This window comes from uncultured Hymenobacter sp. (genome assembly GCF_964242765.1).
In the GTDB taxonomy this organism is placed as follows: domain Bacteria; phylum Bacteroidota; class Bacteroidia; order Cytophagales; family Hymenobacteraceae; genus Hymenobacter.
On sequence record NZ_CAXTBM010000003.1, the window covers coordinates 61,990 to 118,885 of the forward strand.

Annotated in this window: 49 protein-coding genes, 1 tRNA gene and 1 pseudogene (2 of these 51 running past the window's edge); 24 read left to right on the forward strand and 27 right to left on the reverse strand. The window is 56.3% G+C overall.

Going from position 1 to position 56,896, the window contains the following annotated elements:
- Positions 1–266, forward strand: a pseudogene (gene msrB / locus ACFE7X_RS02000) (peptide-methionine (R)-S-oxide reductase MsrB) (it extends 160 nt beyond the left edge of the window).
- A gap of 101 nt (positions 267–367) precedes the next feature.
- Here msrB and ACFE7X_RS02005 read toward each other — a convergent pair.
- Positions 368–1,387: an N-acetylmuramoyl-L-alanine amidase gene (locus ACFE7X_RS02005; protein WP_375433984.1), complete on the reverse strand. Its 1,020-nt coding sequence runs from the start codon at positions 1,385–1,387 to the stop codon at positions 368–370.
- A 517-nt stretch (positions 1,388–1,904) separates the two neighbouring features.
- Between ACFE7X_RS02005 and ACFE7X_RS02010 the strand changes: the two genes are divergently transcribed.
- Together ACFE7X_RS02010 and ACFE7X_RS02015 are read left to right on the forward strand one after the other, a co-directional pair.
- Positions 1,905–2,495 (forward strand): TetR/AcrR family transcriptional regulator, encoded by a 591-nt coding sequence (locus ACFE7X_RS02010; protein WP_375433985.1) that lies wholly within the window; start codon positions 1,905–1,907, stop codon positions 2,493–2,495.
- Positions 2,496–2,526: 31 nt separating this feature from the next.
- Complete coding sequence (locus ACFE7X_RS02015) at positions 2,527–3,468, forward strand: alpha/beta hydrolase (protein ID WP_375433986.1); 942 nt, start codon at positions 2,527–2,529, stop codon at positions 3,466–3,468.
- Between the two features lie 27 nt (positions 3,469–3,495).
- Here ACFE7X_RS02015 and ACFE7X_RS02020 read toward each other — a convergent pair whose 3' ends face one another.
- A complete protein-coding gene (locus ACFE7X_RS02020) occupies positions 3,496–4,518 on the reverse strand; it encodes a hypothetical protein (RefSeq protein ID WP_375433987.1) in 1,023 nt (340 codons plus the stop codon).
- Positions 4,519–4,569: 51 nt separating this feature from the next.
- The gene (locus tag ACFE7X_RS02025) at positions 4,570–5,472 is read right to left on the reverse strand and encodes a histone deacetylase (RefSeq protein ID WP_375433988.1); all 903 of its coding nucleotides are present in this window, start codon (positions 5,470–5,472) and stop codon (positions 4,570–4,572) included.
- Positions 5,473–6,670: 1,198 nt separating this feature from the next.
- Here ACFE7X_RS02025 and ACFE7X_RS02030 point away from each other — a divergent pair.
- The 3 genes from ACFE7X_RS02030 (at position 6,671) to ACFE7X_RS02040 (ending at position 12,368) form a co-directional block, all read left to right on the forward strand.
- Positions 6,671–8,197: a TROVE domain-containing protein gene (locus tag ACFE7X_RS02030; protein WP_375433989.1), complete on the forward strand. Its 1,527-nt coding sequence runs from the start codon at positions 6,671–6,673 to the stop codon at positions 8,195–8,197.
- A 1,717-nt stretch (positions 8,198–9,914) separates the two neighbouring features.
- The gene (locus ACFE7X_RS02035) at positions 9,915–11,318 is read left to right on the forward strand and encodes an RtcB family protein (protein ID WP_375433990.1); all 1,404 of its coding nucleotides are present in this window, start codon (positions 9,915–9,917) and stop codon (positions 11,316–11,318) included.
- A gap of 252 nt (positions 11,319–11,570) precedes the next feature.
- Positions 11,571–12,368: a DUF2490 domain-containing protein gene (locus tag ACFE7X_RS02040; protein WP_375433991.1), complete on the forward strand. Its 798-nt coding sequence runs from the start codon at positions 11,571–11,573 to the stop codon at positions 12,366–12,368.
- A gap of 120 nt (positions 12,369–12,488) precedes the next feature.
- Here ACFE7X_RS02040 and ACFE7X_RS02045 read toward each other — a convergent pair whose 3' ends face one another.
- Positions 12,489–13,022, reverse strand: a complete 534-nt coding sequence (locus ACFE7X_RS02045; RefSeq protein WP_375433992.1) for an MOSC domain-containing protein — start codon at positions 13,020–13,022, stop codon at positions 12,489–12,491.
- Positions 13,023–13,202: 180 nt separating this feature from the next.
- Positions 13,203–13,910, reverse strand: a complete 708-nt coding sequence (locus ACFE7X_RS02050) for a VIT1/CCC1 transporter family protein (protein ID WP_375433993.1) — start codon at positions 13,908–13,910, stop codon at positions 13,203–13,205.
- 128 nt (positions 13,911–14,038) lie between these two features.
- Here ACFE7X_RS02050 and ACFE7X_RS02055 point away from each other — a divergent pair, with 128 nt between their 5' ends.
- The 3 genes from ACFE7X_RS02055 (at position 14,039) to ACFE7X_RS02065 (ending at position 15,144) form a co-directional block, all read left to right on the forward strand.
- Positions 14,039–14,698 carry a Dps family protein gene (locus ACFE7X_RS02055; RefSeq protein ID WP_375433994.1) on the forward strand — a complete coding sequence of 220 codons (660 nt, stop codon included), beginning with the start codon at positions 14,039–14,041 and terminating at the stop codon, positions 14,696–14,698.
- A 121-nt stretch (positions 14,699–14,819) separates the two neighbouring features.
- Positions 14,820–14,981, forward strand: coding sequence for a hypothetical protein (locus ACFE7X_RS02060; protein WP_375433995.1), 162 nt, complete (start codon positions 14,820–14,822; stop codon positions 14,979–14,981).
- An 81-nt stretch (positions 14,982–15,062) separates the two neighbouring features.
- Positions 15,063–15,144: transfer RNA gene (locus ACFE7X_RS02065), tRNA-Leu, on the forward strand.
- A 72-nt stretch (positions 15,145–15,216) separates the two neighbouring features.
- On the opposite strand, the gene ACFE7X_RS02070 is transcribed toward ACFE7X_RS02065, so the two are convergent.
- Positions 15,217–16,899: an NFACT RNA binding domain-containing protein gene (locus tag ACFE7X_RS02070; protein ID WP_375433996.1), complete on the reverse strand. Its 1,683-nt coding sequence runs from the start codon at positions 16,897–16,899 to the stop codon at positions 15,217–15,219.
- Between the two features lie 135 nt (positions 16,900–17,034).
- Between ACFE7X_RS02070 and ACFE7X_RS02075 the strand changes: the two genes are divergently transcribed.
- On the forward strand, positions 17,035–17,553 hold the full coding sequence (locus ACFE7X_RS02075) for a hypothetical protein (protein ID WP_375433997.1): 519 nt from the start codon (positions 17,035–17,037) through the stop codon (positions 17,551–17,553).
- Positions 17,554–17,675: 122 nt separating this feature from the next.
- On the opposite strand, the gene ACFE7X_RS02080 is transcribed toward ACFE7X_RS02075, so the two are convergent.
- From ACFE7X_RS02080 to ACFE7X_RS02090, 3 genes are all read right to left on the reverse strand, one after another.
- On the reverse strand, positions 17,676–18,443 hold the full coding sequence (locus ACFE7X_RS02080; protein WP_375433998.1) for an MBL fold metallo-hydrolase: 768 nt from the start codon (positions 18,441–18,443) through the stop codon (positions 17,676–17,678).
- A 110-nt stretch (positions 18,444–18,553) separates the two neighbouring features.
- A complete protein-coding gene (locus ACFE7X_RS02085; RefSeq protein WP_375433999.1) occupies positions 18,554–18,931 on the reverse strand; it encodes a response regulator in 378 nt (125 codons plus the stop codon).
- A gap of 71 nt (positions 18,932–19,002) precedes the next feature.
- Positions 19,003–23,055 carry a PAS domain S-box protein gene (locus ACFE7X_RS02090; protein ID WP_375434000.1) on the reverse strand — a complete coding sequence of 1,351 codons (4,053 nt, stop codon included), beginning with the start codon at positions 23,053–23,055 and terminating at the stop codon, positions 19,003–19,005.
- Positions 23,056–23,203: 148 nt separating this feature from the next.
- On the opposite strand from ACFE7X_RS02090, the gene ACFE7X_RS02095 reads away from it, so the two are divergent.
- Both ACFE7X_RS02095 and miaA read left to right on the forward strand, forming a co-directional pair.
- Complete coding sequence (locus ACFE7X_RS02095; protein WP_375434001.1) at positions 23,204–24,316, forward strand: glycosyltransferase; 1,113 nt, start codon at positions 23,204–23,206, stop codon at positions 24,314–24,316.
- Positions 24,317–24,364: 48 nt separating this feature from the next.
- Positions 24,365–25,288 carry a tRNA (adenosine(37)-N6)-dimethylallyltransferase MiaA gene (gene miaA, locus ACFE7X_RS02100; RefSeq protein WP_375434002.1) on the forward strand — a complete coding sequence of 308 codons (924 nt, stop codon included), beginning with the start codon at positions 24,365–24,367 and terminating at the stop codon, positions 25,286–25,288.
- Positions 25,289–25,370: 82 nt separating this feature from the next.
- On the opposite strand, the gene ACFE7X_RS02105 is transcribed toward miaA, so the two are convergent.
- Entirely contained in the window at positions 25,371–25,997 is a 627-nt protein-coding gene (locus ACFE7X_RS02105) for a hypothetical protein (RefSeq protein ID WP_375434003.1), read from the reverse strand.
- 107 nt (positions 25,998–26,104) lie between these two features.
- Complete coding sequence (gene pfkA, locus ACFE7X_RS02110) at positions 26,105–27,076, reverse strand: 6-phosphofructokinase (protein WP_375434057.1); 972 nt, start codon at positions 27,074–27,076, stop codon at positions 26,105–26,107.
- A 267-nt stretch (positions 27,077–27,343) separates the two neighbouring features.
- Here pfkA and ACFE7X_RS02115 point away from each other — a divergent pair, with 267 nt between their 5' ends.
- Positions 27,344–27,781, forward strand: coding sequence for a TerB family tellurite resistance protein (locus ACFE7X_RS02115; protein WP_375434004.1), 438 nt, complete (start codon positions 27,344–27,346; stop codon positions 27,779–27,781).
- A 100-nt stretch (positions 27,782–27,881) separates the two neighbouring features.
- Here the strand turns inward: ACFE7X_RS02115 and ACFE7X_RS02120 are convergent, their stop codons facing one another.
- The 5 genes from ACFE7X_RS02120 to ACFE7X_RS02140 form a co-directional block, all read right to left on the reverse strand.
- Positions 27,882–29,075 (reverse strand): aspartate aminotransferase family protein, encoded by a 1,194-nt coding sequence (locus ACFE7X_RS02120; RefSeq protein WP_375434005.1) that lies wholly within the window; start codon positions 29,073–29,075, stop codon positions 27,882–27,884.
- 97 nt (positions 29,076–29,172) lie between these two features.
- Positions 29,173–29,655, reverse strand: coding sequence for a hypothetical protein (locus ACFE7X_RS02125; RefSeq protein ID WP_375434006.1), 483 nt, complete (start codon positions 29,653–29,655; stop codon positions 29,173–29,175).
- Between the two features lie 35 nt (positions 29,656–29,690).
- Positions 29,691–30,149, reverse strand: coding sequence for a hypothetical protein (locus ACFE7X_RS02130; protein WP_375434007.1), 459 nt, complete (start codon positions 30,147–30,149; stop codon positions 29,691–29,693).
- Between the two features lie 134 nt (positions 30,150–30,283).
- Entirely contained in the window at positions 30,284–30,823 is a 540-nt protein-coding gene (locus ACFE7X_RS02135; protein ID WP_375434008.1) for an RNA polymerase sigma factor, read from the reverse strand.
- Positions 30,824–31,041: 218 nt separating this feature from the next.
- The gene (locus tag ACFE7X_RS02140; protein ID WP_375434009.1) at positions 31,042–31,776 is read right to left on the reverse strand and encodes a DUF481 domain-containing protein; all 735 of its coding nucleotides are present in this window, start codon (positions 31,774–31,776) and stop codon (positions 31,042–31,044) included.
- Between the two features lie 165 nt (positions 31,777–31,941).
- Between ACFE7X_RS02140 and ACFE7X_RS02145 the strand changes: the two genes are divergently transcribed.
- From ACFE7X_RS02145 to ACFE7X_RS02155, 3 genes are all read left to right on the forward strand, one after another.
- The gene (locus tag ACFE7X_RS02145; protein WP_375434010.1) at positions 31,942–34,299 is read left to right on the forward strand and encodes a DUF5060 domain-containing protein; all 2,358 of its coding nucleotides are present in this window, start codon (positions 31,942–31,944) and stop codon (positions 34,297–34,299) included.
- 45 nt (positions 34,300–34,344) lie between these two features.
- The gene (locus ACFE7X_RS02150) at positions 34,345–34,998 is read left to right on the forward strand and encodes a zinc ribbon domain-containing protein (RefSeq protein ID WP_375434011.1); all 654 of its coding nucleotides are present in this window, start codon (positions 34,345–34,347) and stop codon (positions 34,996–34,998) included.
- Positions 34,999–35,206: 208 nt separating this feature from the next.
- Complete coding sequence (locus ACFE7X_RS02155; RefSeq protein WP_375434012.1) at positions 35,207–35,752, forward strand: hypothetical protein; 546 nt, start codon at positions 35,207–35,209, stop codon at positions 35,750–35,752.
- A 155-nt stretch (positions 35,753–35,907) separates the two neighbouring features.
- On the opposite strand, the gene ACFE7X_RS02160 is transcribed toward ACFE7X_RS02155, so the two are convergent.
- The 6 genes from ACFE7X_RS02160 to ACFE7X_RS02185 all read right to left on the reverse strand — a co-directional run bounded on the left by ACFE7X_RS02160 (position 35,908) and on the right by ACFE7X_RS02185 (position 41,538).
- Positions 35,908–36,864, reverse strand: a complete 957-nt coding sequence (locus tag ACFE7X_RS02160; RefSeq protein WP_375434013.1) for a transketolase family protein — start codon at positions 36,862–36,864, stop codon at positions 35,908–35,910.
- 47 nt (positions 36,865–36,911) lie between these two features.
- Positions 36,912–37,739 carry a phytanoyl-CoA dioxygenase family protein gene (locus ACFE7X_RS02165; RefSeq protein ID WP_375434014.1) on the reverse strand — a complete coding sequence of 276 codons (828 nt, stop codon included), beginning with the start codon at positions 37,737–37,739 and terminating at the stop codon, positions 36,912–36,914.
- Positions 37,740–37,750: 11 nt separating this feature from the next.
- Positions 37,751–39,154 (reverse strand): VWA domain-containing protein, encoded by a 1,404-nt coding sequence (locus ACFE7X_RS02170; RefSeq protein WP_375434015.1) that lies wholly within the window; start codon positions 39,152–39,154, stop codon positions 37,751–37,753.
- 164 nt (positions 39,155–39,318) lie between these two features.
- Positions 39,319–40,221 carry a transketolase gene (locus ACFE7X_RS02175; protein WP_375434016.1) on the reverse strand — a complete coding sequence of 301 codons (903 nt, stop codon included), beginning with the start codon at positions 40,219–40,221 and terminating at the stop codon, positions 39,319–39,321.
- Positions 40,222–40,323: 102 nt separating this feature from the next.
- On the reverse strand, positions 40,324–40,773 hold the full coding sequence (gene bcp / locus ACFE7X_RS02180) for a thioredoxin-dependent thiol peroxidase (protein ID WP_375434017.1): 450 nt from the start codon (positions 40,771–40,773) through the stop codon (positions 40,324–40,326).
- Positions 40,774–40,962: 189 nt separating this feature from the next.
- A complete protein-coding gene (locus tag ACFE7X_RS02185) occupies positions 40,963–41,538 on the reverse strand; it encodes a lipocalin family protein (RefSeq protein ID WP_375434018.1) in 576 nt (191 codons plus the stop codon).
- Between the two features lie 424 nt (positions 41,539–41,962).
- Between ACFE7X_RS02185 and ACFE7X_RS02190 the strand changes: the two genes are divergently transcribed.
- The 3 genes from ACFE7X_RS02190 to ACFE7X_RS02200 all read left to right on the forward strand — a co-directional run bounded on the left by ACFE7X_RS02190 (position 41,963) and on the right by ACFE7X_RS02200 (position 43,655).
- A complete protein-coding gene (locus ACFE7X_RS02190; protein WP_375434019.1) occupies positions 41,963–42,559 on the forward strand; it encodes an RNA polymerase sigma factor in 597 nt (198 codons plus the stop codon).
- A 4-nt stretch (positions 42,560–42,563) separates the two neighbouring features.
- Complete coding sequence (locus tag ACFE7X_RS02195) at positions 42,564–42,866, forward strand: hypothetical protein (RefSeq protein ID WP_375434020.1); 303 nt, start codon at positions 42,564–42,566, stop codon at positions 42,864–42,866.
- A gap of 90 nt (positions 42,867–42,956) precedes the next feature.
- On the forward strand, positions 42,957–43,655 hold the full coding sequence (locus ACFE7X_RS02200; protein WP_375434021.1) for a ClpP family protease: 699 nt from the start codon (positions 42,957–42,959) through the stop codon (positions 43,653–43,655).
- 85 nt (positions 43,656–43,740) lie between these two features.
- Here ACFE7X_RS02200 and ACFE7X_RS02205 read toward each other — a convergent pair whose 3' ends face one another.
- Both ACFE7X_RS02205 and ACFE7X_RS02210 read right to left on the reverse strand, forming a co-directional pair.
- Positions 43,741–45,750: a M23 family metallopeptidase gene (locus ACFE7X_RS02205; RefSeq protein ID WP_375434022.1), complete on the reverse strand. Its 2,010-nt coding sequence runs from the start codon at positions 45,748–45,750 to the stop codon at positions 43,741–43,743.
- Positions 45,751–46,023: 273 nt separating this feature from the next.
- Positions 46,024–46,638: a fumarylacetoacetate hydrolase family protein gene (locus ACFE7X_RS02210; RefSeq protein WP_375434023.1), complete on the reverse strand. Its 615-nt coding sequence runs from the start codon at positions 46,636–46,638 to the stop codon at positions 46,024–46,026.
- A gap of 351 nt (positions 46,639–46,989) precedes the next feature.
- On the opposite strand from ACFE7X_RS02210, the gene ACFE7X_RS02215 reads away from it, so the two are divergent.
- Together ACFE7X_RS02215 and ACFE7X_RS02220 are read left to right on the forward strand one after the other, a co-directional pair.
- Entirely contained in the window at positions 46,990–47,781 is a 792-nt protein-coding gene (locus ACFE7X_RS02215; RefSeq protein ID WP_375434024.1) for a M48 family metallopeptidase, read from the forward strand.
- A gap of 36 nt (positions 47,782–47,817) precedes the next feature.
- On the forward strand, positions 47,818–48,369 hold the full coding sequence (locus ACFE7X_RS02220) for a hypothetical protein (protein ID WP_375434025.1): 552 nt from the start codon (positions 47,818–47,820) through the stop codon (positions 48,367–48,369).
- Between the two features lie 223 nt (positions 48,370–48,592).
- Here the strand turns inward: ACFE7X_RS02220 and ACFE7X_RS02225 are convergent, their stop codons facing one another.
- Together ACFE7X_RS02225 and murC are read right to left on the reverse strand one after the other, a co-directional pair.
- Positions 48,593–49,291, reverse strand: a complete 699-nt coding sequence (locus tag ACFE7X_RS02225; RefSeq protein WP_375434026.1) for an alpha/beta fold hydrolase — start codon at positions 49,289–49,291, stop codon at positions 48,593–48,595.
- 79 nt (positions 49,292–49,370) lie between these two features.
- Positions 49,371–50,762 (reverse strand): UDP-N-acetylmuramate--L-alanine ligase, encoded by a 1,392-nt coding sequence (gene murC, locus ACFE7X_RS02230; RefSeq protein ID WP_375434027.1) that lies wholly within the window; start codon positions 50,760–50,762, stop codon positions 49,371–49,373.
- Between the two features lie 309 nt (positions 50,763–51,071).
- On the opposite strand from murC, the gene dnaB reads away from it, so the two are divergent.
- On the forward strand, positions 51,072–52,691 hold the full coding sequence (gene dnaB, locus ACFE7X_RS02235; protein ID WP_375434028.1) for a replicative DNA helicase: 1,620 nt from the start codon (positions 51,072–51,074) through the stop codon (positions 52,689–52,691).
- A 208-nt stretch (positions 52,692–52,899) separates the two neighbouring features.
- Here the strand turns inward: dnaB and ACFE7X_RS02240 are convergent, their stop codons facing one another.
- Positions 52,900–53,598, reverse strand: a complete 699-nt coding sequence (locus ACFE7X_RS02240) for a hypothetical protein (RefSeq protein WP_375434029.1) — start codon at positions 53,596–53,598, stop codon at positions 52,900–52,902.
- 189 nt (positions 53,599–53,787) lie between these two features.
- Between ACFE7X_RS02240 and ACFE7X_RS02245 the strand changes: the two genes are divergently transcribed.
- Entirely contained in the window at positions 53,788–54,144 is a 357-nt protein-coding gene (locus tag ACFE7X_RS02245) for a winged helix-turn-helix domain-containing protein (RefSeq protein ID WP_375434030.1), read from the forward strand.
- Between the two features lie 313 nt (positions 54,145–54,457).
- Positions 54,458–56,896, forward strand: partial view of a TonB-dependent receptor gene (locus ACFE7X_RS02250; RefSeq protein ID WP_375434031.1) — the 5' portion only. It continues 186 nt past the right edge of the window; only the first 2,439 of its 2,625 coding nucleotides appear in the window; it begins with the start codon at positions 54,458–54,460; the stop codon falls past the right edge of the window.

Consider the following 56,896-nt stretch of genomic DNA (forward strand, 5'->3'; position numbering starts at 1 on the left):
AGCCCGGCGTGTATGTTTGCCGTGGCTGTAGTAGCCTGTTATTCAACTCCGAAGAGAAGTACCATGCCATATCGGGCTGGCCCAGTTTCACGCAGCCGATAACTAAGAATGCCATCAAGTACGCCTTCGATGAGAGCTTCAATATGCAGCGCGTAGAAGCTCTTTGCAACGTCTGCGACGGTCACCTCGGCCACGTATTCCCGGACGGACCGGAGCCGAGCGGCCTGCGCTACTGCATGAACTCAGAAAGCTTGGTTAAGCTGTAGCGCGAAGCCTGCGCTTCGCGTGTCGAGGAACGATGGGCGCTGTTGCAACGGCCGGCATCATACAACGATACGCGAAGCGCAGGCTTCGCGCTACACCAAGCTTAGCGGCTCCGGTAGTCGGCCAGAATGCCTTCGTACATCCAGTTGGCCAAGGCCTGGCGATTGTCGGGGATGAGGAAGCGGCGCTGGTCTTTGTTGTTGCGGATGTTGCCGAGCTCCATGAACACGGCCGGGGCGTGGCTGTTGCGCACCACGTACAAAGAGTTACGGGCCGATACCGTGCCGGAATAAGGACGATTGGGTTGGGCGCGCTTATAACGCGAGGTGAAGGTGCGGTGAATGTTTTGCGCCAGCCGTTTGCCTACCGCGCTGTTGGAGTTGTGGTAGAAGAACACGTCAATGTTCTTGCCTTCGCTGCGGCTGTCCACGTGCAAACCAAGGAAGCGCTGATAGGCCCCTTTGTGTCGGGGGTAGATGGCATTCACCGCATTGATGCGTTGGCGCAAACGGGCCAGTTGGCTGCGCGGGATGGTCAGGCTCGGATACGTAATTTCATCGTAGTCGGGGAGCAACACCGGCTGGTCGCGGATACCGTCGTTGGGGTCGCGGATGATAAGGTAGACCAGCGCGCCGTGCATGTAAAGCACCCGCGCCAGCCGTAGCGTCACATCATAGGCATACTCATCTTCGGCTAGCGAGTAGCTGCCATACTTGCCGATAGCACCCGGGTCGGGGCCGCCGTGGCCGGATGAAAGGTAGAACACCGCGCCGCGCAAAAGTCCGTCGGAGGGTCTGGTTTGGTCGTAGGCTTTGCCGAAAAAGCTGGTCAGTGGCAACACCACCGTTTTCGGTACTACCGTGGCAGCACGGGCAGCAGTCCGCGGCTGAAGGGGGCGCGTGTTGCTTGCCGTGCGGCGCACGACAGGAGGGAGGCGGTACTTGCGGCCCGCAACCAGGCTTTGGTTTTTGCCGAGCGCACCTCGGTTCAGCGCTAGAAACGAGCGTAGATAAGTGGCCGGAGCCAGGCCATAACGGCGTAACAAAGTTTGGGTGCCGTCGCCGCGGCGGGCTACTACTTGCCGGTATTTGGTTTGGCTAAAGGCTAGGGCAGAAGCCAGCAAAAGCAGGAGAAAGAGAAAGGCCGTTCGCAAAGCAGCTAGGTAGCGGTAATAAGGCAAGGGGCGTTCTAAACAACAAGAGTACTAAAAAACGAGCGAGAGTGCATTCAAGTGACATCATTACTCGAATAAAGCTCCAAGGTTCAGAAGCAAGCCTTGCCAGGCAGAGCTGTCCTCGCAGAAGGCAAGCAGATAGGACACACCGCAACTGTGCTACTTCTAGTAGATTGTACTTTGTAGATGATGCCCTCTGTCCTCCTAAATTATAGCTTCAGATAAGAATGCTACACTTATTTTCAGCGGAACTTTCAAACCGCCAGCCAGCACCAACGTGCTAACTGGCGGTTTTTTCGTGCTTGAGTTCAAGCAACTTCCTGCTGTAGTAAGCCACAAAGTATGTTCTTCGGTAGCCCCAAACCGGGGCAGTAGGTAAGAACGAGCAGGCTTTCAAGTAGTTAACGAAGTATAAAATTCTGATACTATTTGCTTACTTACTACTAAGTAAGTACGTTTGAGCGTTATGTCGAATCAGCCGGAAGTACTCGCACCCGATACCCGAACCCGCATCCTCAATCTGGCATTAGAGCTGCTGCTTGGCCGCGGATTCAATGCGTTTAGTTACCAGCACATTGCCAAGGAACTGGGGGTGAAGCCTGCCGCTATTCATTATCATTTCCCATCCAAGGAAGACTTGGGAACGGCCATTATCCAGCGGCAGCGCAGACGGCTAAACAAGTGGCGCGGCTTGCCCCGGCTCACTGAACTACCGGCCCATGAGCAGTTAGAGGCTCTTTTTGAAGTGTATCTCGGACATTTGCAAAGTGAGCAGCGAGTATGTCTGTTCGGCTCATTGGCCGCCGAGTTTCGGACCCTCCCGGAAGCTATGCAGCAGGAACTACGCCTCTTAACCCGGGAGCTAACCGAGTTTCTGGCCGGGGTGCTAGAAGCAGGGCGCGCTGCCGGCACCATAGTGTTCAAAGGTCCGCCAGCAGCTAAAGCCGCCCAGGTACTGACCACGCTAGCTGGTGCGCTTCAAATGGCCCGCGTCCATGATGAGCGTCAATTCTACTTGGTTTTCGAGCAGTTGCGCCTAGAACTGCTGCCGGAGTAAATCATTTCTCAACCCGCTAGCTGTGTTCGTTATGGTTAACGTCTTTTCGCCCGCCTCCGACCTCTATCCATTGGAAACTTTGTTGGAGCCCGCTCCAGTCCGCCCCGCGAAAGTACAATATCCATCGGTGCCGCCCGGCCTGAAATTCTTACGCCTAAAGTTGCGGCTGCAAGCGGCCGTGTCGGGGGAATGGGCGTTTCGCTCGGTGTGGCGCTTGTTTACCACGCCGCGTCGGCTACCCGTGAAGGCGTGGGAAGCGGCGGCACTGGCCGGGGCGCAGCCGCATTCAGTGCAAGCCAGTAGTGGGCGCGTGGTTTACTACGAGTGGAACCCCACCGGGGCGCGTACGGTGCTGCTGGTGCACGGTTGGGAGCATCGAGCCAGCTTTTGGGGCCATATGGCGACGGGCCTTGTGGCGGCGGGCTACCGGGTAGTGGCTCTTGATGCCCCCGCCCACGGTGCCTCCGATGGGCGGCAAGCTACACTAGTGAGCTTTGCTGGGGCGGTGCAGGTGGTAGCCGATGCTATTGGGCCAGTGTATGGCGTGGTGGCGCATTCTTTCGGCGCGGCTTGTACGGTTGGGGTGCCGGTGCACTTCAAGCAGCTTGATGGGAGCAAGCTGCCGCGTCTGGTGCTGATGAGCGCCCCAAGCAGCACCCGCAACGTAGCCGAGCGGTTTGCCGACTTGCTTTGCCTTCCCCACAGCGTGGTAGATCGTATGGGCAGCTTCATTCAGCAGCGATTCAACCGCAACGCCGAAAGCTTCAGCTTAATTGAAGCCGGCCGCCACCTGCCCGTGCAGCAAGCCATGCTTCTCCACGACCGCCACGACCTGAACGTGCCCTTTTCCGACGGCGAAGCCATTGCCGCCAACTGGCCGGCGCTGGATTTTCGGCCCACTACCGGCTTGGGCCACAACCGTATCATGCGCGACCCGGCCGTGCTAGAGCAAGTAGTGGAGTTTCTAACTTGAAGCTTTACTGGCTGGAGTAAAAGTGCTTTATACCGTTTCGTGGCCGCTAGCGGATAGTTCGCGCAGTACCTCTCGCAAGCCTTCGGGCTCCTGAATTAGCCGGAAGATATGCGCCAGGTAGTCCGCTTCGGCGCGTAGGTGGCGCTTGAGTTGGCGTAGTTCCATTTCGCGCTTTTTGCCGCTGCTGCCACTAAAGCCGTTGTCGCCGTATTTCAACTCGTTGAGTTGTTGCTTGAGTTCTAATTGCTGCTGGTGCAGCGCCTGCGTGTAGCGGGCAAGCACGTCGTCGTCGGCGCTGGCGGCTGGCCCCGATTCCGACAGGAGTTGGAGCAGCGTGTAGAGGTCGTTCACTTCGTAGGCCTCGGTGATGCGCTGCATCAGGACCGTCTTGTGGGCTTGAGTGGCTGGGTCGCGCTCCAAGTCGGGGTGATGCGTGCGGGCCAGTTGCCGATACAGGGTTTTGGTGTTGGAAAGCAGGCGCTGCTGCTCTTCACGCGCAGTTTTTTCGGCAGCCTCTTGAGCTTTCTGCGCTTTCGTTTTGCGCTGGGCGCGGGCATGCGCAGCGGCCTGCTCGTGTGGCGGCAGGTCGGAATCTGGATTGGGAGAGAAGTCGGGGGCCTTTTCCTCGGCAAGCGCTGCCTCCGCTTCGGCCGCGGCGCGGCGGTTGGGAGCATACTTCAGTACGATATCGGCGGTTTCTTCTCCGAACCGATTGTGCAAGGAGCGCGCGTTGCCAAGAATAAATTCTGTGATTTGGCGCTCCTCGACGCGGCTGAAGTAGGGCAGAAGCAAAGCTTCTTCGAACGGAGCAAACAAGGCGCGCCGTGCTTCCACTACCGCCCGGGCGCCGGGCCCTACTTGCTGCCAATAGCGCCGCCGGGCTTCGGCCTGCTCCACCTCTAAGTCGCGCAATCGCTGGCGCAAGCCTTCCACCTGCTGTACCGCCTCCCGAAAGGCCTGCTGTGCCGGCGTGCCCACTGCTTCGCCCGAAGTCAGCGTTGGTAAGGAGTTAGCAGCGGGTAAATCAGTGGCGGGGTTGTGCAGATTCATGAGGCAAAGGTAGGGTGCGCGTCATCGAACAGGAGGGAAGCCCCGCTAGGTTCACCCAAATACCTCATACGCCACCCGAAACGTGTTGCAGTGCGCGTCTACAATATCAGAGAGTCGCTCGGAGTAGCCGCCGCCCATGCTGACTGCTACCGGTAATTGGTGTTCCTGGCACAGCCGCAGCACGTATTCATCACGCTGGCGGCAGCCTTCGGGCGTGAGAGCCAGTTTACCGAGCTTGTCGGTAGCCAGCACATCAACGCCCGCCTGAAAGAAGATGAAATCGGGCTGCACCTGGTCGAGCAAGGCTGGCAGATTCGCGCGCAGAATTTCCAGATACGTGGCATCCTCGGTGCCCAAGTCCAACGCCACATCCCGGTCGGATTGTTCTTTGCGCAATGGATAGTTGGCGCCGGCGTGCATCGAGAAAGTAAACACGCGCGGCTCCTCCCGAAAAATACTGGCCGTGCCGTCGCCTTGGTGCACATCGAGGTCCACCACCAAAATTTGCTTAGCCAACTCATGGTGTAGCAAATGCATCGCGGCCACGGCAATATCATTAAGCACGCAAAAACCTTCGCCCCGGTCCCGAAATGCGTGGTGCGTGCCACCCGCCAAACTCATCCCAATTCCGTCGCGCAGTGCCCACCGCGCCGATTGTACCGTGCCGGCCACGCTGCTCAAGGAACGGCGCACCAATTCCGGGCTTTGCGGCAAGCCAAGCCGGCGCACTTCGGTAGGGGAGAGGCGCAGGTCGCGCACCCGATGCCAATACTCCACCGAGTGCACGCGCAAAATGTCTTCCTCCGGGCACAAGCCCGGGTCATAGAAGTCCTCCGCTGGCGCAATGCCCTGCCACAACAGTTGTTCCCGAATCAGTTCGTACTTGGCAATGGGAAAACGGTGGCCGTTCGGCAAACTGATGCTATAACGTTCGGAAGTGGCAAGGCGGGGCATGCAAGCAGCTAGGAGGAATACACAACAGAGTACGCAAAACAAGCAACGTCGAGCGGAAGCAGAACCAAAGCACCGCATGTACCAACGCAGCCTATTTGTTCTTTCTATAGCTAAGCTCGAAGAGTTGGGAAACTAATTTTCCTCAGGTGAGGACTTGGAGTAGTTGCGCCCCTTTGGAATGACCTATAAGCCCGTCCTACTATGCTTGTCGAAGCATCGCGCGCGCTGCCATTGCCAAACTACTCCTTGACCCTCAACTGAGATAAGAAAACTATAGCGGTTTCATGGCTGGTCTACGCGGGCTGTAGAGACGCAACACTTCGCGTTTCCGCGTCCGGGCCATCTGCCGAACTCGTTCAACGCCAAGACGCGAAGTGTCGCGTCTCTACACCGTTCTCGAAACGGCTATAATTGTTTAGTTCGCTAACCTTAACTCAAGTACTCAAGTACAGCAAATTCAGTACGCGAATTTTCAAATGATGCGTACTAGTTGATTCCAAGAAATCAAGAAATGGATAACTTGATTATACAAGGTGTTTTTACTTCCTACTATTCAAAGCTCTGCTTGGGAAATAGTGTATGTCATTGTTAGTATTTATTGCTTTCAAATCATTCTAAATAAAAAATAAATTAAAATATTTTGAAATGTATTTTGGTGAATACAAAAACTCCTCCCATATTTGTCACACTAAACACAACAACCCATGCTACGCCACTTTAATTATATCAGTAAGCAAGACGACAGGAAGCCAATGGTTTCATGTGCGGTTCGGTATAGCTAAGTAGTAGCAGATTTATTCTGATACTTCCGCCACCCGAACCCATAAGGTTCGGGTGGTTTGTTTTCAGCCCTTTACATTCCTTCAGCCATGCATCTGCCATCAGATAGCTTCCTATATCAACCACTTAGCAAACGGCATAGTAGCCGCGCGTGGAACTGGTATGGCCGGGATTTTTCGTTGAACGATTCGCGTAGGTAAATTCCTCGTAACGTATCCGTGAAAAAGCCCGGCTTCTCCTAGAAGTCGGGCTTTTTTCATGCTATTTATTCAGATGAAATTAATTTATCTGTCACGGGAGAAGTATGCTCAATTAATATTGATAGAATATTTAATAAATAGATCCAATGCGAATTCGGGTGGGATATATAAAAGAAAAGCCGGTTACTACTTAATCACCACTATTAAATAAAAGCACCATGCGTTTCAATTTTACTTTTCGCAAAGCACAACCTAACGCTGTAAACCACGAAGGTGCCGCCGCTTTCACGCTCACGCCACAATTGGAGCTGTACGCCGCCGTTGCCACAGCTGCTCTCAGCGACCAGTTCTATGAGAAAGTCGACACGCGGCTAACCCGCTTGCGCGAGTTAGTGGCCCGTAACGACCCCACGTTTGTGGCGCAGCTGGCGGTGTACGCCCGCGAGCAGATGTACTTGCGCTCGGTGCCCTTGGTACTGGCCGTGGAGCTGGCTCGCCTGCACCGCGGCGACAACCTCGTGAGTTGCTTGGTGGCCCGCATCGTGCAGCGCCCCGACGAAATCACGGAGTTGCTGGCGTACTATGCCCGGGCCAACCAACGGACAGGGGTGAAAACCCTCAACCGCCTCTCCAAGCAAGTACAAAAAGGCTTGGCCACCAGCTTCAACCGTTTCGACGGCTACCAGTTGGCCAAGTACGACCGGGCCGGGGCCGTACGGCTGCGCGACGCCTTGTTCTTGGTGCACCCCACGCCCCGCAACGAGGCGCAGCAAGTGCTCTTCAACCAGTTAGTAGCGGGTACCTTGCCCACGCCCTTCACTTGGGAAACCGAATTGTCGGCACTCGGGCAGGGCACCTACGCTACACCTGCGGAGCGTACGGCGGCTTTTCGCCAGAAGTGGGAAGCCCTGATTGCCAGCGGCAAACTTGGCTACATGGCCTTGCTGCGCAACCTGCGCAACATCCTCGAAGCCGACGTGTCGGCGGAGGCCGTGGTGGAAGTGTGCGCCACGCTCTCCGACCGGGCAGCGGTAGCGCGTAGCAAGCAGATGCCTTTCCGCTACTTGGCTGCGTACCGCGAGGTGAAAACCTTGCAAAACGGCCACGTATCGGCGGTGCTTACGGCGCTGGAAGATGCTATTACGCACAGCGCCGCCAACCTGCGCGGTTTCGGCCCCGCAACCCGCGTGGTAGTCGCCTGCGACGTGTCTAGCTCGATGCAAACGCCTATCTCGCCGCGCAGCAAAGTATTGCTCTACGATGTAAGCTTGGTGCTGGGCATGTTGCTGCAAAGCCGCTGCCAGCACGTCACGGCCGGTATGTTCGGCGACAAGTGGAAGCGCATTAGCCTGCCTCGCGGGTCGGTGCTTCGCAACGTCGACGAGTTCTACCGCCGCGAAGGCGAGGTTGGCTACAGTACCAACGGCTACCTGGTGGTGCGCGACTTGCGCCAGCGCCAGGAAGTGGTGGATAAGGTGATGCTGTTCACCGACGTGCAGCTCTGGAACAGCAACGGCGACGGCTCTTCTTTAGCGCAGGAATGGGCGGAATACCGTCGCGCCGTCGCGCCCCAGGCCCGGCTGTACCTCTTCGACCTCGCCGGCCACGGCACCGCTCCCCTCGGCGTTCGCGCCGAAAACGGAGTGGTCCTGATAGCCGGCTGGTCCGACAAAGTATTCAGTGTGTTGGAAGCCCTCGAAAACGGTGGCTCCGCCCTCACTGAAATCCAGTCGATTGATTTCTAACAATATGCGGCCCCGGGAGTGGCATTCGAACTAGTGAAAGCTGCCGCCACTCCCGGGTTACTGCCCGTACCACCTTGTTACAGCTACGCCATGAACCATTGCCCAAAACGCAGCACGAAATGTTCTGACTTTGGAAAACAACCTAACTAAGTGCAGGTATAGAGGGCTACTCCATTGAGAAGCAAGAGTATAGCGGAGTGTAAATCAAACCCCTAAAAACAGCCAATAAATGACCTCCACAGTTGCTGATTGAAAAATTTTCTTCACGAAACATGTAATAGTCATGATAATTCTTGCGTTATTATAATTGGGAAGGCGGCTGACCACATCGCGGCAGCCGCCAGCCGGAACGGTAGGTAGCCGGAGTAGTTTAGCTTCGGCTCGCCGTTCCAAACCAGCTGAGCCACCACTTCAGGTGCCGTAGGCGGGCGTTACTTCGCTGGTGAAGCAGATTCTCTTCGGGCAGTCTGCCGGGTTCGAGTCCCACTCCACAATTTCGGTTGTGGACATTACGCCGGTCGCCTGTTGCCCTGAAGTTGGTGGGTTCAGCTGAGAAATCACCCTGCTGGGTGTCGTAGAAAAGCATTACTTCGGGTCGTACGTTCGAATCGTATCAGCCCGACATTGGTTTAAGACCGGGCTGTAGCTCAGGCAGGTAGAGCAGAATGGCTTAGGGCCAACGCTTTTCACCTTTTACCCCAGCAGACCTTTCTTGTTGGTTTCCTCTGGTTTCCTGCTGGGTGCCGTAAGCTAGCCTTACTTCGCCACCAAATAGGTCTTGTCGCGGGTTCGACTCCCGAAGTGATACTGCAAAGTATTGCGCCGGGAATTGGTAGGGCAAGACCAGTTGGCTAGCGCCTGTTGCCCATCTAGAAATCATCGGGAAGCCACAGGAAATCAGTAACGGTATTGGGTGTCGTAGGTAGCCGATACTTCGGTGTAGTTTCGTATGGATGTGCAGGTTCGAGTCCTGCCTCATGGCCGGCAAAGCTGTGAGTGGCGAAATTGGTAGACGCGCTATAAAAACGGCTGCCACATTTTACCCCAATACTTATTGCCCTTGTACGGGTGCCGTAACTGGGCCATACTTCGCGCTTTTAACGCCCAGGTTGCAGGTTCGAGTCCTGCTGGTGCCGCCGCCTGGTGGCGCTGTAGCTCAAGTGGCAGAGCAGGTTTTGGAGGCTTGGCGCTGGTTGCCCCGTGCATCGTTTTACCTGGCAGGTGTCGTAGCGAAGCCGTACTTCGTTCAGAATTATGAGGTCGTGGGTTCGAGCCCCACCTGCCGCAAGTGCAGTAGCTCAGTTGGTTAGAGCACATAGATAGCAAAAGGCTTCGCGGTTTGTTGCCCTGTCAGGTTCCGGTTACAAAAGAAAGGGAAGGTGCCGTAGGCTAGCCTTACTTCGTCCGATACGCAAACGGCTAGCCGTTTTTTACCCTTCCCGACTCCTGCTTCTCTTCTGCGGATGCCGTAGGTGCGCGCTACTCCGAACCAGTCACGTCGGGCCGGTGGGCCCGTTGCGCGGCCGTCTGTTGCTGCGGGGTTTAGAAGAAGCTTTGTCAAACGTCAGTGACACAAGGGGGTAGCACGAAGCTTTGCTTGGCGTATCGTTGCTGGCTTCCAGACTACACCACCGCCAAGCGTGCAACGATACGCCAAGCAAAGCTTCGCGCTGCACCCTCCACTAATTCATTTACTTAACAATCAATCCTCATTCTCATGGGCAATCTTTTACGCGGCAACGACCTACGGCAGCTTGGCTTCCCGGAAGGTCGGGCCATCGGGCTGGCGCTAGCGCAATTGCAGCGCAAGCACCTCAAAAAACTCTCTCAAACCGACCAACTGGCCCTGTTACAGCGCCTACTGGCTACGCCCAACGATTTCCTCACCGACCTCGACTGGAGCCATACCGCCGCCGCGTTGCTGCCGCCACCGAGCCGCCATATTGCCCTGGCCGAGCGCAAGGAATACGCCGTGTTCGGGGCCGAGTACATCGAGCACGGGGCTATTCACCAGATGGAAACGGCCATGAAACTGCCCGTAACCGTTGCCGGCGCCCTCATGCCCGATGCTCACCACGGCTACGGCTTGCCTATCGGGGGCGTGCTGGCTACAAATAACGCCGTCATTCCCTACGCCGTGGGCGTCGACATTGGATGCCGGATGGCGCTGTCGGTGTTTGCCTTGCCGCCTAAGCACCTGGAGCAGCGGGTGCAGGAGCTACGCAAGTTGCTCCTCGACAACACCCGGTTCGGCAACAAGCAGGGCTTCCAGCGGGGCCAGAAGCTCGGCCATGCCGTGCTGGACCGCGCCGAGTTTCAGGACATCGGCTTCCTGCGCAACAAGCAAGCCACCGCGGCCGAGCAAATTGGCACGTCGGGCGGCGGCAACCACTTCGTGGAGTGGGGCATCGTCGACATCACTGACCCCGACAACGAGCTGGACGTGCCGGTGGGGGAGTACCTGGGGCTGCTTTCGCACTCCGGCTCCCGGGGCTTGGGCGCCAGCGTCGCGAATCACTACACCAAACTTGCCAAAGACGTATGCCAGCTGCCCGCGGAGGCGCAGCACCTCGCTTGGCTTTCGCTCGAGAGCGAGGCCGGGCAGGAGTACTGGGCAGCTATGAACTTGGCTGGTGACTTCGCTTCGGCCTGCCACCACCAGATTCACCAGCGCCTGGCCAAAGCCCTCGGTGAGCGGCCCCTAGCCAAAGTGGAAAACCACCATAACTTCGCCTGGAAAGAGCAACTCGCAGATGGCCGAGAGGTAATTGTACACCGTAAGGGCGCGACGCCCGCCGGCCAAGGTGTGCTCGGCATCATTCCTGGCTCGATGACGGCTCTTGGCTTCATCGTGCGTGGCCGGGGCAACGCGGCCTCGTTGGCTTCGGCTTCGCATGGCGCCGGCCGGGCCATGTCGCGCACCCGGGCTAAGCTGGAGCTAGGCGAAGCCGAGGTGAAACGCTACCTCCAGCAGCACAATATCGAGCTGATCGGGGGTGGCCTCGACGAAGCACCGCAAGCCTACAAGGATATTCGAGCCGTCATGGCCAGCCAAACCGAGCTGGTGGATGTGCTTGGTTCTTTCACCCCGCGCATCGTGCGAATGGAAGGTGGCGCCTAACACAAAACGGCCTCAGCCATTGGTTGAGGCCGTTTTGTGGTCTGGAGGTAAATCGAGCGGCAACCCTATACATGCAGGGGTTCTGTGCTTCGGAGCGGCACCGCAACCAGGTATCAAGGTGCCTGGCAGATATAGCTGCAATGACTACATCAACTAGCCCTCATCAATCGTAAAGCGTAAGTTCCAGAACTTTGGAACCTGATAGATACTGAGCCAGTGTCTTGTTTTTGCCCGAATCGGCTGATTTTACCAATGAATAAAGCTTTCCTGGTTGCGAGTTTCACTGCTGCATTACTAATTATCAACAATTCCTCGCTTTTGGCGCAGTCGCCACCTAACTCCACGCCGCCTTGGGGCACTTGGTTGATCGGGACGTTGCAACTGCCGGGCAACGCCGATCATCGGTGGGGAGGTTTTGCCGAAGCGCAGGCGCGCTCCAACGCCCTATTCCGGCAATACTTTTATAATGAGTTAAAAGCCGGCGTTAGCTTCGACCTCGACAAGAACTTCACGGTGCTGTTGGGCGGTGGCCGCTACGCTACCTCCGACTACCAAGACCGTCCCGCGGGTCCGCTGAACGTAGAGAGGCGCCTCTGGCAGCAAGTCGTATTAACGCAGTATACCAGCCGCTTAAGAATAGAGCATCGGTACCGGGTGGAGCAACGCTGGTTCCGCTTCCGCGACGATAGCACCTCCTTCCGCCAACGCCTACGCTACCGGCTCAATGCGTTTTACCCGCTCAACCGCAAAGCCATCGGGCCGGGCACCGTATTCATTTCCGCTTACGACGAAATTTTTCTTAACCCCAAAGGTCCGGTGCTAGAGCGCAACCGCATCTACCTCGGGGCGGGCTATCAGGTCAACAGCCACCTGACGCTGCAAATGGGCTGGGTGAACCAAGCCAACTATAGTGCGCCTACTTTTGGGCAAGGTCAGTTTGTTCCACAAAGCACCTCTGCCAAACGCAACATCGTGGTAGCCCTTGCCTACCGGATTGCACGCAAGTCCACTGGCGCCGCCCCCGAGCGGCTCCCCTCGCAGCAGGATTAGCTAGCTAGTTTCGGAAAGGCGCCCGGAACTAATCCGTTGAAAACTACTCTGGGTACCTGATTTTTGTTGTGGTAAACAGACCTCTTCATGAGGATGTAACTTCCTAAGTTCAACAGAAGACTACTCTGTATCTGGCTGCGTAGCTACCACCCGCACTTCGTCACCTACCCGGAGCACTCCTCCTTGCACAATGCGGGCCGTCATGCCGCCGTGCCCGCGCATGGCATTGTAGCCACCAGGGCCTAGCTCTTCTTCCATTCGGGAGCAAGGATGGCACTCGCCCGTGATGTCCAGCAATACCTCATCGCCAATCTGAATCCGGCGATTTTTGAGCGCCAGTAGGTTTAGGCCGCTTACCACCAAGTTGCGGCGTAGGCGCGCGGGGTCGAGCGGCGAATCATGGCCCAAATAGCCCGCTACGGCAGCTAAGTGCTCACCCTGAATGAGCGTAACCTGCCGTTTGCCACCGGTTTTGGGCCGGGCATGGTCGCCTTGCAGATGACGGTCGGTTTCGGCAGTAGCTTCGGGCACCGAAAGTACTGCTTCCCGCCGCAGGGGCCGTAAGCCTATCCAGGCTAGGCGGCCAGTTTGGGGTAAGGTGCTCAAAAGAGTTGCAATAGTTGACTTATCGTCGCCGAAGAATGGGAAAGGCATATGCTCAGGCGTGAGGCTAGGAGAAATTATACGAATTCGTTTCGCCGAAGAACGTCGTCAGTAGAGAAGAACGCCAGCAATTCTACCGCTTTCAAATGAACTAACCGGGTTTTGAAACACAATGGCGGCAGCGTCTTCAATCCTTGAAGTAACAAGAAAGCCGGGGTAGTCTTACCCAGTTTATGAGGAAATTAATTTGGCGACCCCAAACGCTGCTACTGCTGCCAGGGCTCCAATGCCCGCCATCTTGAAAGCTCCGCCAAGTGGTGGCTGACCTATTAGGCGGCTTTTCAAGTAGCCGAATAATAATAAACAGAGCAGCGTGATAACGGCCGACCACAAAAGCCCTTGGTTGGGAGTGGCAGTGAAAAAATAGGCACTCAGCGGAATCAATCCGCCTGCTGCGTACGCCAGGCTAATAGTGGCCGCGCTTTTGGGTGCTTGCTTGGGGTCGGGTTGCTCCAAGCCGAGTTCGTACTTCATCATAAACCGTACCCACTGGTTGGGGTCGGCGGTTAGTTCGGCTACAGCCAGCTTGCGGGTCGTTTCTGAGAGGCCGATTTCAGCTAGCAGATCTTCTACCTCGGCCCGTTCTACATGCGGCACTTCGCGCACCTCCTGGTACTCGCGGGCCAATTCGGCCTGGTAATGTTCTACCTCGGTACGGCCTGCCAGGTAGCCGCCAAGCCCCATGGCAATCGAGCCCGCTACAATTTCGGCCAGGCCTGCCGTTATTACCAACTCCGAGGAATCGACGGCTCCGCTCAGGCCTGCGGCCAAAGCAAAAGGCACCGTAAGCCCATCGGAGAGGCCAATAACTATGTCCTGCAGCATGGCCGAACTAGCTAGGTGTTGTTCGGGGTGCGGGTGCGAATGGGGGTGTGGCATAAGGAAGTAAATATAGTCTGTGCACTAACCTGAAGCTTGTTTGTGCGTAATAACCATCGGCTGTGCGGTTGAGTAAACCAACCAACAGCTTATTCTTCTGACTATATTCTTTTCTTCTTCCAAGTACCATGGCCAAAGCTCCCGCCACTAAAACTTCTGCTGCCACCAAAAAAGCGGCTTCCTCTACTGAGCAGGCATCGTCTAATGGTCGTGCAACGCCCATACTGCAGCCGGTGATGAATCAGCAGTTCGACGCGCCTGCTGCTTTGCAGAAATTTGGCACTGTGTCGCAGCGCCTACCCATTGGGCTCGATACCGACACTCGTCAGCAAAGTGTAACCAACCTCAACCAGTTGCTGGCTGACACGATTACACTACGTGACCTGTACAAAAAACACCATTGGCAGGTAGTAGGCCCTACTTTCTACCAATTGCACTTGCTCTATGACAAGCACTATGAAGAGCAAAGTGGCCTAGTCGATATCATTGCCGAGCGCATCCAGATCCTGGGTGGTGTGGCCGTGGCCATGGCCCACGACGTAGCCGAGCTCACCAGCATTCCCCGCCCGCCCCGCGACCGGGAGGAGGCCCCCGTGCAAGTATCACGGCTATTGGAGGCCCACCAGATCATCCTCAAAAACTGCCATGAGTACGCCAAAACTGCCGCTGACGCGGGCGACGATGGTACCAATGATGTGGTAGTCAGCGACGTGATGCGTACCAACGAGCTACAAGTATGGTTCGTTTCCGAACACGTAGTGGACACGCCACTGGTTCGGGCCGAGTAAGCCACCCGATTCACTGTCTTACGGAAAGGCTCTGATCTTCGGACCAGGGCCTTTTTTGTACTCGTTCCCTACCGCACACGTCATCGGGTCAACTTTAGCAGACTAGCATCCCTTAGGATGCATGAATAATGCGCTAAAAATCATTGCCGACTCAAATTATTTGGACGGGGTAGAAATCACTTTTCCGGCTGACAATGAGGCTGCAACCTCGCTGCTGCTGGGCGGAACGCGCCCCGATGAGCAAAAAATACTCGGCCGGATTTGGACCAAGCGCCTTGGCTAGCTACTTTTGTCCTCGCTCTGTTGCCTCAGCAGGGCCGAAAGCTTCGGTTTTCGACGAGTAAAGGAGTGCTTGCCGTCATCTGCGCACGTGGTGAAACTGGTAGACACGCCATCTTGAGGGGGTGGTGCCTTCGGGTGTGGGAGTTCGAATCTCCCCGCGCGCACTCCAAGTAAAAGCCCGTTTCAGGTAGCTGAAACGGGCTTTTTGTTTTTGAAAGCGTAGTAGCTTCTCCTTTTTATAAGACCCCATTTCGCTCAAACGGATTAGCAGGCACTACCAGCACCACCTTTTCGCGCTCCACTAGCACTTGGCCTGGCAATGCTCCTTTGGGTTTGCGCACAAACTTCTTGGGCGTAACCGTGACTGGGCAAAGCGAATCATGTTGGCGGCGCGAATACCAGGCAGCTAATTGCGCGGCATGTTCGACCACGGGTTCTGGTACAGGCTGGCCCGCGCGGTGCCGAATAACCACGTGGGAGCCACTTACGTCCTTGGCATGCAGCCACAAGTCGTCTTTGTGCGCGTAGCGTTGGGTAAGCAAGTCGTTGTTCTGGGCATTACGGCCTACAAGAATGGTAAAGCCACCGTCTTCAAATACTTTGAAAGGTAGCTCTTGGGCAGCTTTGGCTTTGGTTTCGGGTTCTAGCTGGTGCTGTTTGCGCCAGGCACGCAAAGCGCGCAGGTCGGCGGGAAGCTTTTCTAGTTCCTCCAGTCGTTCCAAGCACCAAAGCGCTTCTGCTTCGCGTCGTTCCACTCGCTCGGTTAGCTGGCGGGTTTCGATTTGCTGGTTTTTGGCTTTGCGATAAAGATTCTGGGCAGTACGCTGAGGGGTTTCCGTCGGCTTAAGTTTGATGGTGCGTAGCTGGTTGTCTTGGTAGAAATCCACCACTTCTACGCCGCTAGCTCCCGCCGGAATCTGACTAAGATGCGCCATGATGAGGTCAGCGGTTTGGCGGTAGCCAGCGGTATGCTCCAGGGCATATAACCGGGTCCGGGCCATGCTGGCACTAGTCGTGGCCTCGTCGGCCCGGCGCTCCAGCACCTGGCGGACCTGCCGCAGTTCCATTTCATGGGCGCGGCGGCTCAGCGTTAACGGCACGAAGGTGCGCAACGCCGCTACTGGGTCGGGGGGGAGGGTGCGTTCCACCTCGCCGACGGGCAATAAACTTAAGCGGGTACGCCCTTCTACAGCCGTCAAGTAAAACTCGGTAGGATGTTCTAACTGATGCAGCACTTCCCGAACCAACTGCTCTTTGACAGCCAGCGGGGCGGGGTCGTAGCCGTGAGCCCGGAGGTAGCGGGTAGGCAAGTCGGCCAGAGCCGGATAGCGCTTAAGCGGATTCAGCATTTCTTGCGCCGCCGGGACTTCACCTTCCGATTCTGCCAACTCTACATCTGTTGATGCTGAATCAGGCTCCTTCTGGTTTGAGTTGGTACTTGAGCCTGCTCGCCCCGCTTCTCCAACAAGTGGGGTAGGGGTTACGGCCAACAATGGCGGAATGTCAGCGTCGGCCGTGTAGCGTTGGTGAAACAGCTCGGCGGGCGCATCGGGGGTGAGGCGAAAAATGGCATTAGGACGCGGACCGTATAGCTTTAGCAGCAGCGTAGCGCCGCTTTGGAAGCGTAGCTGGAGTATCCGGTCATTTGGCAGGGCACTTACCTCCGCTACTTCCTGGCCTAACAGGTCCGGCAGCAAATCCACAGAATTAGTGCGGGCACGGTGGAAAGTTTCAGGTAGCGCCAGCACCGTGAAGGCGGCAGAAAGCTGGGCCCGCAGCCAAAAGTCTGCTGTGCCGTTGGTCAACCCTATTACCAACTCATCTTTCTCCTGCGAAAAGCACGTCACGACTTTATAACCAGCTAGCTGACGAGTAAGAGCCGGGGCCAACTGGCGCAGGAAGTAGTAATTGTTGTGCATGCAAGAGTGTGCTTGACGAGTTTCTTTGCGGTGACGTTTGCGGTGCCTGGTATAATAGTCTCGGTAAACGAAGGTAGAGCAGAAAGTTTACCGCAGGCGCTTGCAACTGTTTATTGAAACTCTGTCTCCCACCTATTGAAACACAAATACCACTTCACTTATTTAAATCTCCACAGCATGAGCAAACGCCTACTCCTTGCTGTATTGGGTCTAAGCTTAGCCGCCTGCCAGAGAGCCGACGAAGAAAACGACATAGTACCTGCCGCTGTTGCCACCACGTTCGACCAGGATTTCAGCTTGAATTACCGGCAGCAAGCCACAGTGTCGTCGGCTTCAAGCCAGCCTGAACTGACGGTAGCTGTAGCAGATTTGAATTATAAGTTCTGCCCTAAAAATGCATATTGCTTTACGGCTGATTTTGTTAACCCAACGCTAAGCGTGACAGATGAGCAAGGACAAACTCAGGAAGTGAAATTGTCAATGCGCAGAATGACTGGCAATTATCCTGCTTGGAGTGACACGGCCAGCGTGCGTGCCAACGGCCGGCGATACATGTTTTACTATATCATATACGATGTGAAAGCAGGATGTGACAATCCAGAAAAGAAAGATATATCTATAGCACTGCGCGTTAGCAGACCGAATAACAAATAACTTTTCACCTAACGCAGAAACTCCCTGGCGTAGAAAGCATATTTTCTACGCCAGGGAGTTTCTGCGTTAGGTGTCCTCTTTTATGGTACCTGAGTAGTAAAACTCGGCAGCTTTCTAAGCTATTACACCTCCACCCGCAATCCGTCATACGCTAGCCGGACGAAATCAGGCAGCGTGGCCTCAACCTCGCGGTGCTTACCTAGCAGATGGCTGATGTGCGTGATGTAAGCTCTGCGAGGTGCCAGGTCCTCAAGCACGGCTATAGCCTCGGTTAAAGAGAAGTGCGACATATGCGGCTCGTGGCGCAGGGCGTTCAGCACAATAATTTCCGAGCCCCGCATTCGCTCCAACGACTCTGGCTCCAGGTAATTGGCATCCGTTACATACGTGAAGTTACCAACCCGAAAACCGAGCACCGGCAGCTTGTAGTGCAGGGCTCGGATAGGGTGGAACGTCACCCCCTGCACATCAAAGGAAGTGGTATCGTCGACAATGGGAATGGTTTGTACCTGCGGCACGCCAGGGTACTTGGTTTCGGCGAAGATGTAAGCGTATTCGCGCCGAAGCTGGTCTAGTACCCGCGGCTCGGCATACACGGGCATGTCCTGCCGCTGCTTGAAATTGTAGGCCCGGATGTCGTCCATGCCGGCCGTGTGGTCTTTGTGCTCGTGCGTAAACACCAGCGCGTCCAGCCGGTCGACCCGTTCGCGCAGTACCTGCTGCCGAAAATCAGGACCCGAATCGATAATAATACTCCTGCCCTGGGTTTCCAAGTGCACCGATACCCGCAGGCGCTTGTCGCGGTAGTCCAGGGAGCGGCACACCGCACAGTGACACCCAATCACGGGCACGCCCTGCGACGTGCCCGTGCCAAGAAAGGTGATTTTCATACAGAAGCTAAAAATTAGGAGCTAGGAGTTAGAAAGACTAGAGTGCCTGTACGTGATACGGTACAGCTGACTCTAACGCCTAGCTCCTAACTTCTAGCTCCTCAAAAAAACTATCCTACGTACTGCTTTACTACGCGTACCAGTGCATCAAAATCAAGGGGTTTAGGTAGATAATCGGTTACGCCAGCTTCGCGAAACTGCTCCATGGAGTAGTTGTTGGCGTTGCCGGTGATGGCAATGATTGGGATTTTAGAAATCCGGTCGTCCTGATGAGCCCGAATTTCGCGGGTGCATTCCATGCCGTCCTTCACCGGAATGTTGATGTCCATCAGCACGCAGTCGATGGGCTGGCTTTCCACTTGCTTGAGAACTTCGCCCCCGTTTTTAGCCGACACAATGCGGTATTTCTGTAGCTCAAGAATCTTTTTAGTTAAGTTCAGAATAACGGAGCTGTCTTCTGCAATCAATATTGTTTTCGCGTCGCTCATGGGGAGAGAGAAAGTAATGATGTAGGAGTACTGGTTGAAAAAGGTAAAATTAAAATGATGGTTTCGGGCGCTTACAAGTCACTCGTCACGGCCGGATACACTGCTTTAAATCGAGTGAAGTAATCCATTAATTTTTGAAAATCCTGCTTCACAGTGCTTTGGTCGCCTTTTTTTAGGTTGTGCTCAATATCCTTAGCACACTCAGCCAGCAAAGTCAGGCCTAAAGTAAAGCCAGTTCCCTTTAATTGGTGCAAATGTGGTAAAATCTGTTCGTACTCCCCACTCTGCACCAACACTTGTGCTTCATCGAGAAGTTGAGTGACTTCCACCTCAAAGTCCTGATAGAGCTGCGCCGCAAATTCGGCGCCACCTAGTTGCCGAAGCTGTTCTATCACATCCAGGTCGATGAAAGGCGCTTCCGGCACGGCCGCCGGAACAGCTTCCACTACCACGGCCGCCGGCGTTGCAGAACCAGGTCGCATCATGGCCGGCCCCGCCGTTACCCAACGCCGCAACACCGAGTGCAGATCCTGGCTTTTCACGGGTTTGGAAACGTAATCGTCCATGCCTTCGCGCACGAACCGCTCGGCATCTTCCTTCATGGAATACGCCGTCATGGCCACTACGGGCGGGCAAGCGGCCCCCAGGCGGCGCCGGATTTCCTGCATGGCCGCTACGCCATCCATTTCCGGCATCTGAATATCCATGAACACCAAGTCAAACTCGGCCCCCGGCGCAGTGGCTTTGCTAATAGCTTCGAAGCCGTTGTCAGCCACGGCCACTTCGCAGCCTAGCTTGTCGAGCAAGCGGATGGCCACTTTCAGGTTGATCGGATTGTCGTCGACGAGCAATACGCGCGGCGCCGTATCAAAGCGGCTGATATCCGGAGCCCGCTCACGCGAAGCCAACCGCTCCTGCACTATCTCGTCTTCGTTGTAGGCCGCGCGGCAGCGGAGCGTAAACCAGAACGTGCTGCCGTCGCCTTCGTTGGAGAGCACCCCAATATCACCCCCCAGTAGTTCGGCCAATTGCTTGCTGATGGCTAGGCCCAGACCCGTGCCGCCAAAGGCCTTGGTTGGCGTAGTGTCGAGCTGCGTGAAGTTGGTGAACAATAGCTTGGCATTTTCCGTGGAAATGCCAATGCCCGAGTCTTGCACCGCGATGCGCAGTTTGTACTCGTCGTCCTCACGCCGATCCGTGGACACGATGATGCTTACCGTGCCCTGCGCCGTAAACTTGATGGCGTTCGAAGTAAGATTGCTTAGAATCTGCAACAACCGGGTTTCATCGCTCACAATAAAGCGCGGCGTATTGGGCGCAATCAAGTACGAGAACGTGAGGCGCTTTTGTTGGGCCCGGTTGGCAAACAGTGAATGGATCTTCTCGAGCGTGTAGTGCAAGTCCATGCCCTCCTCATTGAGTTGCAGCTTGCCCGCCTGAATCTTGGAGAGGTCCAGAATATCATTTAGGATGGCCAACAGCGCGTCGCTGGACTTGCGCAGGGTGTCTACATACTCTTCTTGCTCCTCACTGCTTACCGTTTGGTGTAGCAAGTCAATCATGCCGATGATGCCATTCATCGGCGTCCGCAATTCGTGGCTCATGTTGGCCAGGAACAACGTCTTCGCTTCGAGCGCCGATTCGGCTTCATCTTTAGCCCGCCGCAGATCTACTTCCATGCGCTTCAGCCCCGTTACGTCGCGTCCGATGCCTTCGGTACCTTCCGTACCGTCAGCCACCGCTCGGGCATTTACCAGCATGCTCACGCCGTGGCCCTGCTTATGGCGCATCTCAATTGGGAAGTTGCTGGCCTTGCCTTGGTCCCGAATTATGCGTAACAGATTGTCGCTCTCTTCTGGGCAAGTATAGAAGTTGGAAATGAGGGTGCCTATCACTTCCTCCGGTGTATAACCCAGTATATCCACCACCGAGGGGCTAATCAGCGTCAATACACCATTCTCGTCGGTGCGGTAATACACATCTTGGAACGACTCGAAGATGGCGCGGAATTTTTCTTCCTGCGCGGCCAACTCTAGCTGCGAGTGTTTTTTGTCCGTGATATCGTGGGCAATACCCGATATCTCCTCGAACGAGCCATCATCAAGATAAATCGGGTTGAGGAAGATCTCACGCCACGAGTCGGCGCCGCGGGCGTCTTGCAGGCGCACCTCGAAGCGCTGAGGTTGCCCCTGAAACGCCTTGCGATAGTTCTCGACAAACAGGTCGCGCGCATCTTCTTCCATCATGGCCAAGTCGGCCTGGAACAGGTTTACGTTCTGAGCCGGGTACACACCATTGCGACGCAGGAAGTAGGCAGCGTAGTTGCGATTGAAAGACGTGAGGCGCGAGTGCGTATCTACGGACCACATCAAGTGCGAGCCGCTCTCGAAGATGGCGTTCAAACGAGCGTTCTGCTTTTGAATCTGAACTTCGTTGCGCTTGCGCTCGATAGCCAGCGCTACTTGGTTGGAAATAAAGTGCAGAATCTCTAAGTCGGTCGGAGCGTAGGCATCAGCTTTGTGGTAGTCCTGCACGGTAATTACCCCAATGATGCGTTCCCCTATGCTCAACGGGGAGCAAAGCATCACTTCCGGGATCAGGCCGTACGCCGTGATAGTGCCATTGCCGATAAGCTCTTCCAACTCGCGCCGCAGCATGTACTGTGGCCGTCCCGTTCGAATAATATACTCCGACATGCCCGAGGAAAAGGGCCGCGACACGGCGCCGACTTCGCCCGGCGTATTCTGGTCTACAAAATAGGCAAACTGCAACTGCGTCCGCGCTTCGTCGCAGAGAGCGATGTAAAAGTTGTTGGTCTCGATGATCTTGCTTAGCTCCCGGTGAATGGCACCATAGAGGGAATGCAGATCTTTCGAGCTAATGGCTAAGTTGGCAATGCTGTAGTACACCTTCTGCAAGCGCTCCGCTTTGATGCGGTCGGTGATGTCGTGCAGAATGGCACGCGTGCTAACCGGCTCACTGTCTTGCCAGGAGCAGGAAATGGAGCCGATTAAGTGAACGGGCTTGCCAGTTTTGGTAAGGAATACGGTTTCGAGCTTGTTGACCTTCTCGCCCTTGTACAGGTTGCGCAACTGGTAGAGCAGCTTGGCTTTGTAGTAAGGGTGCACCACATCCGAAAGGCTGAGGTTGGGCAGGTCCTCGTCGCTGTAGCCGAGCTTTTCTTTCCAGGCTTTATTAACAAACAAAAGCCGGTTGTCGATGCTCAGGTTCTGAATAAGATCGTGCGCGTTGTCGAGGAAGTCCTGGAGGCGGTTGCGGTTGTCAGTGAGGGCGCGGGCCGCCACATGGCGCTCGGTGAAGTCGCGCCCAACCAGGAAGATGCCCGTAATATTATTGGCGGCATCATGCGAAAACTCGGCATGCCAGTGCACCATACGCGCCTGACCATTTTTGGTCAGCAACGAACGTTCATAGAAATCTTGTAGCCGCTCTTCTCGAATGCAAGTTAAGAACGACTGAAACCGTAAATCACGCTCGGCCGGTGGCGAGAAAAGAGTATGGTATAGTTGTCCCGTAACTTCTTCGCGGCTATATCCCGTGAATTCCAGAAAAAAATCGTTGGCATCTACTACAAAGCCTTCGCGGTCGAGGAGCACATAGCTCAGCGTAGTGCGCGAAAGCAAGTCGCGCAGTTGCTCTTGGGTGCGGTCGAGCACGAGCTGCTGCACCTCGGTTTCGGCGGGCCGACCGGCTGGTGAAGTTTCGCGCAACCCAAGCAGAACCTGCGCTTGGCCGTTGGGTAAGGCCAGCCGGCGCAGGGTGAGTTGAGCCGCCAAAACCCGCTGGTTAGGACGACGCGCCTGCCAAGGCCGTGACGCTTCTTTGCCGGTGCGGGCGGTATACCGAATAGCTTCGCGCAACGTAGCTTCGGTGTGCCACTGCCCGTTGATGGTAGTAGGCACGGTTAAGGCCATCAGGCCATTGGTCTGCAAGTCGGTGCGGCTGATGCCGAGCAGATGCAATGCCGCTTTGTTGCAGTCGACTAAGCTGCCTTGCTCGTTGTAGAGCAACTGGGCATCGTAGGCATCTTCAAACAGTGCGCGGTAGAAGTCTGTCGGCATGGCCACGGCCGCAGTTGACGTCGGAGCAGCAGAATTAGGCATCAGGGTGAAGAAGGGCTAAAACAGGAGCAAACACGAAACTCCTGTTGGGGCCGGGTTTAACCCCTAAATTTGACGAAAATATCCCGAACCTCCGCGATTCTACCTACTGATATCATCGGGAAGTTGCGCGGCGTGTACTATGACTGCTATGCGCTTGTACTTTACCGTTACAACTGATCTTAACTATGACCAGCGCATGCAGCGAATCTGCGGTAGTCTGGCAGCGGCGGGGTACGACGTGCGGTTGATTGGGCGGCAGTGGAGCAACTCGCGGCCACTCGCCCCACAGCCTTACTACCAGCATCGCCTAAGGTGTTGGTTTCAGCGCGGCAAGTTGTTTTACCTTGAATATAACGTGCGCCTGCTGCTGTATCTGCTACCGCGCCGCGCCGCCGTATGGTGCGCCATCGACTTGGATACGGCCGTGCCAGTGTGGCTGCGGGCACGCCTAGGAGGGCAGCCCTTTGTTTATGATGCGCACGAGCTATTCACGGAAGTGCCCGAAGTGGTAGCGCGCCCGGCAGTGCAGCGCGCGTGGCGGCAGGTGGAGCGTTTTATCGTGCCCCGCGCCGACTTGGTTTACACCGTCGGGCCCGCATTGGCACGGGTATTCGAGGAGCGCTACGGCCGGCCGGTAGAGGTGGTGCGCAACATCAGCCGGTTACTTGATGCGGCCTTGCCGCCAACTTCGGCGCCGCCCGCCGCCGGCTACATTCTGTATCAGGGCGCGCTAAACGCGGGCCGAGGGCTGGAGGCCTTGCTAGAAGCCATGCCGCAGGTGGCGGGCCGGCTGGTTGTTTGTGGGGAAGGCGACTTATCAGAAAGTCTGCGGGTGCGGGCGGCAGCGCTGGGCCTGCTGGCCAGCGGACAGGTGGAGTTTCGCGGCTTTGTGCTGCCCGATGCCTTGCGCGAAGTGACCCAGGAAGCGGCATTGGGGGTGATGTTGTTGGAAAACCAAGGCCTAAGCTACTACTACTCCCTGGCCAACAAGTTTTTCGATTATCTGCACGCTGGCATCCCGCAGGTGGTCGTGGACTTTCCGGAGTACCGCGCCCTCAACGACCAATACGAGGTTGCCGAAATCGTGCCTAATCTAGAGCCGGCTACCCTAGCAGCTACGCTCAATTATTTGCTGCGCGACAATCCCGCCCGCTATCAGCAACTCGCGGAGAATTGTCGGCGGGCGCGTTGCGAGTTGAATTGGCAGCACGAGGAGCAGCATCTTGTGGCTCTATACGCGGGCTTGGTTGGGGGCAACTAATAGTATTTCACGCCGCCGAGTCACTCACTTTTCTTTGCTCTTGCACTCATGAGTACACTTTCCGAGCTGATAACTATTGTGGAAGCGGATCTGGCTGCGCAGTCCAAGCAGCCAACGCTAGTGGTGGTGGCGGGCCCTACGGCGGTAGGCAAAACGGCGCTTTGTGTGCAGTTGGCGCAGCATTTCCGTACCGAGGTAGTGTCCGCCGACTCGCGGCAGTTTTTTCGCGAGACAAGCATCGGTACAGCCAAGCCCACGGCCGCGGAAATGCAGGGCGTACCGCATCACTTCATTGATTCGCACAGCATAAGCGAAGACTACAGCGCCGGCCGCTACGAAGTGGACTGCCTGGCGCTGCTCGATACGCTGTTTCAACAGCACCGCATTGTGCTACTTACGGGTGGCTCTGGGCTCTACCTGCAAGCCGTTACCGATGGCCTCGATGAATTGCCTGCTGCTGACCCCGCAGTGCGCGTGCAGTTGCAGCAGGAACTTGCCACGCACGGTCTCGAACCACTGGTAGCAGAACTAGCCCACTTGGACCCCGTGGCCTACAACCGCATCGACCGGCAGAATCCGCAACGGGTTTTGCGGGCGGTGGAAGTGTGCCGCGCCACCGGGCAGCCATTTTCCAGCTTCCACACGGCCGGGCGCTCGGCGGCGGTACGTCCTTTTCGCGTTATAAAGGTGGCCCTCACGCGGGAGCGGGACGAACTCTACCAGCGCATCGACCAGCGCGTAGACCAGATGCTGGAAGCCGGCTTACTGGCGGAAGTGCAGTCGTTGCTGCCGTTCCGCCACCACAATGCCCTGCAAACGGTAGGATATCAGGAAATCTTCGGTTTTCTCGACGGCCTCCACGACTGGCCCGAGGCCGTGCGCCTACTCAAGCGCAACACCCGCCGCTACGCCAAACGCCAGCTAACCTGGCTGCGCCGCGACCCGGAATATCAGTGGCTGACGGTGAGCTAGTGCGTTTGCCGTTCGGCTTGCACGAATGATGCGTTCAAAAGAGCAGGCGCCTTATTGGGCCTTCTTGTTCGTTCAGTGTGTCTCACCAAGAGCGGCTGATTTGGAACTGAGCACCAGGTAAAATGTTGGCGCGGCTATCATTCTGCAAGGCCAACTTACCGCCCACTCGCCAAGTGCGAGCGTGGTCTATGGCAACATCCACATTCAGTGAAGCAAGGTAGCCTACGTGAAAGCCACGCTCATTCGAGGCGACGTAGGAAAACTCTAATTGGTTGGTGGATTGATTTAAGCTAAATCCACCGTACCTAAGCCCCTTCAAGTTCCCGTAGCCACCAAAGCCGCCAATCCCCACGCTAAATTCCACGGTCTTATTCACTCCAAAAGGCACCCAGTAAGCTTCTTGCTCCAGATTTACAGCCCGGTACGATTGTGGAATAACGTAGCCCCTACCAAAATCATAAGGCTGTGAGCCACTAATAACGGCCAGCCGAGAGCCTAGGCGCAGGTGGCGGCCAAACTGTGGCGCGTATTCAAGGTACATCTTCACTACGCCATAGTCACCGGAACCATTCAAGCAACTGCCCAACCCCAGACGAAACAGTGCCGGGCGGTGCATAGAAGCCTCGGGAACTGATTGGGCGCACGCAGAATACGAGGTAATGCCAAGCAGCGCGGCAACAACGGAAGGCAAGCGTAGAGAATAAGGCATAATGACACAGTATAGCGGCGAGAAGGATGGCAGCCAAGCCATACACAAAAGAGGCGGCAGCTAACCCGAAGGTTGGTTGCCGCCTCTTTTTTCAACGAGTTGTAAATTTACACGCTGAGAATTTCCACCATGCGCATGAAGCTCTGGTTGATCAGCTTTTTCTTGTGAATGGTATCGCTGAAAGGCGTGTACACCAACTGGCGGTTCATGATGCCGGCCATGACGTTGCGCATCCCGTTAAGCAACCCCTCGACGGCGGCAATACCAATCTGGGAGGCCAGCATTCGGTCGGCGGCGGAAGGAGCCCCACCCCGCTGAATATGGCCGATAACCGTTACGCGGGTATCAAGCTGCGGAATAGCTTCTTTCACGCGCTGGGCTACTAGCTGCGCATTGCCTTCCACTTCGCCTTCCGCCACAATTACAATAAACGAAGTCTTGGAGCGCTGCCAGCTTTCCTGCAAGGTTTCAATTACCGATTCTGTCGACATTTGAGTTTCCGGTACCATCACAATTTCGGCCCCGCCACCAATGGCGCACGGAATGGCAATGTAGCCGGAGTCGCGGCCCATTACTTCCACAAAAAAACACCGGTCGTGCGAGTCGGCTGTGTCGCGGATCTTATCAATGGCTTCGAGAGCCGTATTGACAGCCGTGTCGTAGCCGATGGTGTAGTCAGTGCCGAAAAGGTCGTTGTCGATGGTGCCGGGGGCCCCAACGGTGGGAATACCGAACTCCTGCTCGAAAATGGTGGCTCCCGTGAACGTGCCGTTACCACCAATGGCTATTAAGCCCTCAATCCCGTTGTTAACTAATTGGTCGAAAGCCTGCTGCCTTCCTTCCTTGGTTTGAAATTTTTGGCTGCGCGCCGATTTAAGAATAGTACCTCCCTTTTGGATGGTATTGGACACGGAAGCCGAATCCAGCCGAACAAACTCACCCTTGATCATGCCACTGTAGCCGCGCATGATACCGTACACTTCAATGCCGTGGTAGACGGCTGTGCGCACGACAGCTCGGATGCAGGCATTCATACCCGGCGAGTCGCCGCCGCTGGTGAAAACTGCGATACGTTTCATCATAACTCTTATGCTTCAGAAGGCGCCTGGTGGAAACCCGACGCACGGAACGGGCAAAGGTGGTAAATCGTTAGCAAATGACCGCCCGGTTTCTGAATTGGGCTCTGTTAAATTTCCTAGCTTTAATACGACTATTTTGTTTTCACTTGCGTAAGCGACTTATTGGAAACCAGCGCACGGTCGAGTATCTTACCACTCGCCGTTGCCAATAAATGGCTTTCGTGCTCTCGTTCTTTCTTCCCCGTTCCCTCCTATAGTCCCTCCTTTATGTTCGGTTTTTTTGAAAATGAGCAGACTCGGAAAGTAAAAAGTCACATCCAGAATCTGGCTGCGCTGGCCAAAGCCGATGGTCATCTTGATGAACGGGAAATGAGCTTCATTGTGACAGTAGGCAAGCGAAATGGCATGCGAGCAGATCAAATTCGCTCTATCGTAGCCAACAGTGATTTGAACCGGCTAGTAGTGCCCGACAACGATTCGGAGCGTTTCGACCAGATATTTGACATGGTTGACATGATGCTGGCCGACGGCATTGTCGACGATACCGAAATGGATTTTTGCACGATTATGGCCGAAAAGCTGGGCTTCCGCAAAGATGTTGTGGGGGTACTGGTCAAGAAAATTTCGCAAGGTGTGAAAGATGGTATGGATCGGGAAGTAGTTAAATCCGATACGCAGGCGTTTCTGAAGAAAGCATGCGGATAGGGCGCTAGCATTTCTTGATCTCTCAGAACCGGGCGGCCGTGGCCAACATCTCTCGCAGACGTTGGCCACGGCCGCCCGGTTTATTTGATCTAATTATTTGCTATCCACAAACAAACGCCACCGCTCGCAGCAAGGCCGCGCAGGCAGCATCAATTTCGGCGTCGGTGATGATGAGCGGTGGGGCCAAACGCAGTGAATTGTCGCAGAAAAGAAACCAGTCGGTTAAAATACCTTCCTGCCAAAGCGCCCGGTCGATGATGGGCTTAAGCACCTCGAACGAATCAAACTCGACGGCCATGAGCAACCCACACCCGCGTACTGCCCGAATGGCCGGGTGCACCAACTGCCGCCGAAAACGAGCGGCCTTTTCAACCACTTCCTCCAGCAGGTTCTCTTCCTGAATAACGCGCAAGGTGGCCAACGAAGCCGCGCACGACACGGGGTGGCCACCAAAAGTGGTGCAGTGCCCCAGAATGGGGTTGGTTTTGAAACCCGCCATGATTTCCTGCGAGGAAATAAAGGCCCCAATGGGCATGCCCCCGCCCATGCCTTTGGCACACACCAGAATGTCGGGTGTGACGCCGAACTGCTCGAAAGCCCAGAAGGTACCCGTCCGCCCGAATCCACACTGAATTTCATCGAGAATCAGCAATGCACCTACGTCGGTGCAGCGCTGGCGCAGGGCCGGCAGGTAGCCTGGCGCGGGCACCCGCACCCCCGCTTCGCCTTGCACGGTTTCGATAACGACGGCCGCCGTGTGCTCATCAATCAGCAGCAGATCGTCGAGCTGGTTGTAGCGGATATGGCGCACATCAGGAAGTAAGGGGCGGTAGCTGTTCTTGAACCCTTCTGACCCAGTGATACTTAGCGCGCCGTGCGTGGAACCATGGTAGGCATTGAAGCTGGAAACGAAGCCGGTGCGGCCGGTATGGCGTTTGGCCAGCTTGAGGGCCCCTTCAATGGCCTCGGTGCCGGAGTTGGTGAAGTACACGCTGTCGAGGTGCGCGGGCAGAGTTTGGTGCAAGGCGTGGGCCAGCCGGGCGGGGGGGGCCTGCACCAGCTCGCCGTACACCATCAGGTGCAAGTATTTGTCGAGCTGGTCTTTGATGGCCTCGATGACGCGCGGGTGGCGGTGCCCCACATTGCTGACGCCGATGCCGGAAATTAAATCGAGGTAACGCTGGCCTTCCGGACCGTACATATACACGCCTTCGGCCCGCTCGATTTCGAGGAGCAAAGGGAAATCTGAGGTTTGGGCTTGGTGGCGCAGGAAAAGCTGGCGGGGAGTGAGCATGCAACAAAGGTAGGGTAGCAGTAGCCTGAAACAGATTTCAGCTCAACTCCGTGCTGCCGACCAAAGAAAAAAGGCTGCCGAAGCAGCCTTTTTACAATCAGTTTGCAACGCCGGTGCCGGGCCCCGCTGGTGGCCCACCGGGGCGGTCGGCCACTCGGCGGAGCACTTCTTTGGTGAACTGGCGTTCCGCTTGAAACAGCGTACCCACCTGCCGGATGGAAAGCATTTTCTGGAACTTGTTGAAGTAGTTCTTCTCCAGGTCCACCTCTTGCTGGCGCAAAGCGAAAACCTTGGCTAGATTGTCTTTGATTTGCGCGTCGGACAACGCATTCTGGTCGTCGGTGCGCAATTTGCGCATGTTGTGGTACAGCTCTCGGCGCTTAGCCGAATACTCGTTGTATACGGGCCAGAAGCGTTGAGCTTGGTCCTGAGTCAGCGAGACTTTCTCGGTGATATAAGCAATCTTAGCGTTTTCGAGCTGGCTCATGCGGCCTTGCTTGCCGCCCGTACCGGGCTGGGCCACGGCGGGTAAGGCTGCCAGCAAGCAAAGCAGTAGCAAACTACGGAACAGAGGTTTCATGGAGCAAATAGGATGAGTCGGTGACAAAATGCGGATTACAGATAAGTGTCTTCGGTGGGTTGCGCGTCCAACACTTCCTGTAATTCGTCGGGAGAGACGTGCAAGTAGGTTTCGGGGAGAGCCTGCTCGGTGACAGGCAATTCAGCTAAATCAGTGAGGGTTACGGGTAACTCACTGGCTAGCAAATATTCCACCATTTCGGTGCGCGGCACTACGGCCAGATCGGTGGGGCGAGCAGTGGTTGCGGTCAGGGAATTTTCACTTACAAGAAAGGAGCCAACAAAGCCGCTCAACACTACGCCAGCGGCCAAAGCCGTGCGCAAGGGTGCCGGTAAAGCTGTTAGCCAGCGCAGACCTGCCCAACCGGTATCGGCCGAGGCGGGCTGTACTCGTTGCATCACCTGCATGGGCAGGCGCTCGAAGTAGCCGTCCGGCGGCGGAGCCAACGGCTGTGGCCGGCGCGGGTGTTCATCCAGACGAAAAGGGGTTTTCATAATGGGTTAGAGACGGCAAAGGCCTCAAGGTTTAATTAACTACGCACATTTCGGATTAAGTCGGATGCTGCCAGTGCTTTTCTATTGTCAGCCTAGAACCTGCTGGCCATTCACAAAATCCAACTTAATCCGCTTCACTCGGTGGTCATATACTGTTCTATTTTTTTGGCGGCGTGATGATAAGAGGCTTTTAAGGCCCCCACGCTGGTTCCCGTCACTTCGGCCATCTGCTCGTAGGGCATCTCGTCGTAGTAGCGCAAATTGAAAACCAGACGTTGTTTGTCGGGTAGCTTGAGGATGGCTTTCTGCAACCGCAGCTCAATATCGTCGCCGGCTAGGCTGGGGTCGGCCTCCATCTTGGCGGCCAGCTCCGCCCCGACGTCGTTGAGGGGAAGAAAGAACTTGCGCCGTTTGCTGGCCAGAAAGCTCAAGCATTCGTTGGTGGCAATGCGGTAGATCCAGGTGTAGAGGGAGGCGTCCTGCCGGAAGGTTGAGAGGTGCTTCCACACCTTGACAAACACATCCTGCGTCAAGTCGTCGGCATCATCGTGGTCGACGACCATCTTGCGAATGTGCCAGTACACTTTCGTTTGGTACTTGCGCACCAGCTGGTTGAAGGCCACGTTGCGCGCGGCCGGATCGGCAAACTTGGCAAGGATGTCTTGGTCTTCCAAGCAGGTGAGGTGGGTTAGGAACGGCGTATTGGTGAATTAGATGAGCTTGGGAGCAACAAGTTTAATAGGCGCAAGAGTGAGTGTGCGCTTGCTAGTTGCCGCGGCCTTGCAAGTAGCTAATCGGCTTGCTCTTACACCCGTGCCAAGTTCTTGAAAATAGTGCAGCTAAACGCTCCAGCTATCGGCTAAAGCAGGCCGGCATTTTAGAGTTGGCTTGCTCACGGTGTGCTGAAGGCTACGCCTACCGTCACGTTGGTGTTGTCGTTGGGTTTGCCTTCTAGCACGCGGCTTTCGTGGGTGTAGGTGTAGCTGGCCGTAATGGCAAAGCGGGCCGTAAAGTGCAGGGCCAGCGTGGTAAGCTGATTGATGCGGTAATCTTTAAAGCCTTCGAGGTTGGGCTGGTAGAACGTAGTGGAGTTAAGGGCAAGCACACCCTTCGAGTAGGCCACGCGCAGCCGCAACGAACTGCGCGAAACCATGCGCTGGCTACCGTCTTGGAAGTAAGTGGCCTCCCGAATGAAAAGGTTGCTCACCGATACCTCGCGCCCCAGCGTATCGGTGTAAAAGGCCCAACCCGGCCCCACACCGAGCTGAATTCGGTGGTCGATGCCGCGCAGGTTGCTGCGTTCGTAGCCCCCAATACCATAGGCCCGAAAGTGACTGAGCCGGTAGTAAGGCGTGGCATTAAACAAAAATTCTCGCTCTTTCAATAGCCGATCCTGCTTGCCGTAAGTGAAGCTGCCATTCACGGGCGCCCCGAAATGCTGGCCCCGCAGAAACGTAACGGCATGCGTGGTGGCCAGCAAAGTTCGGTTGACACCGCCCGAGGTGTACTGGCCGGTAAGCTGCCCAGCGTAACGAATAACGGTGGTATCGGGCTGTTGAGCACGCGCGGGTACCAAACAGAGCAACCAAAGCAATGCGGTACCAGACAAAGAAAATAATAAACGCATCAAATAAACGTAGAAGCCAGCGCAAGCAGTAGGAATGCGGAAAGGGCTGGGTTTGAAATGAAAAGAGTATAGCCGCCTGCCAGAGTGGATTTTTTGCGGCCACTCAGTATACTCTACACGTCGAATTTCTTCGTTGCTTGCAAGTTGATATACTTATTGCTGCTCATGCGTTTCTTGTTGGTCTTGTTGTTTTGGCTGTTGTTGGTGCCGTCGGCCTGGGCGCTGCGGATTCGGGAGTTTCGCCAGGTAGGCACCACGGCCCCGGCGCGCTTCCAGAAGCTGGAGCTAGGAGTGGCCCTGGCAACGGCCCCGGTTGGCAACCCATACGATCCGGACGAAATTACGGTGCGCGCCGAGTTTGTTTCGCCCCAGGACAGCGTGTATCAGGTGCCGGGCTTCTGGTATCAGGATTTCAAGCGGTGTACCACTTGCGCGCCCTTTCCGCGGCAGAGCGCTACCGATACCTGCTTGTATTGCCTCACTTGTCCCGAAGACCCGAAGTATCTTACGTCGGTGGCCACCCGGTTGCCTTGGCGCATTCGGTTTGCGCCGCCTACGGCCGGGCGCTGGAGCTACCGAATCGTGGTAAATCGCAACGATTCTACCATCTACGGGCCAGTTACGTACGTGACGGTGGCCGCCTCCACCAATCCGGGCTACATAGGGAAGCACCGCAACGGGCGCAACTTCGCGTACCCAGATGGCCGCGTGTTTTTCCCGCTGGGAATGAACGTAACCGGCTATTGGATTGAGGGGCCGTACACCCGCTTGCCGTACCGCGATGCGCGGGTAGCCATTGAGCGCATAGCTGATAGTGGCGGCAATTACGGCCGCATCTTCATGACGCCCACCTTATTTGGGATAGAAGGACCCGGCGACCTGCCTGGCCGCTACGATGCCCGCCAAAACAGAGCCTACGACTTCGATGAGTTGCTGGAATACGCTGCCAAGCGCCGGGTGTACCTGCAAGTGGCCCTTATGACGCCCGACGAGCTAACCGACAACGCCGAGTTTGGACATAATTGGCTGCTCCATCCCTACCAAAAACTGCTGCCCCCCAATACGCAGTCGTCTAAGTTCTTCACCGACTCCCTATGCCGGCAGCTGCTGCGGCAGCGTATCCGCTACATTATGGCTCGCTGGGGCTACTCAACCGCCTTCTTTGCCGCCGAGCTTATGAATGAGCTTGATGGCTACCGGCCAGCCGCTCCGAATGAAACCTATTGGGACGGGGACAACCCACGCAACATACGCCAGTGGACCGACGAGATGCTAGGCTACGCCCGTACGCTAGCCCCGCAGCACCTGTATACCGTGAACATGGGCTACGCCTTTAGTAGCTTCCATACCCGCGACACGGCCGTGGCACTGTACTCTTCCCCGCAGGTGGACTTTGTGCAAGACCATTACTATAGCTCCGACTTGAACGTGGAACACCAGGAGGCTTTTTTGGCCCGGCGAGCGGCAGCTTTGTTTCCTGGTAAGCCCTACCAGCTGGCCGAGTTTGCTATGGCCCAAGAAAACCAATGCTGGTACGGCACCTCCAGCTTCACCGCCAAGCGCTACCCGCGCAATGTTCTCTTCCACGACCTCAACGAGCTACATAACACGCTTTGGTCCTCAACCTTCAACGGCTCGGGCGGCACGGCCCTGTACTGGTGGGCCAACCAGGTATTTGGGCTCTGCCAAGGCGGGCAATATCATTACTTCCGGCCGCTGAACCGGTTTTTGTCGGACTGCCCAATTTTCGAGGAAGTCAACGAGCCTATTGCCAGTCCGTGCCCTGGGGTTACGGGTCCCAAAGACGTCGTACACTCGCCCACCACCCCCGGCAATTGCATTCCGGTGTGGGCCAGTGGCAAAGAGGACGCCGAAAACCCGGCTTTCGTGCCTTCCGGAGTTTCCACTTCGGATGCCGCTTTGGAAGTATTCGCCTTGCGCAGTCCGGCGCGCGTGGTAGGGTGGGTGCACAACCGCAACAACTATTGGTACAAGCTGCCGCATCTGGCCGGCTCGTATACCAGCCCGGCGTATTGCGCGACCCTCAACGACAACCAGCCCACCACGCCCGACAGTATTCCGGCGCTAATCGGGGGGGAAGTAACTGTCCTGAACGTGACGCGCCCCGGCCGCTACAAGCTGGAGTTTTTCAGCACCTACCCGTTCTACGACCTTAATCGGGATGGTAAAGACGAGCAGGGGGGAGTTATTGCGCAGTTCACCAGCGAAGTACAGGCCGCCGATGGCAAGCTCACCTTTACGGTGCCGCCGCTCCGGCCCTTGGGCTCCCCGCCCTACGCACCCGATTATGGTTTCAAAGCAACTTGGCTGCCCGAGCCCGCAGCGGTGCCGAAAGCCCCGGCGAAGACCACCCGGAAAGCGCCCCCGAAAAACGCCTCGAAAGTGCCGGTGAAGGTTGCCCCGAGAGTGCCAGTGAAGACCACCCCGAAGACGCCAACCAAGAAAATGAATGCTGCTGGTAGATTCTTTATTCATAAGCCGGGCGCTGACCTATGGAAATGAATATTCAGATATGCTATTTTTAGGCGCCAACCACGCCTACTAGCTATGAGCAACATGATTCAGTTTGTCGCCAACCACGACGACCTCTCCACCGACAAAGGGTTTCAGTTCAAGTTCTATTGCGACAAATGCCGCAACGGCCACATGTCGCGCTTCCAGCCGAGTGCGGTTGGCATTGCGGGGAGCTTGCTTAATGCAGCGGGCAGTTTGTTTGGGGGCATGTTTCATGAGGCCGGCAACGCGGCCTACCAAGTGCAGCGGGCAATTGGAGGAAAAGCCCACGACGAAGCCCTGGAAAAAGCGGTGCTCGAAGGCAAGCAGTATTTCAAGCAATGCACCCGCTGCGGCCATTGGGTGTGCCCTGACGTGTGCTGGAACTCCAAGGCAGGCCTCTGCGAAGACTGCGCCCCCGACGAGCACGAAGAGCTAGCCGCCCAACAAGCCCTCGCCAGCCGCGAGCAGATCTACACCAAAACCCGCGCTCAGGACTATACCAAGGAACTGGACTTTCTGAACCGGGGCGGAATTGTGCAATGCCAAAGCTGCAACGCCAAACTTAACCCCAGGCAAAAGTTCTGTCCTCAGTGTGGCACTCCGAACGCGGCTGTTGCGCCAACTAAGGAAAAATTCTGCGTGAACTGCGGCGGCGCCATGAAAGCCGATCAGCGATTCTGCGTCGAATGCGGCACCAAACAGTAAAAGCGCCGACAGAGCACCGCACAGCGTGCTATTTCAATCTGGCAGTCAACCAGCCACCGGCTCAGCTGGATAGACCTGTCTATCTCGACACTAGCACTAGCGTTTTTAGTTGCCAGAAAAGTAATGTAGCTAGTTTGCTTCCTAGCATCACAAAAGTGCGTATTGAGCTAACAGAAGCCCTTTTATAGGTGGAGGGAAAAAAACAGCCATGAACCTGGATAGCGAATTTCGAGGATTGCCCGTGGAGGAAGCAGTTTTCTACGCGCGCTTAGGCTTGCAGTTGGAATTGTTTACGATGGCCGATATCAGCGACTGGGTCGATGAGGTGCTGCTACGCGAAGAAAGCCCGGATAGCTTCTTCCTTGAATTTTACCGCGTCTTGCACACAAGCAAGCCGGAAGTGCCGGCGTACCTCAAAAACTTGTTTCCCGGCGCTTTCTTTTCAGTGCGACCTGCTGTCGGTTGGCTGCACCGGCAGTTTACCACCAATACGTGGCCATTGAGTCAACTCATCAGGTCGCTCTACCGGCTGCGAACGTTGGTGAGAGCTGACACAGAAGTGGGATGGATTTATGGTTTGGCTGCTGATTACGACCGAGCGGTTGCCACGGGCCCAGAGCTGATGCTGGAGGTAGAGCAAGAAACTGAAGCGTTTCTGGCTTGTTACCAAGACTATACGTTTGGCAACCGCCCTTACTGGCGGAGCCTAGACGTATTGCTAGAGCAACGATTGGCTAATCTTCGTTATGAATGATGGAGGCATAAGAGTATGGCATTGAGTTACTGCTTTCTCACAGCTTGAATCTAGCGGCGTAGTATCAGTTCGTGAATGCGATATATGAACTCAGACAAAAGCCTCTGCTACAACGAAAGTAGCAGAGGCTTTTAAGGTGATTTTCAACCTGTTTACTACTTCCGGCGCGCCATAACTTTCTCAACAGCCCGCACAATAGCGGCTTCGTTGAGCTGGTATTTTTCCATCAGCTGGTCGGGGGTGCCGCTTTCGCCAAACGAGTCGTTGACGGCTACCATCTCCAACGGCAGGGGTTCTTCGCGCGCCAGCAACTGCGCGATAGAGTCGCCGAGGCCGCCGTTCATTTGGTGCTCTTCGGCCGTTACCACGCAGCGTGTCTTGCGCACCGACTCCAGGATCAGCTGCGCATCCAGAGGCTTGATGGTGTGGATGTTGATGATTTCAACGTTGATGCCTTTGTCGGCCAGCAACTTGCCCGCCAGAACGGCCTTCCATACCAAGTGGCCCGTGGCGAAGATGCTCACGTCGGTGCCTTCGTTGAGCACCACGCCTTTACCGATTTCAAACACCTGATCGGCGGGGGTGAAATTGGGAACGACGGGGCGACCGAAGCGCAAATACACCGGGCCTTCGTAGTCGGCAATGGCCAAGGTGGCGGCTTTGGTTTGGTTGTAGTCGCAGGGGTTGATGACGGTCATGTGGGGCAGCATTTTCATCATGCCCACGTCTTCCAGAATCTGGTGCGTAGCGCCGTCTTCGCCAAGCGTAAGTCCCGCGTGGGAAGCACAGATTTTCACGTTTTTATTGGAGTACGCAATGCTCTGCCGAATCTGGTCGTAGACGCGGCCCGTGCTGAAGTTGGCGAACGTGCCCGTGAAAGGAATCTTGCCACCAATGGTGAGGCCGGCCGCTAGGCCCATCATGTTGGCTTCAGCAATGCCCACTTGGAAAAACCGCTCAGGATTGTCCTTGATAAAGGCGTCCATCTTGAGCGAGCCTACCAAGTCGGCACACAAGGCTACTACGTTGGGGTTGATTTTGCCTAGCTCGTGCAAGCCCGCGCCAAAGCCGCTGCGGGTGTCTTTCGATTCGGTGTAAGGGAAATCGTTCATGTATGAGGGTTGGAGAGTGTATTCTTGTTTCTTGTATTCTGCCCTCGTCAGGACGACGGGCAGGTTGACTTGTCTACTGAAATATTCTGCCGCTCGCGCCACTGCAAACCCTGCGGCAACTCGGCGGCGCTGAATTCCAGGTGAATGACGCGCCGTGGACGGGTACTGGTGCTGCGGTTAGAGGCGTGAAGCGTCAGTGGTTTCATGAGCATCACCCCGCCAGCAGGCACCGCACAGGTTACCACATGCGGCGTGTGGGTTGGGTGCTGGTCATTTGGAATCACGCCGCACTGGTGGGAACCGGGAACCACTTTCAGCGCGCCATTGGTAGCGTCGCAGTCATCAAGATGAAGCCGGATAGTTATGATACTTTCCAAGATTTGGCGGGGTGGCAGCACAGTTGTCTCGCCTTGTTTGGTGGTCCAAGGGCCATAACCGGGCAAGTCGAGCTGGCCGTCCACGGCTATCATCACATCCTGATGCCAAGCCACCAGCCAATTGGAGCCGGCGGGCTTATCAAAGTAAATAGCCTTGGTCAGGTGGGGCGCGCTATTGGGAAAAAGGACAGCCAATAAGTCCCGCAGCTTAGGCGTTAGCAGTTGCACTTGCAAGGCTGGAATTTCGCCGAGCAGGTTGCGGATGGCAAACACATCTTGACTGCGACGGAAATTAGGCGAGATAGTTTCGGCAGCTTCTACAGTGCGCAACAGCGCGGCAAGTTCTTCAACTGAGAAAACGTTGGGCAGTACGCTGTAACCGTCAGTGGCAAGTTGTTGGGCTCCTTGCTGGAATGCCGCTAAAGCTTTATCAGGATGATGCAACTGAGTGTGTTGTAGCGGCGCTTCGGCAAGCGTGGCGTGGCGGTTCTTGTTCATTCCCGATGATATCATTTGCCAAATAAACTCACCGAAGTGGTTTGACCGGGCCGGATAGTGAAGTTGCGCACATCGGTGAACTTGCTGCCGGTGGCGTTTTTGGTGCGGAACACCAAGCGGTAAGTGCCTGGCTGCATGGGCACGTTCACTTTGCTGCTGCCCCCATCCGAGAGGTTGTAAATCCAAGTCTGCGACTCGTCATCGTTGAGGCGGTAGATGCTGCCGTAGCCTTTTAAATCGGTGATGATGTTGAGGGTGCCGGGCGCAACGTAGGTGACAGCCGTTTCCTGCCCTTGCTTGATGGTGATGCGCCGAAGCTGGCGGGGCAAGGTCAGCAGTTCCACCTCGTAGTTGCCCGCCAGTAGCTTCTGCCGCGACCCGAAAGGCAGCGCCAACAGCGTATTCTCCTTATCAGCCTGCCGAATTACGGCTTGCACCGTGCCGTACGGGTTGCCCAACGTATTTGGACTTTGGAGCCACAGCGTGCCCTGGGGCGTCTTGTAAGTGAAGACGTTGGCCTTGCCAGGCTTGATGGGAAGATTTTGCTGGCGAACGGGCGGAACGGTATTAATAATCAAATCGTAGCTCTGTAGGGCGTCAACGTCGAGTACGTCGGGTTTGCCTTGGGCGTCGCGGTAGTGGATGTAGTTGAATTCGGGCTGCTCCGTGATGTTGTTGATGAAAGTCATGTTCACGTTCGACTCCACGGGTTTGCCGGCTTCATCGGTCAGGTTGATGGCCACGGTGGTTTTGGCCAGCGTCTGCGTTACTACATCATTAAGAATGGTGCGGAAGGTTTTTACATCAGACGCGTTGTAGTACTGCCCAAGGCATTCCAGTTGCTTACCAAACTCCTTTTCCGCCCCAATACCAATTACAAACGGCTTAAGGAACACGCGTTTGCGCTGCAACGCCAACGACGTAGCGCACGGGTCGCCTTTGCACGACTCCAACCCGTCGGTAATGAGAATCAACACGTTGCGCGCCGTGTTGTCGGTTGGGAAGTCGCCGGCTGACTGGAGCAGGGAGAAGGTGATGGGCGTGTTGCCTTTGGGGTCAATGGATTTGAGGCGGGTTTTGATGGCCTCCGCGTTTTTGGCCGCGAAAGGCACTTCCAACTTGGAGTCTTCGCAGTTGTTTTCCGACTTGTCGTGCAGGTGGCCGTAGGCCCGCAAGGCAAGTTCTAGGTTCGGGTACGTGTTCAGCGAATCCACCATCTTGGCCAGCAGGCTTTTGGCTACATCCATGCGTGGGCGGCCTTCCCAGGGCGCCAGCATCGAGCCCGAAGCATCCAGCAAAAACAGAATGCGCGTAACCCGTGGCTTTCCGGGCGGCACGTTCTGAGCGCGCAGCCCGGTTTCAACTCCGCAAACCAGCCACAACACCCAGCACAGAAGAACAGCTAACCGGCGCATCGAGAAAAACTAACTCTGGCCTTTCCTCTTGTTGATGGGCATGACAAGCGGCAATACAAAAGGAAAGGCCAGAACGCTTTGCAGTAGGAAAGAACTCTGTTAGTGCAACGCAACACCAGCCTGGCTTTGTATAAAAACAAAGCCATTATCAACTAGATAAACGCTTAGTAGTCGCTGGCCCGTTCTACGCTTAGTTGCTGCAAGGCTTTTTCCAGTTGCTCGTCGTTGGGAGCCACGCCGTGCCATTTGTGCGAGCCCATCATGAAGTCAACGCCGAAGCCCATCTGCGTATCCATCAGCACCATAATCGGCCGGCCCTGACCGAGCAGCGACTGGGCCTCTTCGAGGGTAGGCAGCAGCTTTTCGAGGTCGTTGCCGTCGGTTTCGAGCACGCGCCAGTTGAAGGCTTCGAACTTGGCGCGCAGGTCGCCGAGGCCACCGATTTTTTCGGTAGGACCGTCGATTTGCTGGCCGTTGCGGTCCACGAAGGCTATCAGGTTGTCGACTTTGTGGTGCGGAGCGTACGTGGCAGCCTCCCACACCTGGCCTTCTTCTAGCTCCCCGTCGCCCATGAGCACGAACACGGTCCGGTCGTCGCCGTTGAGTTTTTTGGCTTGGGCAGCGCCAATCGCAACGCTCAAACCCTGGCCCAATGAGCCGGAAGCCACGCGGATACCGGGCAGGTGCTCGTGGGTGGCCGGGTGGCCTTGCAACCGCGAGTTGAGCTTGCGGAAAGTAGCCAACTCACTTACCGGGAAGTAGCCCGAACGAGCCAGCACCGAGTAGAACACCGGCGAAATGTGCCCGTTGGAAAGAAAGAACAGGTCTTGCTCGATGCCGTTTAAGTCGAATGGCTCGGGGGTGTGCTTCATCACCTTGAAGTAGAGCGCCACCAGCAAATCGGTGCAGCCGAGCGAACCGCCGGGGTGGCCGGAATTGACGGCGTGCACCATGCGCAAAATGTCGCGCCGCACTTGGGAGGCAATCTGTTTTAGCTCCGCCACCGACTTGGTGGCTTCGGGCGTATGCGTTTCGGAAGAAGCAGCAAAAGACGTGTCCTGCGACATAGATTCAAATAGATGAAGTGAGGAGAGGAATCAAGCAAATGTAGGAAGTGGAAGAGCCACGTGGCCTTTCCGCTTCGGGCAGACGTAAGCCGGGCCTAGAGCCTACAGCAGCTGCGCGGCGTGGTTCTTGGTATCGACTTTGGTAATCACCTTCTCGATTTTGCCTTCGGCATCAATGAGGAAGGTGTAGCGCATGGTGCCCATATACTTGCGGCCGTACATCGATTTCTCCTGCCACACGCCGTAGTCTTCTACTAGCTTCTTGTCTTCATCGACGAGTAGCGGAAACGGCAAATCATACTTAGTGGCAAACTTTTGGTGCGACTTTTCGCTGTCGATGCTGACGCCGAGCACTTGAATTCCGGCCGCTTGTAGGCTCTGGTAGTTGTCGCGCAAGTCGCAGGCCTGGGCGGTGCAGCCGGAAGTGTCGTCTTTGGGGTAGAAGTAGAGCGCCACCCGGCGGCCTTTGTAATCGGCGAGGCGGTGCGTGGTGCCATTCTGGTCTTTGGCAGTGAAATCGGGGGCGAGGTCGCCGGCTTGGGGAAGTGACATAGAACAAGTGTTTCGGCAAATGTAGCAGTAGCGCGGAAACACATGAAGCTGGACCGCCGCAGTTGCGCCAAACTAGTCAGCGCAACTGCGGCGGTCCAGCGCAAACCTTAAGGCCAGTAGGCGGCACGGAATATAATACTCGTGGCATACTTGTCTGGCTGATTCAACTTATAGACTGCTGCGAATCCACTAGGGCTTTTCGGCCATGGGTTGCGGGGTGAACAGTATCTTTTCTACCGGGAAACCTAGTTCACGGGCCTTGCCGATGAGGTGGTCGCGACGGCTACGCTCTAGGTGCGGGTTCCGGCTCAGGATCCACAGATTCTCGCGGCTAGGCGTGCCAACCAGGGCATATTGGTAGTCGGCGTAGTCGAGGTCCAGAATCCAGTAGTCGCCTTCAAAGGGCCAGAAAAAGCTGACTTTCAGCTTGGAGTACGTAGCATCCATGGTGCGGGCAATGCCCTTTGCGGTTTCAACGGGGCCGTTGAGCCCTTCTTTATGGCAGGTATTGAGCACGTCTACTTTGCCATCGGGGCGTACTTTGTACTCAGCCGTAACGTGTTGGCAGCCTTTTTCGAAGCGAGTTGGAAGCCGGGCCACTTCATACCACAAACCACTGTACTTATGCAGATTCACGTGTGGTACGGTGGGTAGCGGGGCGTACATCTTGCGGCGTACGTAGCCGTAGGCCGCTACTCCCGTAGCCACTGCGGCCACGGCCGTTGCAAACAAAACAGGCTGCCGGACTTTATTTACTTTAGTCATGATGACGAGTTGGAGTGTACGCTTGCTGTACGCGCCAGCTTAACGGTGGGATGTGTAAGCAGGAACCTTCGGCTTACGAGCTGTCCTCTCAAAAGAAAATTTGCAGTTAAAGTTAGAAAACTAGAGTACCTAGCTCCCTTCCTTTTTTAAGGAGGGCTGGCCGCAGGCCGGGGTGGCTAGCTAGAGCTAGAAAACTAAAGCTAGTTGATCGTTCAACGATCAATCAACCACCCCCAACCACTCCTCAGATGAGGAAGGAGCTAGCAGACTAGCTCTAACTTTAGAAGATTGTTCCTCTCTCTTTAGAGAGGGTTAGTGGATGAGGCGCCCTCGCTAATGCACTTAGTGCCGTTCTTTATTTTATCTTTCAAACAAGGGTGATAGTTGGCAGAAAGGCGGATTAACCAGTAGACTTTGCACTTCGATGAAAACAACAAACCTTCTGCCGCTCTCGCCAAATCAGTCTGCTGCACAGCTGCGGCACGCCCTGCAAACCAACCGCGACCAAACGCTCACGCAGCTCTATCAGCACACCTTTCCAATGGTACGGCACCATGTGTTGCAGCACGGCGGTACCGCGCAAGATGCCAAGGATGTGTTTCATGATGCGTTGGTGGTGTTCTATGAAAAAGCTGTGGCGGGTACCTTGGAACTCACGGCATCGGCTAGTACTTACCTGGTGGCCGTGGCCCGCAACATTTGGCGCCGGGAAGTAGACCGTCGGCAGCGCTGCAACCTCGCCGACCTCAACGAAGAGCACCTGCAAGTGCCCGACCAAGGAGAAGCGGCCGAAGCAGGGGCGGCGGCAGAGGAAGTATCGGTGCTGGAATACGTGGAGCGGCTAGGGGAGAAGTGCAAGAGTATTCTGCTGTCTTTCTACTATTTCCAGCAGCCCTTAGAGCAAATTGCCAGCACCCACCAGTACCGCAACGTACGCTCTGCTACAGTGCAGAAATTCAAGTGCTTGGAGCGGCTGCGCAACTCGGTGCGCAATGTGCTAGTTGAAAATTTCAGCCACTAACCTCATGCGCTCAGAGCTGAAACGCCTGCAACGAATCGAGCAGCATCTGCTAGGTGGCCCGCAACCGGGGCAAGCTGAAGAATGGGCCTTGCAGCAACTGCTCGATGCCGACCTGGAAACCGACACCGAGGCGCAGCGGCGCGTGTATCAGGGGTTGTATGTAGCGGGCCAGCGGCAGTTGCGGCGTGAGCTAGAAGTTATTCATGAGCGGCTATATGGGCCGCGCCCTGGCCGCTGGAGCCAGTTGGCCACGGTGGGCTTGCGGGCTATCCGCAACGGCTGGTGGTGGTTCCCGCGCAACCGCTAAACCTTTCTTTTCCTACTTCATCGGGGCCACCCTGAGTGTCTAGGCTTTCGAGCCGAAGGGCACCGGCATGCCTGTTATTTCCACTTTCCCATGCTGTCAACCAAACAGGAATTCCGAAAATTTGCCGTGCACGGGCAGGGCCTCAACGGCCTAAGTGTCGACCGGTATGTAAGCCGCATCGAAGGCCAGGGCTGCACGTTCGTCACCAACATGACCCGCTCCGTTATCGAGGAGCGGCCCACTCGTTTCGCGGAAATCGACGTGTTTTCGCGGCTGATTATGGACCGGATTGTGTTCCTTGGTACGGCCGTCGACGACAACATTGCCAACATCATCACGGCGCAGTTCTTGTTTCTAGAGTCAGTGAACGCCAAGAAAGATATTCTGCTCTACGTCAACTCGCCGGGGGGCTCGGTGTACGCCGGGTTTGGCATCTACGACACCATGCAATACGTCGGGCCCGATGTGGCCACTATCTGCACCGGGCTGGCAGCCAGTATGGGCGCTTTCCTGCTGTGCGGTGGTGCCATTGGCAAACGCTCAGCCCTGCCTCACGCCCGCGTCATGATTCACCAGCCCAGTAGCGGGGTGCAGGGCCCATCAGCCGACATCGAAATTACGGCTCGCGAGGTGGTGAAGCTGCGCCAGGAGCTTTACAGCATTTACGCCGAGCGCACCGGCAAAACCTACCAGCAAATTCACGACGACTCGGACCGCGACTATTGGCTGCGCGCCGACGAAGCCAAAGAATACGGCCTAATTGACGAAGTGCTGGAGCGGAAAGAGTGAGGCTGTGAACTCGTGGGAGGGGTGAACGAGTGAATGAATAGGAGCAACCCCGCCTCCTAATTTCACAAGCTTACAAGCTCACCTCTTACAGCACTACGTTCACGGCCTTCTCGTTGCCAGCTTGGTCGCGGAGGTAGAGGGTGGCGGGGCCGCGCAGGGGAGGGCCGAGCGTGTCGGAACGTTCCGAGAAAAGCGTGGCGTTTTTGTGCTCGAAGCGGAGCAAGTGGAATTGCCCGTTCACTTCCAGCTTGTAGGAAGCCAGGCCCGAAAGGTCGTCGCCGACCTTAAAGACCACGCCTGCGGGACCTTTGCGCAGCAGGCGAGCCGAGGGCGGAATAGTGTCGGTAAGAAGCTTGAACTGGCCGAAGGCTTTGATGGGCGCGGTAATAGAATTGCCTTCCCATTTGCCACCCACGTACGCCCGGCCGCCCTTGGCCGTGACGCCGTAGATGGCCGTGCGGGTTTTGTCTACCACTTCGGTTTCGGGTCTCAAGGTGAGGCTGAGGCTGTGGTAGAGCGGGGTGCGCGGCTGGTGCACCGTCCAAACGCCCGCCTTATAGCTGGTTAACACAAATAGCGTGTCAAACAGCGTTTGGGAGCCGAAACCTAGCTGCAAATTGCCGGTAGTGAAGGCGAAGTCGCGGCCGGAGGGGATGAGGGCCTGCCGGTCGAAGCGCTTGGTGATGCTGCCGAATTGCATCGAGTCGGGGAGGCCGGCGCGCAGGTCGTAGAGGTAGGTGTTTTGGCTGAGCACCGTGTAGCTCGGGCGCAGCGTGAGGCGGCGGTTGCCTTTGAAGAGCGTGAGCGGACCACTGGAAGCGGCCGTATCGGGGTCGGCGGCTACGGCTACTAGCAGGTTGCGGCTGATGTCGTAGCGCAGGACCGGCTTTTTCACCAGCGTCGAGCGGGTTTTGTAGTACACCGGCTGCTGGCCCCGCAGCACAAAGCGCAGGGGCGTAGTGTTACCATAGGAGTCGGCGAGCAGGATTTCCACGGCGTATAATTTGCCGTCTTCCACGCGCAGGCGGCCTTTTTCGGGGCCGGTGGTGTACATCGTCAGGTCGTTGCCGTCGTCTACAAACAGCTTCTCGAACTGCCGTCCTTGCGTGTAGCGCCACTCATAATCCATGTGCTGGTTGACTTGGCGGGTGCCCTCCGGAAAAGGCACATCATCCACTACGTGGCGATAGAAGGGCTGCCCGTTGACCCGAATTTCCACTCGTTGCAAACCGTTTTTGTTCCAGACCCCGTCAAATCGGTCGAAGCCTTGCAGTAGGAGGCCAACCGAACCGAATGCGGAAATGGTATCGGCCCATACGTAGCCCCCGCCATTGGGCAAGGGCGGCGTTTTGGGCACGAACACCGATTTGCCAAAGACCCCCTGCACGCGTGCTTCAATGCCCAACGCCTCCACGGCAAACGCCTGGAGCATGGGCGCTATGTGGTCCTGAATCTCAGTGAAGCCCCCCCATTGCAGCGGGTTTAGCTGGTGGTCTTGGGCGTTGCGCACTTCCCAGTGCAGGTGCGGGCCCGCCGAGCCCCCCGTATTCCCCGACAGGGCCACCACTTCGCCGCGCTTCACCGGAAACTGGTTGGGCTTGAAAAATAGCTCTAGCTCGTAGCTCTGCTTCTCGTATTGGCGCTGCAACAGCTCGGCGGCCGTAGCGCCCAGAAAGTGGTTGAGGTGGCCGTACACCGTGGTTAGCCCATTGGGGTGGGTGATATAGAGCACATTGCCGTAGCCGAAGCTGCTCTGCTTCAGCCGCGAAATGTAGCCGTCGGCGGCGGCATATACGGGCAGGTCCACGCGGCCGTCAGTCTTGATGTCGAGGCCACCGTGAAAGTGGTTTGGCCTAAGCTCGCCCATGCTAGCGGCCAAGAAATTGGTTTTGCCCGGCTTGATGGGCAACAAGAAGTAGCCGTTGGGCACCACCGGCTGCGGACCAGCGGGCGTTTCAGCGGTAGGCTCTGAAATAACAGAATCGGGTTCTTGCCCGCCGCAAGAAGCTGGTTGGAGTCCTAAAATCAGCAGAAACAGGGGGAGAAGGGAGAAACTCAACAGCCGCCGCGGCGGAGAAATCAACTTATTGGGCATTCGCAAAATCAATCAGCAAGTACAAAAACACAGAAGCAAACGCCGGGTACGGCGTCCCGCTGACGGGGTTGTTCTGTCAATCATTAGGTGGAGGAAGGCGAAGTGCCCCAAGCTGGCCAGCTTGGAGCTACACCCATTGTCAAAGTAAAGGTTAGGCGGCAGGAATCAACGCACTTAGGAGGCCTATCGTATCGTCCGTCCTGCTTGCTCTGGCGTCTGCTGGTCGCACGCCAGAGGCTTCACCCTGCTCAGCAGGACGCACGTTTGATTTCGCTACTTCACCGCCACGTCCAGCATTTTTTCGTCGCCGATATAGCCCGTGAGCTGGTCGCCGATTTTCACGGGGCCTACGCCGCTTGGGGTGCCGGTAAAAATAAGGTCGCCCATTTTCAGGGTTATAAACTTGGAAATGTAGCTGATGATGGCGTCGAAGGGGTGTAGCATGAGGCCGGAGTTGCCTTGCTGGCGCACTTCGCCGTTCACTTCCAGCCGGAAATTGATGTCTTTCGGATTCGGAAAGTCACTGACGGGTTTGAACGTTTCGCCGAGCGGGGCCGAGCCGTCGAAGCCTTTGGCCAATTCCCAAGGCAAGCCTTTGCTTTTCAGCTTGCTTTGCAAGTCGCGGGCCGTGAAGTCGATGCCCAGGCCGATGGCATCGTAGTAAGTATGGGCAAACTTCTCGTCGATGTTCTTGCCGTTCTTGCACACCCGCAGCACCAGCTCGATTTCGTGGTGAATGTCCTGCGAGAAATCGGGGTAGAAGAAGGGTTGGTTGCGTTGGAGCAGGGCCGTGTCGGGCTTAGAGAAAATGACGGGCGCGTCGGGCGTTTCGTTTTGGAGTTCGGTGATATGGTCGGCGTAGTTGCGGCCGATGCAGAGGATTTTCATGGGGCAGTTAAAGTCTTGGGAAGCTTGGGTTTCGGAGGCAAGAACGTGCTGCAAAGGAATCGAAGCATCTGGGCCGCTAACGTTTTTCTGAGGGTAGGCAAAGCGGAAGACACCCCGGTTAAGACAACAGAACAACTTATCCAGGCAACCAAAATTAGCGGTTAATTCGCGGCCCGAAAACCAGAAAGGCAATTAGCTGCTTGACCTACCGAGCTGGGCCGGGGGGTAGCCAAACTTTTTTTGGGTTCTTCAACGTATAGGGGAGCATCTTTAAAAACCGATATACTGCCGAGCTAGGCTGGGGCAGTACTCTGTTTACTTGTTCTGTTTTTCTCCAACGTCACCGCACTTATGCTCAAGAACATAGCCTTGGTCAGTTGTCTGGTTATGGCCGCTGCCTGCTCTACCGTTCCCATTACGGGCCGCCGCCAACTCAGCCTCGTTTCCGATGCCGAAATGAACTCGATGGCCGCTACCGAATATCAAAAAGTACTTGCTTCCAGTAAGGTTGTCAGCAGCGGCACGCAGGCGGCCATGGTGCAGCGTGTGGGGCAACGTATTCAACAGGCCGTAGAAACATACTTCCGGCAGCAAAATCAACAGAGCCAGCTCGAAGGCTACGCTTGGGAATACAATCTGCTCGATGACAAGCAGGAAAACGCTTGGTGTATGCCGGGCGGCAAAGTGGCCGTTTATAGCGGCATCTTGCCCATCACGCAAGATGAAACCGGTTTGGCCGTAGTGTTAGGCCACGAAATTGCGCACGCCGTAGCCAGGCACAGCACCGAGCGTATGAGCCAGCAGATGGCCACGCAAAATTTAGGAGGAGTGCTATCGGCGGCCGTGGGGCAAAACCCCACGGGCACGCAGAACGTGTTTTTACAGGCCGTAGGTCTTGGTTCGCAGTTGGGCCTGTTGAAGTACGGCCGGAGCCAAGAGTCGGAAGCCGACCACTTAGGACTGATCTTTATGGCTATGGCGGGTTATGACCCCGACAAAGCCGTGGGGTTCTGGCAGCGCATGGACGCCCGCGAGGGAGAAGCTTCACCACCAGAGTTTCTTTCCACTCACCCCTCCAATGGCACACGCGTTGCTGCCATTCAGCGAGAATTACCGGAGGCTCGCAAATACTATAAGCGTTAACTCGCCTCGACCCGTTACCTTTCCGGCATGATGATTATGATGCCCCGTTTTTTGCGCCTGTTGTTGGCTTCTGCACTGCTTACCACCGTGTTGCCCGCTTGCGAAACCACGAAGAAAGGTATTCCCGAATTCACGTCGCCCGATAAAAGTGATATCAGCCGCAAGCAAGAGCCGAGCAGCAAGATTGTGGCATCGGTGGGAGAGAAAGGCATGATTAAATACCTGATACCGCGTGAGCAGCTGGCCCAGTCTTTCACCCGCCAATTCGGCGACGGCACCAGCATCGACAAAACCATGGTGCGCAAAGTACAGGGCGACCCCAAAGATCCGGCTTCCTATTATTTAGTGGGGTTGGGTTTGCGCAACGGCATGTTTCGGGGGATGGCCATTCCGCTCACGCTGGCTTCCGAATCGGAGCTGATGTTGCGCTCCAACGCCTCCCGTTACATCATTTCGGGAGTAGGCTGCACATTTTGTTTTTTCAACTTCGAGAGCAATGATATTGTGGGCACTACCTGCGAGGAAAACTCCGGTGGTAGTAGCTGCGACTTGCGCGTAATCGACAACAACACCTTTTTCCCCCGCTAGCCATGCTCAGCCGCAAATGGATTATGCGTCTCTCCCTCACGGCCTTGGCGCTACTACTCACCACCGACCGGCGCCGACCCAAGCCCGAGCATTTGCCTAAACCAACGGAGCCCGAGAAATAGACAGAGCCCGCCATCAGCGGGCTTTTTTCATGCTGGAGAGGTGACGCTCGAAAGCAGCCGCTCGGACTGCGTAGCAATTAAGTCTAGTTACTGGGCTTATGCTACCCAGCGGTTTCAATGAAACCAGCAATGCGCTTAACCAGCAAATCCGGGTTCACGCGCTCCAAGGGATGCGGCGTGTTCATCAGGATTTCGAAGGTGGCGTGGGTCATGTGGTCGGTGAAGTAGCGCGAGGCATCTACGCCGGCGGTTTTGTCGAGCTCACCTACCATCACCTGCACCGGCACATCGAGAGTGGCCAAGATGCCCGGCGTGAGTAGTGGGGCCTTGCCGAGGCGGCGCATCATGGCGGCCGTAGCCGCGAGCAAGTCGGGGAGGGGCGTGGGGGCGTGTTGCTGCTCTAGCTGGGTCACGTACTGAGGTACTTTTGCGCGCAGGGTATCGAGGTCCAGAAAGCGCGTTTCCACAGCCGCCGTAGCCGGCGACCAGTCGAGCTTGGTGCCAAGCGTGGTGATGCTGCGAATAGTACCTGGTGCGGCGGCTGCCGCCGCTAAGGCAGCGTAGCCGCCCATGCTGTAGCCAAAAATGTGGACTGGTGGCAAACCGTGCTCCTGAACAAACTGCTTCACTTCTGCTGCAAACCCCTGCATTGAAAACCCGTCCGTATCCAGCGGCCGACCACCGTGCCCGCTAAACGAAAAAGTATGGACGTTGTAAAACGCCGACAACTCGCGAGCCAACGGCTTCAGCTGTGTTTCACAGGCTAAGGCGCCGTGCAGCAGGAGCAAAGATTGTTTCATAAGATCTGGTACTTGATGCCTAGTGGCACTGGTTCGGCTGCTTCAACGAGTGAAAGTGGAGGCAGCCGAACTACCGCCCCTAAGCACTAACAACTTCCGCGGCCAACTGCTTCAAATCCAGTCCATCAAACGTGCCCGAGGACATCATCAGCAGGTTGGCGTCTTGCCAGTTCTGCGTGTGCAGGTAGTGCGCCAGCTGTTTACTGTCGGTGAAAACCTGCAAATCGGGGCGGTTGAAGGCCTGGGCTACTTGCTCGGGCGCCAGGGGCGGCAGGCGCTTGTGCTCCAGCACGTGCGGGTTGAAATACACTACGGCCACGTCGGGGGCATCGAAGGTGTGGGCGTACTGAGGCAGGAACGCCGGGTTCAAGCTGCTGAACGTGTGCAGCTCCAAACAGGCTACCAGTCGGCGCTTCGGGAATTGCTTTTTAAAGGCGGTGGCCGTGGCTTTCAGCTTGCTTGGGGCGTGGGCAAAATCCTTGTACACCACTGAGTCGTCGCCTTCGGCTACTAGCTCCAGCCGGCGGGCCGCGCCCTTGAACGTAGCCAAGGCCTCGTAAAACGGCTTTCCTTTGATGCCTAATTGCTTGCAGACTTCTTTGGCGGCCGAAATGTTGCGCAGGTTGTGTTCACCAAATACCTGCACGGGCACCTTCTCGTCTTTTTTGTTGAGCAAGAACGTTTTGCCGTCCTTGATTACGTGCTCGTGCGGGCCGTAGCCGATGTATTCCACATCGGGGCTGCTAGGCACCGTCACGAGCTGCACTTGCTCGTCGTCCTGGTCGTAGATGAGCGTGCCGGCTTTGGGCGTCATCTCGGCGAAGATCTTGAACTGCTCCCGGTAGATTTCCTCGGTAGCAAACACGTTGATATGGTCCCAGCTGATGCCGGAAATGACGCCAATGTGGTGCTGGTAAAGGTGAAACTTCGGCCGCCGGTCAATCGGCGACGACAGGTACTCATCGCCCTCGATGATGATAATGGGCGCGTCTTCGGTGAGTTGCACCATCAAGTCGAAGCCTTCGAGCTGGGCCCCTACTGCGTAGTCAAACTTGCGGCCGTGGTAGCGCAGTACGTGCAAAATCAGGGACGTGATGCTGGTTTTGCCGTGCGAGCCGCCAATTACCACCCGCTGCTTGTCTTTGGACGCCTCGTAGATGAACTCGGGAAACGAGTACACCCGTAGGCCCAGCTCCTGCGCCCGCAACAGCTCCGGGTTGTCGGCCCGCGCGTGCATCCCGATAATCACGGCATCCAAGTCGGCGGTTATTTTTTCGGGAAACCAGCCCTCGGCAGTGGGTAATAGGCCGGCGGCTTGCAAGCGGCTTTTGGCCGGCTCAAATATCTCGTCGTCGGAGCCCGTGACGTGAGCCCCGCGCTGGTGCAGGGCCAAAGCCAGATTGTGCATGATGCTGCCCCCAACGGCAGTCAGGTGAAGGCGTTGAAGGGAAGAGGTGGGCGTAGCGGCCATTCAGGGAAGTGGGTAAGCGGGCGGCAAAGGTAAGAAGGAGCTAGGAGCTAGAAGGTAGAAGCTGAGAAACACAACTTTTTTTCGCGGTTTACTTATGTCTGCTAACTTCAGCTCCTGGTCCGCGCCCTTCTCCTCATCATACACAAAAGAAACCATTTCTACCACTTCCGGATTGTAAGGCCCAGCCGTTAGCTTTGTGCCCCTTCAAGAAAATATCAGGCAGGGAAAACAGTTTGATGGGCACGAAGTCAAACTAGCGCCAACTGAAAACTGCCCGAACCTGCTTACATTGTATTGCTTACTTTAGTAATGAACGACCGGATGGATGACCGCTTGAAATTATCAGCCTCGCGTGCCAAAGCCGCCTGGAACAGCCGCCCGGCGGTAGTTCCGGCGGGTGGCCCAGCGGGCAAGCTGCCGCCACAGGCTCTGGAGCTAGAAGCCGCCGTACTGGGTGCGCTCATGCTCGAAAAGGACGCCCTAACCACCGTAATCGACATTCTTAAAGAGCAGAGCTTCTATAAAGACGGGCACCAGCGCATCTTCAAGGCCATTCTCAATCTGTTTGATAAGTCGGAGCCTATTGATATTCTGACCGTTACGCATGAGTTGCGCGAGATGGGCGAGTTGGAGGCGGCCGGTGGGGCGCACTACGTGGCCAACCTCACGTTCAAGGTCAACTCGGCGGCCAACGTGGAGTACCATGCCCGTATCATCACCGAAAACGCCATCAAGCGCGAGCTGATCAATATTGCCAGTACTATTCAACGCGACGCTTTCGAGGATACCACCGACGTGTTCAACCTGCTCGACAGCACCGAGCAAGCCCTGTTTGAAGTATCGGAATCCAACATTCGGAAGAACTTCGACGACATGCGCAGCCTGATGGGCAAGGCCATCAAAGAGCTGGAAGAAAAGAAAAACCAGAAGGACGGCCTCACCGGCGTACCCTCCGGCTTCTCGGCCCTGGACCGCGTAACCAGCGGCTGGCAACCCTCTGACCTCGTGATTATTGCGGCGCGACCGGGCATGGGTAAAACGGCCTTCGTAGTATCGGCGATGCGCAACGCGGCGGTGGAGTTCAAGAAACCGGTGGCTATTTTCTCGCTGGAAATGTCGTCCCTACAGCTCGTGAATCGTCTGATTTCGGCGGAGGCGGAGTTGGATTCCGAGAAAATCAAGAAAGGCAATCTGGCCGACTACGAGTGGGCGCAGCTTAACCACAAAATTTCGGCTTTGTCGTCAGCCCCCATCTACATTGATGATACGCCGGGCCTTAGTATTCGGGAATTGCGTACCAAATGCCGCCGCCTGAAAGCGCACCACGATATTTCGATGATTATCATCGACTACTTGCAGCTGATGACCGGCAACACCGACGGCAAGGGCATGGGCAACCGCGAACAGGAAATTGCTAGTATCTCGCGGGCACTCAAAGGCATTGCCAAAGAGCTGAATGTGCCCGTATTGGCTTTGTCGCAGCTCTCGCGCTCCGTCGAAACCCGCGGCGGCGACAAGAAGCCCCAACTTAGTGACCTTCGCGAATCGGGCTCTATCGAGCAGGACGCCGACATGGTAATCTTCTTGTACCGGCCTGAGTACTACAAGATTACCGAAGACGAAATGGGCAATCCCACGCAGGGCACCGGCGAGGTTATCATTGCCAAGCACCGCAATGGCTCCCTGGAAACGGTGCAACTCAAGTTCATCGGCAAGTTCACCAAGTTTGCCGACCTCGACGGTGCCGGCGGCTTCGGCGACGCCGGTAGTTTCAATACGGGCGCCTTCCCAAGCAGCACATTCGACGAAGATCCTTCGGCTTTCGCCCCAAACACCATTCGCCTGGGTTCGCGCATCAACAATGACGGGCCACCTCCCGCGCAGCCGTTCCCCCGCAGCAACTTCGACGACGGTCCGCCACCGTTCTAGAACAGAAAGGGCCAGCCGAGAACGGCTGGCCCTTTGCTTTTCAAGTGGCTATTACTGCGGTTTCCACATTGGAGCAGAGGCTGTAGTGCGAAGCCTCTGCCAGCCAGTACTCTAACCAGAGAATTACTCTAGCTCGTGCAGTAGAACTATATCCACGGGGCGTCATGCTGAGTCCATGGGCTCCATAAAGATCGGCTATAAGTTAACCTTAGATGCCGGTATCGTAGTCGGAATCGGCAGCGCCGGAGTAGGAGCCTGCGCTGCCTTGCGAACCTGCGCCACGGTAGGCGGAAGAACCGGAACCATAGCTAGATGGGGCATCGGAATCGGTGGAGTAGCTGCCACCTGAGCGGGATACGTTTTGCCGGTCGAAGCTAGCGCCTGCATCAGGGTTGGGGCCCATGTCCATGCGACGGCTAGTATCGGGCCGCGAACCGGCCGAGTAGTACTGTCCGCTGCTGGAATAGCCGCTGCGGGAGGAGTAATTCTGCTCGGGGGCCTGGTATGAGTGGCTGGTGCTAGGCGAAGACCTGTAGCGGCCCGCCTCTTTTTTAGAGGACTTGCCCGAGCGCATGGCCAGATAGCCGATGCCAACCAGGGCCGCAGCGCCAGCTACTTTTTGCGTGGTGCTCATTTTATTTACTTGTCCGCCTACTTGGCCCCACGTTTTGCCTACCTGATTCCAGGAGTTAGAGAAGAAGTCGCGCACCCCCTGCGGTAGTTGGTCCACTACCTTTTGCAGGTTGGCAAGATCCGACCAGTCCGTGCTATCAGCGGATCTTTGGCCCGTGCCGTTGGAGGTGTCGGAGGCAGTAGAGCCGCTGGTTTCTGCGTTAGTAGAGGCGGTTGGTTGCGTGTTCTGGTCTTGGTCGGAGGCTGAAGAGTTGGCAGATTGAGTGGGTTCCATGGATTACATTCAATTAAGGGTAAATGATAGTAGCAGTCCACCTGACTGCTAGCTAGCTATCCGCAAGGAAGGGCCAGTAGGTTGCAGAGGAGCTCCTGCTTTTTTGAATTTGGCCATGATTTTATTGTTGATAAACAAGCTATCAGCTCTCTACCGTTGGGTTAGCGCCTTTTTTGTAAGATTACAGGCATGAAAAACTTGTTGCGTGCTGACCTTGCCTTTCACCTCAACGGCCGCTTGTGGGTGGAAACCAACAACGACCGGTTCATGGGCATCGGGCGGCTGGAACTACTGACGCAAATTCAGGCGCTGGGCTCTATATCGAAAGCCGCGCAGGCCATGGGAATGTCGTACAAACGGGCGTGGGACTTGGTTAGCTCCCTGAATGCGCAGGCAGCTTCCCCACTTGTGCTCACCCAAGCGGGCGGTAAGCGCGGCGGTGGCGCCGAAGTAACCGCCGAAGGCCAACAGCTGATTCAAGAGTTTCAGGCGCTACAAGGGCGGTTCCAGGAGTTTATGCGGATGGAAGCAGCGCGGCTGCTATGAAAGCCACTTCTGCGGTGCCGCCTCTATCTGCGTTGCGTTTTTTGGCAGTTTTACAAAACCGTGTACACGACATGTAGAGACGCGACACTTCGCGTCTCGGCGTTGCTGACGTTGTTTAGATTGTGCCACTAGACCCGTTCAACGCCGAGACGCGAAGTGTCGCGTCTCTACACCGTTCACAAAACCATTGTAACTGGCCGTGATGCCTTTTGCTGATTAAGTGAAGGTACAAAAGCCTCCTTTCCGAGAAAGCAAGCAACTGCTAACAATTTGCAGCGGTATGCGTTATGTTTGAAGGAATATAACGACTTGCATGAGAAACTTTACTTATCTAGGAGCAGGGCTGCCGCTAGTCGTGGTTTCGGTGTTCCTGATGCCGCTACTGGCACAAGCGCAACGACGGCCCGCCCAAACTACGGTTCCAGTTGACACCACCCGTCAGAACGTGTCGCTGGGGGAGGTGGTGGTGGCCGCTTCCAAAGTGGAAGAAAGCTTCTTGCAGTCGCCGGTGACGGTGGAGAAGCTGAACGCGCGGGCTTTGCGCCTCACGCCGGCTCCCTCATTTTTCGACGCCATCGAGCATCTGAAGGGCGTGCAGGTGATTACGCCGAGCTTGAGCTTTAAGGTGATAAACGCCCGCGGCTTCACCAACACCACCAACGTGCGGTTTGCGCAACTCGTGGATGGCATCGACAACCAAGCGCCCCACATCGGCGGGCCGATAGGGAATGTGCTGGGGCCGAGTGATTTGGATATAAATACCGTGGAAATTGTGCCGGGTACGGCTGCGGCGCTCTACGGGCTCAATGCCATCAACGGGCTAGCCAATTTCAGCACCAAGAATCCGTTTCGGAGTGAGGGACTGAGCATCCAGCAAAAAACGGGCGTCAACCACGTCAACGACCCCAACAGCGGCGCGAAGTTATTTTCTGAGACGAGTGTCCGCTATGCCAAAGTGCTGACGCCCAAGCTGGCCTTCAAGGTGAACGGCACCTACCTGCGGGGCTACGATTGGATAGCCAACGACCAAACCGAGCTCAATCCCAACGGCAACGCTACCATCAGTCTTTTCGGAGCTGAAAATCCTGCCCAGGACCCGGTAAACAGCTACGGCAACGAGTCCTCGAACCGCAGCACGCTGACTTTAGGCGGCAAAAGCTACTCGGTGGCCCGCACCGGCTACAATGAAAAGGACGTGGTAGACTACCACTTGCAAACCATCAAGTACGACGCCGCGCTGCACTACAAGCTTGGCGCCGCTACCGAACTAGCGTACACCTACCGGGGCACCGTGCTCGACAACGTCTACCAACGCTCCAACCGCTTTCAGCTGGAAGATTACCGCCTGCAACAACACGCCTTGCAGCTAACCACTCCGGTGGTGCGAGCTAGAGCATATCTCACCACCGAAAACACCGGCAAGAGCTACAATCTACGCTCGGCGGCCGAGAACCTGGACCGTAGCTACAAGCCGGATGCCGCCTGGAACCAAGACTACACCACTGCTTGGAACGCCGCTACGGTTGCTGGCCAAACCGTAGCGCAAGCCCATGCCGCGGCCCGCAGCGCCGCCGATGCGGGCCGCTTGCAACCCGGCACCTCGGCGTTCGAGCAGCGGCTAGGCGAGTTAGCGGACATCAACAACTGGGACCAAGGGGCCGCCCTGCGCGTGCAGGCTGATTTGGTGCACGCCGAGGGCCAAGTGAATTTAGCCGAAGCCCTGCGCCGCAGCGGCAACCAGTGGCCCACCACCCTTGACTTGCTGGTAGGCGCCGACCACCGCACCTACATCATCCAGCCCGATGGCAACTACTTCATCAACCCCGAAGCAAACAAAGACCCCCTCAACGACAACCTGACCTACAGCAAAACCGGTGGCTTTGTGCAGGCCGGCGCCCGGTTGCTGGACGAGCGAATCCGGCTCACGGCCACGCTCCGGGTTGACAAGAACGACTACTTCAGTGCCCGCTTCAATCCGCGCTTCACGGCCGTGTACTCACCTGCCCGGCAGCACAACTTTCGGGTGAGCTACCAAAGCGGCTACCGGTTTCCGAGCTTGTTTGAGGGGTTTTCGAACGTGAACAGCGGGCAAGTGAAGCGCATTGGCGGGCTGCGGGTGATGTCGGATGGGGTGTTCGAGAACAGCTACTTGCGCAGTTCTATTGATGCCTTCAACAACGCCGTAACGGCCGCCATCAACGCCAATACCAGTTTGGCTAGCGCGGCCGAAAAGCGGCGCCTAGCTATCGAACAGAACCAGAATCGTTTGGTCAGAACGCCCTATACCTATCTGAAGCCCGAGTACATCAAGTCGTTGGAGCTGGGCTACAAGGCGGCGCTGTTGCCGGGTGGCCGGCTGCTGCTCGACGTGGATTTCTACTACAACTCCTACCGCGACTTTATTGCGCAGGTGGAAGCTTACGTGCCCAAAACCAACAACCCTGACTCGGCCGCCATCTACCTCAGCAACCGCGCCACCCAAAACCGCTACCGCCTCTGGACCAACGCCCAAAGCCAGGTTTACAACTACGGTGGCTCCCTTGGCTTGCGCTACGAGCTAGCCGCGGGCTACCTGGCCGGCGCCAGCGTCACCTACACCCGCCTCGACCGCACCGAGTCCGGCGACGGCCTAGAAGACGGTTTCAACACGCCCCGTTGGGCCTACAATCTAAGCTTGGGCAATGAAAACGCCTACAAGAACTTCGGCTTCAGTGTCAACTACCGCTGGCAGGCCCGGTACTACTCGCAAACC

Bases quoted from the DNA above. Each gene is read 5' to 3' on its own strand.
- ACFE7X_RS02175 (WP_375434016.1), bottom strand. From the start codon at position 40,221: ATGTCGCAGGACACGTCTTTTGCTGCTTCTTCCGAAACGCATACGCCC.
- ACFE7X_RS02045 (WP_375433992.1), bottom strand. From the start codon at position 13,022: ATGCCTTTCCCATTCTTCGGCGACGATAAGTCAACTATTGCAACTCTT.
- ACFE7X_RS02025 (WP_375433988.1), bottom strand. From the start codon at position 5,472: ATGCCCCGCCTTGCCACTTCCGAACGTTATAGCATCAGTTTGCCGAAC.
- ACFE7X_RS02160 (WP_375434013.1), bottom strand. From the start codon at position 36,864: ATGAACGATTTCCCTTACACCGAATCGAAAGACACCCGCAGCGGCTTT.
- ACFE7X_RS02195 (WP_375434020.1), top strand. From the start codon at position 42,564: ATGCGCTCAGAGCTGAAACGCCTGCAACGAATCGAGCAGCATCTGCTA.
- dnaB (WP_375434028.1), top strand. From the start codon at position 51,072: ATGAACGACCGGATGGATGACCGCTTGAAATTATCAGCCTCGCGTGCC.
- ACFE7X_RS02010 (WP_375433985.1), top strand. From the start codon at position 1,905: ATGTCGAATCAGCCGGAAGTACTCGCACCCGATACCCGAACCCGCATC.
- ACFE7X_RS02145 (WP_375434010.1), top strand. From the start codon at position 31,942: ATGCGTTTCTTGTTGGTCTTGTTGTTTTGGCTGTTGTTGGTGCCGTCG.
- ACFE7X_RS02125 (WP_375434006.1), bottom strand. From the start codon at position 29,655: ATGAAACCTCTGTTCCGTAGTTTGCTACTGCTTTGCTTGCTGGCAGCC.
- ACFE7X_RS02055 (WP_375433994.1), top strand. From the start codon at position 14,039: ATGGCCAAAGCTCCCGCCACTAAAACTTCTGCTGCCACCAAAAAAGCG.
- ACFE7X_RS02130 (WP_375434007.1), bottom strand. From the start codon at position 30,149: ATGAAAACCCCTTTTCGTCTGGATGAACACCCGCGCCGGCCACAGCCG.
- ACFE7X_RS02190 (WP_375434019.1), top strand. From the start codon at position 41,963: ATGAAAACAACAAACCTTCTGCCGCTCTCGCCAAATCAGTCTGCTGCA.
- ACFE7X_RS02095 (WP_375434001.1), top strand. From the start codon at position 23,204: ATGCGCTTGTACTTTACCGTTACAACTGATCTTAACTATGACCAGCGC.
- pfkA (WP_375434057.1), bottom strand. From the start codon at position 27,076: ATGAAACGTATCGCAGTTTTCACCAGCGGCGGCGACTCGCCGGGTATG.
- ACFE7X_RS02090 (WP_375434000.1), bottom strand. From the start codon at position 23,055: ATGCCTAATTCTGCTGCTCCGACGTCAACTGCGGCCGTGGCCATGCCG.
- ACFE7X_RS02205 (WP_375434022.1), bottom strand. From the start codon at position 45,750: ATGCCCAATAAGTTGATTTCTCCGCCGCGGCGGCTGTTGAGTTTCTCC.
- ACFE7X_RS02245 (WP_375434030.1), top strand. From the start codon at position 53,788: ATGAAAAACTTGTTGCGTGCTGACCTTGCCTTTCACCTCAACGGCCGC.
- ACFE7X_RS02170 (WP_375434015.1), bottom strand. From the start codon at position 39,154: ATGCGCCGGTTAGCTGTTCTTCTGTGCTGGGTGTTGTGGCTGGTTTGC.
- ACFE7X_RS02140 (WP_375434009.1), bottom strand. From the start codon at position 31,776: ATGCGTTTATTATTTTCTTTGTCTGGTACCGCATTGCTTTGGTTGCTC.
- ACFE7X_RS02200 (WP_375434021.1), top strand. From the start codon at position 42,957: ATGCTGTCAACCAAACAGGAATTCCGAAAATTTGCCGTGCACGGGCAG.
- ACFE7X_RS02105 (WP_375434003.1), bottom strand. From the start codon at position 25,997: ATGCCTTATTCTCTACGCTTGCCTTCCGTTGTTGCCGCGCTGCTTGGC.
- ACFE7X_RS02015 (WP_375433986.1), top strand. From the start codon at position 2,527: ATGGTTAACGTCTTTTCGCCCGCCTCCGACCTCTATCCATTGGAAACT.
- ACFE7X_RS02215 (WP_375434024.1), top strand. From the start codon at position 46,990: ATGCTCAAGAACATAGCCTTGGTCAGTTGTCTGGTTATGGCCGCTGCC.
- ACFE7X_RS02070 (WP_375433996.1), bottom strand. From the start codon at position 16,899: ATGCACAACAATTACTACTTCCTGCGCCAGTTGGCCCCGGCTCTTACT.
- ACFE7X_RS02165 (WP_375434014.1), bottom strand. From the start codon at position 37,739: ATGAACAAGAACCGCCACGCCACGCTTGCCGAAGCGCCGCTACAACAC.
- ACFE7X_RS02220 (WP_375434025.1), top strand. From the start codon at position 47,818: ATGATGCCCCGTTTTTTGCGCCTGTTGTTGGCTTCTGCACTGCTTACC.
- ACFE7X_RS02035 (WP_375433990.1), top strand. From the start codon at position 9,915: ATGGGCAATCTTTTACGCGGCAACGACCTACGGCAGCTTGGCTTCCCG.
- miaA (WP_375434002.1), top strand. From the start codon at position 24,365: ATGAGTACACTTTCCGAGCTGATAACTATTGTGGAAGCGGATCTGGCT.
- ACFE7X_RS02080 (WP_375433998.1), bottom strand. From the start codon at position 18,443: ATGAAAATCACCTTTCTTGGCACGGGCACGTCGCAGGGCGTGCCCGTG.
- ACFE7X_RS02120 (WP_375434005.1), bottom strand. From the start codon at position 29,075: ATGCTCACTCCCCGCCAGCTTTTCCTGCGCCACCAAGCCCAAACCTCA.
- ACFE7X_RS02150 (WP_375434011.1), top strand. From the start codon at position 34,345: ATGAGCAACATGATTCAGTTTGTCGCCAACCACGACGACCTCTCCACC.
- ACFE7X_RS02085 (WP_375433999.1), bottom strand. From the start codon at position 18,931: ATGAGCGACGCGAAAACAATATTGATTGCAGAAGACAGCTCCGTTATT.
- ACFE7X_RS02185 (WP_375434018.1), bottom strand. From the start codon at position 41,538: ATGACTAAAGTAAATAAAGTCCGGCAGCCTGTTTTGTTTGCAACGGCC.
- ACFE7X_RS02115 (WP_375434004.1), top strand. From the start codon at position 27,344: ATGTTCGGTTTTTTTGAAAATGAGCAGACTCGGAAAGTAAAAAGTCAC.
- ACFE7X_RS02240 (WP_375434029.1), bottom strand. From the start codon at position 53,598: ATGGAACCCACTCAATCTGCCAACTCTTCAGCCTCCGACCAAGACCAG.
- ACFE7X_RS02050 (WP_375433993.1), bottom strand. From the start codon at position 13,910: ATGCCACACCCCCATTCGCACCCGCACCCCGAACAACACCTAGCTAGT.
- ACFE7X_RS02060 (WP_375433995.1), top strand. From the start codon at position 14,820: ATGAATAATGCGCTAAAAATCATTGCCGACTCAAATTATTTGGACGGG.
- ACFE7X_RS02020 (WP_375433987.1), bottom strand. From the start codon at position 4,518: ATGAATCTGCACAACCCCGCCACTGATTTACCCGCTGCTAACTCCTTA.
- ACFE7X_RS02225 (WP_375434026.1), bottom strand. From the start codon at position 49,291: ATGAAACAATCTTTGCTCCTGCTGCACGGCGCCTTAGCCTGTGAAACA.
- ACFE7X_RS02040 (WP_375433991.1), top strand. From the start codon at position 11,571: ATGAATAAAGCTTTCCTGGTTGCGAGTTTCACTGCTGCATTACTAATT.
- ACFE7X_RS02210 (WP_375434023.1), bottom strand. From the start codon at position 46,638: ATGAAAATCCTCTGCATCGGCCGCAACTACGCCGACCATATCACCGAA.
- ACFE7X_RS02030 (WP_375433989.1), top strand. From the start codon at position 6,671: ATGCGTTTCAATTTTACTTTTCGCAAAGCACAACCTAACGCTGTAAAC.
- ACFE7X_RS02155 (WP_375434012.1), top strand. From the start codon at position 35,207: ATGAACCTGGATAGCGAATTTCGAGGATTGCCCGTGGAGGAAGCAGTT.
- bcp (WP_375434017.1), bottom strand. From the start codon at position 40,773: ATGTCACTTCCCCAAGCCGGCGACCTCGCCCCCGATTTCACTGCCAAA.
- murC (WP_375434027.1), bottom strand. From the start codon at position 50,762: ATGGCCGCTACGCCCACCTCTTCCCTTCAACGCCTTCACCTGACTGCC.